This is a genomic window from Natrarchaeobius versutus (genome assembly GCF_041205745.1).
Taxonomy (GTDB): domain Archaea; phylum Halobacteriota; class Halobacteria; order Halobacteriales; family Natrialbaceae; genus Natrarchaeobius; species Natrarchaeobius versutus.
Map to the genome: position 1 here is coordinate 560,921 of NZ_JBGFCC010000001.1, position 56,582 is coordinate 617,502.

The following is a 56,582-nucleotide window of genomic DNA, read 5'->3' on the forward strand; positions in this document are numbered from 1 at the left end:
TGGAAACCGCTACCAACAATTACTGGCCAGTGTCGAGCGGCTCACTGGCACCGGTGTCTGGTCGTACGACGGTATCACTGAAGAATTCTGGTGGAGCGATCAAGCCAAACGATTGCTCCAGATAGACTCTGATAGCCAACCCGAATTCCAGGACGTTATCAGATCGTTTCCAGAAGACGATCGGTCGACAGCGGTAGGCGCGTTTACCGATGCGCTTGCGGAGCCGGAACCGTTCGAGGTTCACGGCTGGATTACGACTGAGGGGCGAAACGAACGGTATTTGCGAATCCGTGCTGAACCCCAACAGCTAGCGGAGACTGCAGTCAAACTGTTCGGGACGGTAGAGAACGTCACTGATGTGAAACGTCAAGAGCAACGTATCGAAGTACTGCGACGAACCAGCCAGCAACTCCGCGAAGCAAACTCGTGTCAGGCTGTGGCTGAAATTATGGCCGAAACGTCGAAGAACATTCTTGGATACGTCAACACGACTGTTCGGTTGGTCGACAGCTCCGAAGAAGTCTTACGCACCATCGTTACGACCGAAGAATGTGTAGAACGGGCGGGTGAACGGCCCGATTATTCTATCTACGAAGCGACCCCAGCGGCGCGAACGTATCGAACCGGAGAACCGGAACTCCACACCGATCATCGGACAACTGAGGATGAGCGCGATCGTGGCGAGTTGATGTCCGGACTATACGTTCCGATCGGTGATCACGGTGTCCTCAGTGCCGGTGACGTTATGATCGACGCATTCGATAACCGAGATATCGAAGCTGCCAGCCTGCTCGGCCAACTCGGGGCAAAAGCGATTACCCGAATCGACTGGACGAAACGATCTCGAGCGATCTGAGCGACCCACAGTCGCTCTGGGTTTCTGTAGTGGGCCCATCAAATTCGTCTCGCCCTCGTGGCATCGATCCGACTCAGCACTGTTGGGTTTGCCCCGGCAAGACGGGTTAGCACGGCCCGGTTTTGTGAGATCACAAACAGCTTTGATGATGGAGACGCTACCTGATTGGTATGCTCGACGGCAACGGGAGGACACTGAAGACGACGCAAACCTCCTTACAAATTCTCGAACTCATTTTAGAACACGAGGGATTATCACTTGCTGAGTTTGATCAGATGATCGATAAGCCCAAGAGTTCGTTACACAGTCATCTGAATACGCTCGTCGACTGTCGATATCTGGTCAAAGAGGAGGGTGTCTACAAACCCAGTTTTCGACTCGCACTACTAGGAGATCGAGCCCGGCAGCGAAACCGCCTCAAATCAGTTGCCGTCGAAAAGATCGACGAACTTACCGCGGCAACTGGTGAAGAAGCTAACTTCACCGTGTTAGAGTACGGTCGCCTCCTCATGATTTACGGATCGTCGGGTGTGACTCCCAATGCGGACGATGACGCTCTGTTTCGACGAGAGTACCACCTTCACAATACGGCTGCAGGGAAGGCACTACTGGCAGAACTGGATCGGGACCACGTCGAGTCGATTCTAGACGAGTGGGGAATGCCTCGCGAAACTGAATCGACGATTACCGATAGAGAACGCCTGTATTCGTCGCTCGAGACCATCTCCGATCGTGGATACGCAATCGTCAACGAAGAATTCGCTCCCGGATTGGTCGCAGTCGGCGCAGTGGTCCACAACGACGAAGAGGATGTCGTCGGTGGTCTAAGTATTGGTGGTCCCAAGTATCGTATCGACATGTCCCGCCTTCACGACGAACTTGCTGATCAACTACTTGCGACGGTTGCCGAATTAGAGCGAGAATCACCGATCTTGGTTTGAAGGCGAGAGAACTGTTGGTTTCGACGTCCGTCGAATTCACTCACATCTGTGGCTTCACCGGGAAACCTGTACAGCAAGCCAGTCAGGGCTCGAGATCGACGGTCAGGTCGGTCGCGATCCAGCCATCGGTGTTGTCTCGTTCGGTGAAGACGTGCTTTCCGGGTCGAGTCTCGTGGCTGCTTACGATCGCCGTGGGCTCCTCCGGTTCGTCCTCGTCGTCCAGATCCTGCCTGCGGGCGGGTACGTCCATTACGAGAGCTTAGGCGACCCTAAATCTAAAAAGGTTTTGGTGAGCCTAAGTCTCTGGCAACTGGAACGTCTCTTTCCTCCGTGACGACTGGCAAAGACGTATCCTCCTCGTACGGACGGTGACACGTACCAAAGCGGTCGCTCGTACGAGCAACCAGACGCCGGTTCCGACGCGCCCAGACGGATACGGTGTACCAATCGTTGCAACAAGCCGTCTCAGAAAACGGCGAACGGCACCAGAAGCGCCAACGGAACGCCGACCGCGGCCGCTGCGGTCCCCCAGGGTACGTCGGCGTCTCTCGAGAGTCCGCCAGCGAGTATGTACCACTGCCAGAGGAGGACCAAAAGCGAGACGGTCACGAGGATGGGCTCCAGCGAGGCCATCGCTCCCTCGATGACGCCGACTTCGGCTTCGGGGTCGGTGATCGTCACGTCCTGGAGGACAAACCAGAACCCGACGATCACGGCGGCGAGTCGGGCGAACTCCGGTACCGCCGCCCAGCCCGCGAGTGCGAACGAGCCGGGAACCGAGGGGTCGCCGCCGGCGATGCGACCGGCGCTGAACAGGACGATCCCACCCAGCATCCACATGATAAACGGCGAAATAAACGCGAGCGGGATGTACTCGTGAAACGCCTCCTGGGCCAACGCGCCCGCATCGCGTTCGATCGTCGCTGGTTCGTCACAGTTCTCGCCGAGGAGCGAATCGGAGTCGTCTTCGTGCTGATCACAGACCCACTCCGGTGGCCGGTCCGGGTTGTCCATCGTTACTGTCGCGTCGATCGATCCAGCGAATATCGAGCCGAGAAGTGAGATACTGATCACGAGAGCAATCGCGAGCATGAGGACGATTCCCGCCGCGATCAGGAGTGTTTCAGCCGGCGATCGTTCCGCGAAAAACGTCTCGGGTGAGAGCAAAAACGTCCGCACGGAATGGAGAATGGAGGGCATCGTGACGAATCGTTTAGACATTGAAAGTAAATGTCTTTTCAAACGTCTTCGCGAGAGTGGATCCCGAAGATGCCCTCGAGCGTCTCAACGAGTCTCCCCGACGGCCGAACTCGCCTCCGTGATCGCTCGCGGACCGTCGATACAGCGTCTGTAGTAGCCACTGAACGGCATTTCACACCTGATCGCCAGAGAGATCGGCGATCAGTGCGTACATCGTTTCAGTTGTTACTATACGAAACGAGACGACGAACGATCGACTCCGGCATCGCCGCCAGGAACCAGGCGACCAGCCGCCAGCGTCGCGTGACGTAGACGTGGTCGCGTCGCTTGCGGATCGCTCGAGCGATCTGTGCGGCCGCGGTCTCGGGCGAAGCCATCCAGAACAGCTCCTCTCCCATCGCCATCTCGGTGTCGACGAAACCGGGCTCGACTGTCGTAACCGTCACGTCGGTTTCGCGTGTGACTTGCCGACTCCGAAGACCCTCGAGGTAGGTCGAGACGTAGGATTTCGAGGCGTTGTACGCGGGTGCGCCCGGGTTTCCGAACGTCGCACCGACGGAGGAGATGCCGACGAGGTGGCCGCCGCCCCGGGACTCGAAGTACTCCATCGCCGCCGTCGCGATCGCGGTAAACCCCCGGACGTTGACGTCGATCGTCTCCCGCTCGGGCACCCACTCGAGGTCCCTATTGAGGTGGCCGACGGCGGCGCTGAGAACGACGAGGTCGACCGACCCCATTGCCGCGGTGAGTTCGTCGAACGCCTCGCGGGCGTCCTCGGCGTCCGTCACGTCCATCGTCGCGACGTACGCCTTGGTCGGTAGCTCGGATCCGATCCGCGTCATGCGGTCCCGGCGCCGGGCAGCTAACCCGACCTCGTAGCCGTCGCCCGCGAGTTCTCGAGCCAACGCCTCGCCGATTCCCGACGACGCGCCGACGATGATCGCTCGCTGCATACGACGTCGTTTTCCAACGGAACGGAAAACGATGCTGATCGGAGGCGGGAACTCGACGATGGATACCGGCGAGCGACCTAAACCGGTACGTCCGTCGCATCGCCCGGAACTGGTTGGATTTCCGATGCATATATGGATGTTCTCGAGAGAGCGATGAGTATGTCCCCGCAGTCCTCCTCCAGACTCGCCGCCGATTTCCACTGGCGACTCGTACTCACTTGTCTGGCCGTCGTGGCTGTACTGGTCGCCGCCAGCGCCGTCGGTTTCGCCGGCACGCCGTCGCTGTCGGCGACGGAGTTCGATCCCGAAACCGACCACGAGGAACTCACGAGTGCCTCGAGCATTCACGATGCGGACCGCGCTAGTTCCCCGAGCGGTGACGTCCGCGACGCGTTCTCGGCCGCGGCCGAAGACGGCCGCTACGAGGGAACGATCGAGAATGCGTCCGACCAGCACACGTTCCTCAACAACGAGCGATACGATTTCGTCCGCTTCGAGGGGACGTTCTACGGGTTCGACGCCGACATCGACGGAGAACACGTCGTCATCGAAGCCGACGAACGCGACCCGCAATCCATCGCCGACGAACTCGCGGTCGACCTCGAGGACGCTCCCGACCCCGTACGGGAGACGATAGAGACCGGCGAACCGGTCGAGTACACCGGCGAGAGATCGGAATCGGATATCGTCGTCGACGACGGTACCTACTACGTCGTGACCCTCGGCCCGCCGCTGCACGGCTCGAGCGCGCTAGGATCGGTGGTTCTCGTGGGTGTGACGTTGCTGGCGGGCGGAGTACTGATCGTCGGAATCGCCGTCCTCGTGGTCGGAGGAGTGTGGCTCCACCGGCGGCGAGGATCCTGACCGGGACCGCACCCGAACCGACCGATCACCGCGGCGTCGCTCGGGAAGAACAACAGGCCTTTGACCGGATACGCCGTCCGGTCGGGTATGGTCGAGGCCGTCGCCGTTCTCGCGGTCGCGTTGCTCGTCGCCGGCATCGTCGGAACGCTGGTCCCGCTGGTCCCCGGCGGCTTGCTCTCGCTGTCGGGACTCTCCCTCTACTGGTGGCACTCCGGATTCACCGAGCCAGGACCGATCGCGCTCGCCGTCCTCACGACTCTTGGTGTCCTGACGCTTCTCGCCGAGTTTTTCGGCGGCTCTGCCGCCGCGAAAGCCGGTGGCGCCTCCTGGCGTACGACGGGTGCGGCCGCGGTCGTCGGAATCGTCCTCATGATCGTCACCGGCCCGCTCGGGTTGCTGGCCGGCCTCTTCGGGACCGTCTTCGTCCTCGAGTACGTCAGAAACGGCGAACTCGAGCGAAGCGCCCGATCGGCGCTCTACGCGACGGTCGGTATCCTCGCGTCGACTGCGGTACAGTTCCTGCTGGCCCTGTCGATCCTGCTCGGGTTCGTCCTCGCGGTCTTCGTACTGTAGAATGGTTCGACGGCGCTGTCGACATTCTCTTCGAGGGCACCGACCGGTCCGGAGGGGAAACACTGAGTTCGTCGCTTGCGTTCGTACGGGTATGGAGTGTCCCGAAGACGGCTGCGACCGGCCTGCGACGGTCGAGTTACACATTCCCTGGGGCGAAAACCGGCTGGTCTGTGCGGCCCACGCCCGCGTTCTCGGCCGGCAAGACGGGGTCGTCGCCGACCCGCGCCCCGACAGCACCGACGACCTTCTCGAGTGATCGGTCGTATCCTCGAACTTATTGGAAACACAGATATTTCTCGAAAAGCGACTATATCGTTGGCCAATCGTTATCTATTTCACAAAGACTATGGCCGAATGTGGCCGTCTGTTGCTCGAGCGTTGCATGAAATACGAGAGACGGACGCTGTTGAAGGGGTCGACGCTCGCCGGCGCGAGCGTATTGGGTCTGCCGGCGACGGTCGCCTCGGGCGGGGCCGCGACCGACGCGGAGAATCGAGTCGTCGGAACGGTGTCGTACTTCGGCGAACCCGTCGAGGACGCCGTCGTCTCCCTCGAGGGTGACGACGGGACGACCGACGAGGATGGCCGGTACGAGGTAGTCACCGACGAGAGCGACGCGCTTCTCGAGGTCGAGGCACTCGGCTACGCCGAGTGGGCCAGACGGGTCGATTTCGCAGGTGAACACGTAGTGACCGGGAACGTCTCGCTCAGGCGAGAGTGGAGCGAAGAAACCGGCGAACTCCGCGTGTACGCGACGGGGCCCGAGGGCGGATCCGGGATTCCGTGTCGAATCACCGCCTACGGCGACGAAGTGTATCAAGCGGACGCTCCGGAAGGCGGGATTCCCGACTCGGGCACCTGGGAGCGCGGGTTCAGGGTGAGCGAGGGCTGGTGGGAGGTCCGGATCACCGACGCCGCGGGCTACGACGACGGCTACGACGAAGTGTACGTCGAGGCGGGCGAAAACGAGATCGCGTGGGCCAAACTCGAGGAAGGAGATCACGCAATTCCGTCGACTGGGCGGGTGTTCGGTCGGGTCGTCGACGAGTGGAACCGTCCCGTCGAGAACGCGACGCTACGGATCGCCGGTGATCCGATATCGATCGGCGACGGCGGAACGTTCGACGTCGACCGGGAACACGGCCGACACGCCGTCGAGGCCGACGCGCCCGAACATCGGCCGTTACGCGGCGACGTGCTCGTCAGGTTCGGCCGGGAGACCGAACTGATCGTCCCGCTCGAGTCTCGGTAGCGACTCCGTTCTCCGATCCGAAACGCGGTGTCGAGTCCGAGCCGGATTCCATCGGTTTCACCTTGGAGTACCGAGGGACCCGATTTCAATCGGGGAGCCACCCCGCGAGCTCGACGACCACGAGAACGACGACGGTCGCCCCGAGCAGGATGGCCGCGCTGACGAACAGCGAGTCGTACGTAAACCCGAACTCGAGGAACACGCCGAGGACGAACGAGCCGACCGCCTGGACGAGCATCCAGATCGAACTGAACACGGCGTACGCGCTGGAGCGGGTCGAGTCCGGAAGCGTCTCGAGGAGATAGGTGTCGACGGCCGGAAACAGCGCGTGGATAACGAATCCGATGAGCGCGGAGACGGCGATCAACGCGACGAACCCCTGGATCGTCGTCAACAGGAGCAGACACGCCGAGAACGCACCGACGATTCCGAGCAGATACGGGACTTGCGGGAGTCTGTCCGCCAGGTCGCCGCCGAAGTAGAACGCGGGAACGCCGGCCGCGAAGACGACCGTGAGCATGGTTCCGGCCGCCTGCGGGGAGAGCCCCTTCGATTGCATGTACAGTTCGTAGAAGTTGAACACACCCTGCCAGACGAACGAGGCCAGCCCGACGATCGCGAGCGCCGACACGATGATTCGCCACTCCGAGAGGGCACCGCGGACGAAGTCGCGGTCCGCTTCGCCCGCGGTCGGCATCTCGGTCCGCCTCGCGGCGATCCAGGTGTAGGTGGTTACCGCCGCCGCGCCGGCCGCGATCGTCCACAGCGAGAGCCGCCAGTCGAACAGGAGCGTGAGTACGACGAACGGGGCGGCAACCACCGCGGCGATCTGGCTCGCAGTCCCGTGGATCCCCACGACCCGGCCGACGCGGTCGGGGTATAGCTCGCTCAACAGCGGGTTCGCCGAGACGAAGTAGATGCCGGAGGCGATTCCCATAAAAAAGGCCCCAACCATGAGCTGTGGAACCGTCGTCGACGTCGCGGCGATCGCCGACGAGACCGCCAGAACGACGCCGGAGGCGATCACGACGTGGTGTCTCGGAACCTTCGTGAGAACCCACCCCGTCGGGAGTCGAAGGGAGGCGCTCCCGACCCACGCGAGCGTGACGATGAGGCCGGCCGTCGCTTCACCGATCGTGAATTCGGCGATGAAGACGTCCAGAAGCGGGGCGAAGATGATTCTGGCGAGATTGAGAAAGAACACGAGTCCGCAGAGGGAAGCGAACAGACGAGCACGGGCCACGGTCGGTGTTTCCGACAGATGATATCAAGGGTTCCGAAACCGGAAGGTTCCACGCCGATCCGACGAAAATCTCGAGTCGAGACGCGCGAATCGGAACGGTTCCGATCGGTTCGGAGTCGGTCACGGCCCAGGTGTGGCCGTACTCACGCCCCGTTAGCTGTGCGTGTAGTAGGCGACCGTCTCCTCGTCAGAGCCGTCCGCCGGACGGTCGATCCGGGCGAAACCGACTCGCTCGAACTGGACTAGCTCGTCGGCCTCGAGATCCGCGACGCCGGGTTCGGCGCGCCCAGTAACGTCACCGTCCATCGCTCGCATTCGGACGGGGACGCTCTCGGGGGCGGGTACCCAGTGGACCACGTCGACGTCGCCATCACGGACGACGTCGATCTCCTCGCCGGTGTACTGGAGGACGTCGCGGGTGTACTGGAAACAGCCCAGGCCCTTGAGCCAGATCCGTTCCTCGCGATCGGGGACGTCCTCGGGCTCGAGCAGGACCGAGTCCCCGACGGGGATCTCACGGACACCGCGCTCTTCGTGGTCGGGGTGTAACGGGGGGTTAGCCTCCTCGGGTGGACTGCCGCCGAGTGGAAGCTGGTTGCCATCGCGGACGAGGAATCGCCGGTCAGCCTCGTCGTCGATCAGCTCTCGATTGTTGGCGTAGACGGTGCTCATCGCGAGGTCGACGTCGCTGGTCGAGGTGCCGAGCCCGATCATCGACTCGACGATAGCCTCACCACGGATGCCACGCCGGCGGAGGCTCCCGAGCGTCGGCGCGCGGGGATCGTCCCAGCCGTCGAGTTCGCCAGCCTCGATCAGTTCCCCGATGGTCGACGTGCTCATCTTCACGTCGTAGGCGTCGATCTGAACGTGACCCCAGTGGACGACCTCGGGGTACTCCCAGCCGAAGTAGTCGTAGACGAACTGCTGGCGCTTCGCCGAATCCTGCAGGTCGATGCCACGGATGATGTGGGTGATGCCGAGCAGATGGTCGTCGATCCCCGACTGGAAGTCGAGCATCGGCCAGCACCGGTACTCCGCGGCCTCCTCACGGGGGTGGGGCGTGTCGATCATCCGAAAGGCGACCCAGTCGCGAAGCGCCGGGTTCTTGTGCTCGATGTCGGTTTTCACGCGCAGGACCATCTCGCCGCTCTCGTACTCGCCGTCGATCATCGCCTCGAACTCTGAGAGGACGGTTCCGGGATCCTTGTCGCGGTTCGGCGACGGCTCCCCGGCGTTTTTCAGCTCGCTGAACTCCTCGCCCGGCAGGTCGCAGGTGTAGGCCCCACCCATCTCGATCAGTTCGCGGGCGTGGTCGTAGTAGGTCTCGAGGCGATCGCTCGCCCGGTAGACGTCGTCGGGCTCGAAGCCGAGATACTCGAGATCCTCGAGGATGGCGTCGTAGGCCTCGAGGTCGGGTCGCTTCGTTTCGGGGTCGGTGTCGTCGAAGCGCACGCAGAACCAGCCGTCGTACCGGTCGCGGTAGGTGCCGATGACGGCGGGCATCCGGGCGTGGCCGACGTGCCACGGGCCGTTCGGGTTGGGCGCACACCGCATTCGGATCTCGTCGTACTCCTCCGCGTTGGGAAGCGACGGGAGGTCGTGTTCGTCTTCCTCGTCTTCGGCTTCGATCTCCGCGAGTTCCTCCGGTGCAAGGTCCTCGAGTCGCTCGCGTTTGTCCTCGTAGGAGAGGTCGTTGACTCGACCGATGACGCCGCCGATGACGCCCGGAATCTCGTCTCCGTGGGGGCGAAAGTCGGGGTTCTCGCCCATCAGCGGCCCCATGATCGCGCCGACGTTGGCGTCGCTCTCGTGTTTGACGGCGTTCAACAGCGCGTGCTTCTCGGCCTCGCGCTCGACACGCTCTCGTAGATCGTCGTTCATTATCGAGCGGTATTCGTGCCCGGACCAAAACCCCCGCGGTGTTGGCCGGCGACTCGAGAGGGTGATGAACGACCACGATCTCGAAGCACTGGTCTCGCGTTTCCACGAGGAGCATCGGAGCGACCGATCGAAGCGAAAACCACGGACAGATGATCGGTGTGCAAACAGTTCAGTTGTCACCCTCGTAAGTGTCGGAAAAAGTTACGATATACTCGTTCGATGGTGTTCTAATCATATAAGATAGTTGGTATATGTGGGAAAGTGGGGCCGAATCGACGGAGACCGTTGACGCCGGGGAGGATGTCACCCGGGTCCGAAGGCCGCGATATCGGCACCCACCGTCGCCAGTGCGTCGGCGGGGTTCGGATCGCTGTCGGCCAGATGCGTGTACCGGTGGTCCGGAACCCTCGAGAGTGCCGTCGCGACGGCCTCGCTGTAGGTCTCGACGCCCGGCTCCGTCGGGTCGTCGCCGCCCCAGACGTCCCGAATGACCGTCATCGAGTCGATGCGGACTTCTAGTCTGTGCGGCTCGTAGCGAGTCAACAGTTCGGCGAGGCCGAGCTGGAGGGCGACGTATTCGGCGGTGTTGTTCCCCGTCCGAGAGCCGACGGGTCGGCCGAGGCGGGCGAGTTGCTCCCCCGAAGCGTCGACGATGACGGCCCCCGCCCCTGCGGGGCCAGGATTACCGCGTGAACTGCCGTCGACGTAGAGGACGAAGCTGTCGCTCGTCGATTCGGGGATGGCTGGCCGGGTGAGTCCCGACTCGAGCAGGTCCTCGAGTGCGCGACGCAACTCGTCTCGGGACGTCCTGGGGTCGAATAGCCCGCCGTAGCCGGGGACAGCGTCGTCGATGGCGTCGGTGGCGGCCGCCATTTCGTAGCCGACGCCCGCGAGTACCTCGTCGACGAGGGTGGCGAGCGGCGAGCGGTGTTCGGCCGGGAGGAGGTCGTCAGTCACGCTACTTTCCCCTCGGGTTTCGGTTCCAGGCCTTTACACCTACTCTCTCAGGCAATCTCGGCGGCTGGTCACACCACTGCATACAGGGTATCGGTCGTCGAGGCGAATAATTTCTTCCGGGACTTCCCAACGGGTGTTCCCGCGACCAGGTGATGGATGTGCTGGACATCAGCAGACGCGCGACGGCGCATTCGTTGGCAACGCCAAAGAGGGATTTCGACAGCGTTCGTCTCCCTCCCTATCGTTGCTCCCACAAGACTTCGATTCGCTCCTCGATGCAGTCGAGGACGAGACGGCTCACGTCGCGATAGTCAGTTGGCCACTGCTCATTTTGTGCGCCACTGCGACTCGCAGCTGACGGTGGATGGAAGTGATCTCTCGAGTTGTGCGCGTTTGGATGCCGATCCCATCGACATTTCCACGTGCTAACTTGGCATTCCTCTTGATAGTGGACGTTGAAATCGTCGTTTCGGTACCAGCGAATCTCGAGACCAGCGGACACCTCGTTCGGGTAGTACTCGTCGGACAGATCGACACGAAGGTGTAGCTTCCCAGTTGTAACGATTTCTGCCGATTGAAACATTTGACTGCCGAGAAATTGGGACCGAAGGCGCTCTAACACCGATCTGTCGATCGGCGCAGGGCTCCGGCCGTCATTCACCGGTACCATGTCAGCTATGCGACGGAGCCGTTGAACTGGCAGCCTTTCTTCGGGCACGTTCGTGATGACGACGCTCCTCAATAGCGGTGGCCCAATCACCGAGTTCGACATACACATCGTCGATCCGCGCCGCGTCGAACTCGAGGACGTCGACCTCGGCCGGTGAATCGACCTCGTACTCGTTGCGGTACTCCTCAATCCGGTCGGTCAACGCTGAGACGCGAGCCTGCAACTCGTCGACGGTGTTCTTCCGCGCCAACTCGTTCACCCGCCGCCACTCGAAGTAGTCGTCGTTGCGCTCATATCTGGCCGGTCGCCCTTCATGCTGAATAACGATGCCCAGGTCGGCGTAGAACGACAAGTGGGTCCGTGCTGACTCCGTCGAACAGTCTGCTTGCTCGGCCACCTCAGCGGCTGTCATCGGCTCTCGAGCGTGCAACACCGTGCCGTATACGCGTTGCTTCGTGTCCTCACCCTCGAACGGTCTATCGAATGGGGGTGGCCCTTCGCGGCGTGTGTTGTCTGTCATACTTCCATCAACGGGAGTAGCCCATATATTCCTTTCCTCATCCAAAATATATTACCTAACTTCCTGCTTCTCACGCAGATCGATGTATGCCCTACTGGCAGAACTTCTTGGGTGAAAACATATGGTGGTACAACTATAGTAACAACTGCAACTATTTACACACTGATCGCCGACACGTCTGGCGGTCAGGTGTGCAATGACTTGCAGTGGCTACTATAGAATCTTTAAGAAGATGGCATTAAATATCACTCGCCGCCGCCGCTCGCTGGCAATATCCAGTGTAGTCTATTTTGGTTCAGCATTCATAATTGGCCTACCCGTTGCGTATGCTGTTTACTGGGTTTTTGTAAGGATATTCAATCTTCTTCATCTTGGCTGGTTTGTTCCCTCTGCTGGTGGAATCATCCTCGTTGCAGCAGCATTTTTAATAGGTATGTGGGTTGCTGGGCAAGTCGCCGAGCGGGTCGTCGATAGACTCTCCTAATCGGTCTCATAGTATGTACTTCTCCTATACGCCCCGTAAATCTCACACCACACACTGAATAAAGAAATCGTACTACCAACAACTGCGGATACATCGGAAGTTGCCGCGGTTTGTTCTGAACTGGACAGTATCTACCCAATAGGTTCTTGAGGGGAAGTTCGTCCCCCAGAATCATTATTTTCCGAACAAACTTTCTCTTTCCGCCGAGATTTGAAGACGAATACGGAATGTTTAACCGTGTACTCGCACTCTGTTGTATTGTAATGGCAAACGGTAACGTTGATTTCTTCAACGACACAGGCGGCTACGGTTTCATTTCGACGGACGACGCGGACGATGACGTATTCTTCCACATGGAAGACGTCGGCGGCCCGGACCTCGAAGAAGGCACCGAGATCGAATTCGACATCGAACAGGCCCCCAAAGGCCCACGCGCGACGAACGTCGTCCGCAACTAATTTCCGCTTCATTGTCGCTTCGGCGACCGTGAACGACGGTTTCATTTCTGAACGCGGACGTCTCAGTTCCCGTAGCGATATCTTCGCTACCTCTACTGAGCGCTCGCCACTTTCGGAGACCAAACAGCACTCGTAGACCGAACAGCATTCGGAGACCAAAATATCCTGACGGACTCGTCTCCTGCGCTTGGACGACGGGTCGATTGACGACGGAACGAACATCACGACCGTCGGTCGAACGACTGTGCTGAGATCCGCTGTTCGACGCCCTATTTCCGACAGTAAACACCAGTAATTATATTATCGTTCAGTTCATCTATCACGATGGAAGCCATCCACTCCAGAAAGCGAGCGTGGGGGCATACGCGTGAAATGCCCCGGGTGTAGTAGCACCCGAGACGGTTGGCTTCCAAACCACCACGGTTTGGGTGCCATGCTTTCGTTACTCCTACCGAGACAAAAAGGTCTCGCACGACAGTACAGTACCGCCATCGATCAGCGTGCGCTTCTGGAAAGCCGTCACGACGTCGGCCGTCGCCTCGAGCGCCGACGATCTTACCACGAGTGTCGACGGGGGCGATCCCGATGACCGCCAGCCGCGTGCCCGCCGACGCGGCGGGTTCCGACGATCGGCCGGAGTGCGTCTGCGATCGCTGCGGCGATCCGGTGGGCGACGATCGGGTGATCTACCTTCAGGCGGTGCCCTGCGTCGAACTCACCGAGCGGTACGCCTCCGTCACGGAACCGTACTGTCCCGACTGCATCGCCGCCATTGGGATGCTCTCGTTCTCGACGGGGCCTCGAGGGCACGCGCCGACGAACTCGGACTGACGAGCCGAAGACGAACGCGGTGACGAGCCGAAAACGAGTCAGAGAAGACGGATTTCGAGGCGTGAACTGCCTCGGGGCTTAACCCCGAGGCATTCGCCTTGTTCATTCTGTAGATCCGATCGCGGCAGTAGTCTGAAGTACATGGACCTCGGACAAAGAGGTATGGCCGACGAAGATCGGATTCGTTCCGATGGCGGAATCGACGCGTTCGATCCGCCACCGACGGACGTTATGGACGAAGAGACGCTCGACCCGGCGGCGCTCGCCCGGAGCGCACCGAAACTGGAAACAGTCGTTCAGCTACTCAACCAGCCCGCGCTGGCTCGCGTCTACGTCTCCGTCTGCTACTGGGGACCCGTTTCGCCGCCGGAGGTCGTGGAGGACCTCGAGCTGTCGAAATCGACGGCGTACGAGTACGTCGATCAGCTGGTCGACCTCGGTCTCATCGATCGGGACGATTCGACGCGTCCCCAGCAGCTGACGGCGGATCCGATCGTCATCGTCGAGCAACACGTCCCGATCGTCATCACCCCGACGGTCTTGCACGCGCTCGCGCTGCAAGAGGTCGACGAGGACGTCGAGTACTTCGTGGACCGATACGGTACTGGAAAACTCGTCGCAGCGCTGCGAGGTGCGGGCCTGCACTTCGCGGGGGAGACGACCCAACGGATGATCGCGACCGATATCGACGTTCGCGACACCGAAGCGATGATGATCATCTACGCGCTCGAGCCGGTGTTGGCCGTCGGCAGAACGTTCGATCCCTTCTTCGAGCATCTGTTTCCGGACGTCCACGATCGGATGGATCTCCCGGACCTCGAGGAGGGAGATTGCGCGCCTACGGGCACCGACTCCCGCGAGTGAGGGCGGTCGATGAGCCGAGGGAATCCACTCACTTCCGACCAGGACGTGCTCGTCGACGCGAACGTTTTCTTCGCGATCGGTCATCCGTCCAATCCGAAATACGCGCGATTTCGGAGCGCGATTCGAAACGCTGGCGTCGTGTGCAAACTCCCCCGTCGTGTTATCGGAGAACTTGGCGGCCCGGAGACGGATCGAGTTCGGACGGCCCTCGAGGAAGGATGGGCCGAAATCATCGATGCGCCGGCACCGACGGACGGAGCCGCCGTCGCGGCGAGCGACGTCGCCGCGAGAACGATCGCGAACGAAACCGGCCAGCCCGAACACGAGGTCGAAAAAGCGGACGTGATTCTCGCCGGGCTCGCCATCCAGTACGTCAGGGATCGATCGACAGCGGGCGTGATCGTCCTGACCGACGACAGACCGGCCAAAAAGGGGATCGAGAACGCGGTCACTGCACGAGGCTACGTTGACGTGATCTCCGTGTACGGATTGGCGGACGTCATTGGAGACGACTCCGGAAACTCGATACGGCTGATTTTCGTTCACCGGACGGATTTGGGGGCTTGCCGTACGATTGGGTGGACGCTGATTTTCAGGACCTCCGCTATCTATTCCGTAGCGGAGAGTGCCTCCCCCGGAATTACCAGTAACTTTCTTTATTGTTGCACACAATTGTGTAACTATACGATGTACGAGGTGTTTGGAGAGAAGGAGTGTAAGACGCTCCTCGCTATCGAGGCGGGCGATTCGATCTCGGGTGTCGCTCGGAAAATCGACGAAAACCGTGAGACGATCCGACGCGTCGTCAATCGGCTCGAGGACGGCGGATATCTCGTATACGACGACGGACTCGATCCGGTTGATCGGGAGATCCGAGAAGCGGCGCTGTCACTACTCGCGACGTCCGCCGATGTCTCACCGCCGTCGATCTCCGAGGCCTACGTCCTCCCACAGTTCGCGGGGATGGAGTACGCGTATACGGCGATCGATGCGGTCTACGTATGGACGCGAGGCGGATACCAGGTCGCGCGCGATCCGGACGACTATCCGTTGTTCATCGCCGTTCGCACGCAGGATCTCGAGGACTGGGAGCAGTTTTTCGACCGGTTCGGAATTCCGACGGTGCTGGACCGTATTCCCTCCACGGAAATCGACGGTCGATTCCAGGTCGTCGTCGAACCGCGCGAGCGAATCAGGGCGGAAACGGTGGATGGGCGTCCAGTGATTCCGTTATCGGAGACCGTCGAATTTGCTCGAGGGCACTACGCAACCTTCGAACCAGCACTGGAAATGCTCGATCGGATGTACGAAACCGTCGAGACAGGGGCAGAACACCGCCAGGAGCCTGTCTGAGTATGAGTCAGGAAGAACGAAGCGACGCGCTCATGGAACTATTAGACGAGTTACAGGAATCCGGCATCGAGTTCGTTCTCGTCGGCGGCTACGCGATCAGCCAATTCGAAACACGGTTTTCCACCGATCTGGATCTCGTCGTTGCACCTCGCGACTACGACGAGGTTGTTGAATTCCTGACGGAGCGGGATTTCGAACGGACAGCCGACCTCGAGGTTCCTCCGGAGGAGACTATCTACGATCGCGAGATCCAGCTGTTCGAGCGGACCGCGGGGCTTTCCCATCCGGTCGGTGTCGACATCCTGCTCAATGGCCTCGGTTGCCGGCAGACCGGGGCCGAATGGTCGTTCTCCTATCTCCGAAAACACAGTACAGAAGCCGAGGTATCGGGTGGATCCCGATCGACGACGGCGAGAGTCGCCAACGGAGAAATTCTCGTCGCCGCCAAGCTTCACAGCGCGCGAAAAGCGGATCTGGCGGACGTCCTCGCGGCGGTTCCGGATGTCGATCTCGAGGAGGTGGAAACGCACGTACGCCGCGGTGATCAGGATTCCCTCCGCGATCAACTCGAGAGCGCGATCGATTTCATTGAAGACGGTGGTCTCGATCACCGGTTCAAGAGCATGTTCGGTCGCGCTTCGGCGTCGGCGGATGACCTCGATGCATTACTCGAGTTCCTCGAGAGACAGCGGAATCGTCTGTGATCGCGCTCAGGCTGGTACGTGGCCTGACTCGAGATGCTGTGACAGTTCGCGCCCTATTCGGTATGGTAGTAACCGATTCGAACGGTTTTTCTAACAGGAGTAATATTGGAAGACTATCAGATGGAAGACGCAGGATCGAGTCACACTCGACGAACGGTTCTCCAGTTCTGTGGTACAGCCGGTCTATTGGGCACTGCGGGGTGTACGGGCGTACTCGGCGGCGAATCGCTTCCCGACGATGGACCCGACTGGCCCCAGTACAAGGGGAATGCCCAACAGACGGGCTACGCGGGAACGACCGGTCCCGTTTCGGACGTCACGCCGGAGTGGGAGTTCGAGACTGGTGGCGCCGTCCAGACGTCGCCCGTAGTCGTTGGCGGGGCCGACGGCGTCGTCTTCTTCGGGAACGACGACGGCGTGATCTACGCGGTGGACGTCGACACCGGCGAGGAGCGGTGGCGGTACGAAACCGACAACGAAATCCGCTCGAGTCCCGCGGTCGTCGACGGGACGCTGTACGTCGGGCTCCACGAACACGTGCTCGCACTCGAGGCCGCCACCGGCTCGGAAGAGTGGCGCGTCGAGGTTTCGCCCGGCGGCTCGAATCCGGCCGTCGTGCGTGACGACACCGTCTTCGTGACTCGACGGGAGCCGTTTTTCGGAATCGGTGGGATCAAACTCCTCGATGCGAGCAGCGGCACCGTGCGCTCGAGATACGAGACCGACGGCAGCGGAGATTTCACCGCTTCAGCCGTCGGCGACGAGACGTTGTACGTCGGCAACCAAAGAGGAACGGTCTCCGCGTACGATATTGATGACGGAGAGAAACAATGGGCTGCCGAAATTGAAATGGGTATTGTCGGATCCCCCATCCTAACCGATGAAACGGTCTATGCACTCGATTTCGACGCGTATCTCCGTGCAATTGATTCGGTCGACGGCACAGTTCGCTGGACGGAACGGCTACCGCGTCTCTCGGATGGACCACCAGCCGCGACCGACGATGCAGTATACGCCGGTGATGCCGATGGAACGATTCATTGCCTGGCGGCGGACGACGGATCGCAACGGTGGCAGTTTGACACTGGCGAGAGGATCAGTTCTGCCCCAGTCGTCACCGATACTGTCGTCTACGCCTGCAACGGCGATGGCGAAATCTACGGGATCGATCGAACTGACGGGGACGAACTGTGGCAGTTTGGGACCGATGGACAGATCCGGACATCGCCCGCTGTCGTCGATGGCATGGCGTTCGTCGGCAGTAACGACGGCTCGCTTTACGCGCTTGATACAGATGATTGATTCTCATCCAAGGACTGCATTCCGCTCCTGTCGAACCAATTGTTGTCAATCGGTATGGGAATAGTCACTCCGCTGAAGTGGATCCCAATAGGAATCTACATTGCCACCTTCATTTATCATATACTTAAACTAATAATTTGTAATACTAAGATAGTCAATTTTATATAACAATGGTGTATCAGTATTGGCAATGTCCTTTGGAAATGGTTTTTCCCGACGCCACCTCCTACAGGGTGGTGCTCTGGCAATCATTGGTAAGATGGGCGTTGCCCAGGCGACCACCACGAACCAAGATTTCGAGCCGGCGCTTGTAGACAGTGACAACGATGCGCCAGCTGGATCGACACCAGCCAAGCGACGTGTTCAGTTCGATGTTCATAACAGTGGTGTCAATCCTAATGGAACGGCTCCTAGATCGGAGGTAGAACAACTATGGACGACGAGCGTGGCAGGATCGATTAAATCATCACCAGCCGTCGTCGCTGATACGCTCTATGTCTCCTCGGATATGGGCGTGTTTGCACTTTCGACCACAGATGGTACCGAACAGTGGCGAGTAGAGTGGGACAGATCGAGCGATCAGTCTGATTGGAGCAGCACCAAACACAGTCGGTCATCTCCTACTGTTGTTGATAGTACTGTCTATGTCGGCAACAGCAGTGGAACTATGTTTTCGGTTAATGCTGACGACGGGACAGTTCGTTGGACGCGTGACCTGGACGGCTCGATTTTCGCTTCACCACAGGTGGAAGACGGATCACTGTACATCGGTACAACCGGGCGGATGTGTTATTCACTAGATGTTTCTGATGGTTCAACTGAATGGATGAAATCAGCCGGTAGGCAGGCACCAGTCGTCGGTTCTTCCGTCCTCATTGACGATACCGTGGTTTTTGCCGGGGGACTATCGCCAGTCACCCGGCGTGACGGCCCACACGACAGTGGTCCCGGAACACTCAGAGCATTCGACGTTGAATCAGGTAGCCTCCAATGGGAATTTCCGGAACCTGTTAACGACCCATACATGCCCTGGCAACTGGGGCGGGAAATCGGCGGTATTCCGGTTTCACTAACAGCTGATGAGAATGCTATTTACTTCTATACGCGTGAGCAACATGAAAGGATTCGTGACCATCCGGACATGTTCTTCCACGCAGTCGACGCGCAGAGAGGATTTGAACTCTGGCAACAGCCACACGTTAATCGTCCTTACGGGTCCTTCGCCGTAGATCAGGATCGATTGTACGGCTGGAACTATGTTGATGATTACGTCGCGTTCTGTGCACTTGATAAGGGTTCCGGAGCAGTGCTGTGGTCACAGCGATTCTCCGGTGCAGTAACTCATCCACGATCGCCCGTCGTCGTTGGTGACGTCGTCTATGTCTGTGCACCGGCGAGGGTTGACGAGACGGTCTACGCCCTCGATACACGCACTGGACAGGTTCTATGGACTTATGACACGGGAACGTTCGCAGTGGGACCACCAGCACCGGTCGGTGGAAGCGTTTACGTTGGAGATCACAACGGGACGGTTACCGCGCTTGGTACTAAAGGAGAACTCGAACTATCGGTGAAGACAACCGAATCGAATCCGATGCGGGGAGAGAAAACTAAATTAGAATTTTCTATCAGAAATACGTCTTCAGTCCCTGTTACACCTCGGCTCAATCTCAATTCGACTCCTGAAAATCTCTCTATTGAGGGCCACTTCGACGATGGTGGTACGTTCGACGCCGCAGACACACCGTCTTGGAACTGGGCTGAACTGGAAACGAATGAACAAGTCACTCCGTCACTGACGCTGGTTGTCGACGAGGAGGCCGACGCTGCTGAACACACTATCACAGCTGAGGTGACCGACGACGACGATGAGACGTTCCCTACTTTCGACATCGAAACGACTCTCACGATCACTGAGACGGAGTTTGACCAGAAGAAGCACGATAAGCAAGATCTGGCTGACCGAATCACGGCGGCTGCTAAAACTCTCGACGAATCATCGACGGTCGAAAACGCACTCGGTGAACTCTCTGCCGCTGTTGACTCCGAGGAGGTTGATGAACAGGTTGCTTCGGAGGCTGTTGACAGAATGATCCTCGGCGAAGAGATTACGGACACGGCGATCAAAACTGTTGGACCTGGACAGAGCCAGGATCCAGAGACACGCGAAACGAACCTCGCGAGGGCGATCGCTCAGAATACTGTCGACGCTGCAGCGACAGCGGCCACGATGGCAGCACAGATTGCTCGCCTCGTACGTTTTATTCCCAACCGTTTCAAACGTCATCTAACCTTTGGAGTTGATGACCTCCTTGACGAAGCGACGACGTTTATCCAGCGTAAGGCCAGATTGTCAGACAATATCGCCACGTTGCTCGGGGCTGACGGGCCGATTGGTAGCGCATTCGAGGACATCAGGACTGCGACCAATCCCGTGGACTCGTCGGCTGATCTCGTCTTAGGACAGTTCGAGAAAGAACAGGAACTCGAGCGAGAGCTACGGGCGGCATTCGAAGGTGGTCGATCTAATGATAACATTTCCAAAGTAGTCACAACGATGACTGAACGGTTGAGTGGACAATTAGGTCCGAGCCCAGAACCGTATTTCAACGACTCGTTCAAGACTGCAGAGGCTGCCTCGACAGATGCAATCAACGAAATTATCGAAATTGCTACTGAGGCCGATAAGGAACTCGAACGGGCAGAGATCAGGGGTGTAGTCACTGAAGTTTTATCGACCATCATGTGGGCATTCAGACAGCACTTCGCTCGGCCAAGTGGAACCGGCGCCGCAACCATAGGTCAGATATCACGGAGAAGAGGTGTCGGTAGAATGATGTTCACCATGCAAATCACACTCGACCTCTGGGCGAAATTCATGGAACCCCTGGCGACGGTGACGGACGGTGCCGTCGCTCTCGCCGAGATTGGTAGAGCACACAATCATGGTATCGGGTCCGTCGGTGGATGGGGTGATCTGCAATGACACAGGAAATTCGTTCGCTTCTCGAGCAATTCAAATCAGCCATCGAAGACGAAGCATATGACGATGCAGAGTCCCTGCTCGATGACCTCCACGATATCTACGAACAATCAAACAGGGCTCGAGTTGCCGACCGTGCAGCAGCTGCAGCTAAAAATGAAGACGTTGACTTCGCGGATACTCGTCCCCTCCAGATGCTCTCAGGTACTGATTCGAGAACAACGTTCTGTCGAGGTGGATTTTTTGCCAATGCGGCGCTGTTTCTGTCGAATCCATCGGAACTTGACCACGAGCAGATGATCGAATACACCGAACAATTGCTCGAACACGAGCGTGAACTCGAAGAAGCGAGAGACGCAGCCGAACCGGTCCTGAACAGAGTTACCGTCCCCCCAACTGTCGAGATTAGAGAATTGATTCTTGGAGATGACAACATCACACTCGGAACGCAGTTGGACATCGAGGTCCTCGTTGAGAACGTCGGTGACGAGCCCGCTTCGTCGGTTTCGCTCGAGTTCGACCCTTCGGCAGGTGTTTCCCTCTCGTCTCAATCCATCGACGTGGGAACTCTCGACGCAGATGAGACTGAGCGTGTCACGATTACCGCTGTGTCTGAGGAGCCTGATGAGCAGACAATCAGCGTGATGGCCACTACGTCTGGATCTGATCCCGTTTCAGATCAGAGAACGTTCGAAGTGATCCAGCCTCTACAGATCGCCGTCGACGCACTGCGTTCGCTTGCGACTGTCGCAGAACTGATTAGCGAGACAGAAGCACTCCCACGTCATCCGAAAGAACAGTTGCTGGCGGAGATTGAGGTGGTCTTCGAGTACATCCAAGAAGTAGCCGAGCGGATCGAAGATAGTTCTGGAGCTGTACCGGATGCGATCGATGACGCTCTCTCGTCGCTCGAGGACGTCCGGAGCCACTTCGATCAGCTGACCGTGGGGGCGGATCCTGTCTGTGATCCCGCTGCTAATGATTTCCGTCAATCGGTATACGAACAGATCGATGCTGTACATACTCGACTGAACGAACTCTCTGCGGAGGTGGAAACATGATCCGTCAGCTGCTTGTGATTGGGCTTGGATTGGCTATAGCGGTCTTCGTGCTCATATTGACTGCGTTCGGAGTAGCAGCGGCAGCCCCAAGTGTCAGTGGTGAGTCGTTCGGGAATTCCGATCATGCACCTATCGATGACGCTGGCAGCGTATCCTCCGTGACGGTGGCTTCGACCCGCATCTCCGGCGACGAATCTGTATCAGTCAGCACTGAAAACACCTCGATTACGACCACCGAGCCGCTCGAAGTCACGTTCATGGCCCAGCCCGATGGGATTGTTGACGTAATCGTTGAGGATCGAGATGGTGATGAATTGTACAGTGCAACGGAATCGGCTTCGGAGGATCCAACGGTGTTTTCGCTAGGTGAGGTTCCAGCGGGCGAGTACGTCGTCAGGATTGAGCATGGGGAACATGATGTCACCGATGAGACCCAACCGATCACCGTCGAGGAACCAGATGCAGTAATCGATGACCGAGAGGATCTACGTCTCCTAGACTCGGGGCCGGTAACGAACGAGACTATCGGTCCGGGTGAAGAGACATTTATTCACACTGTAGTCGTCGATGATCCGGATGCCGACGATCACTCGGCGCTGATCGAGAATGTCTCTCTCAGTATTTCGGGCCTTGAGCCCAGTGAAATGGCTGAAGTTCGGCTCGAAGCAGGTCCTAGCATCAATGATCAGGAACCGATCGCGACCGAACCGGGCGACGCGCTAAACCAGTCGCCAGAGGGAATGATCGTCTTCGACGAGTTTGGTGACAATGGTACATCTACATATCACATTCCCGATGGCGAGGCCCATCGGTTCCAGGTGTTTGTCCGCCTTGAGTCGGACGCTCAACCTGCGATTGCTGTTCAGCCAGCGACCTCTGTATCATTAGCTGACGGAACCGAGAAAACCTTTGAGCACAACCATTATACGCAGTACGAAAAGCCACAAGGGTGGACGATTTTCCACGGTTGGAGTAGGGATGGGCCGAACCTGGAAAAGGCAGTCGCCTACACTGTTGATAAACAGGGTTCAGACGAAGATAGTCATGATAACCGAACAGTCGTCGAACTCTCGTTCGACTCCAATATTCCTGCCAGTTCTGACGAACCCGGACTTGAAGCACCGGATCCGGAGGATTTCCAGCTCATTTTGGCCACCGATATTAGAACTCAGACACCAGATCGGGTGGTCCAATTGGAAGGTGAACAGCCTCGCGTTCAACTCGATGTAGGTGATCTGGATCCCAACGAGATCAGAGACGTTGACGTTGTCGGCGACTTCACCGACATCAACGGAAATGAAATCGGTTGGGGAACAACGGCCGTCGACGGGACAGACGGGACGATTGCAAAGACGGAGAACCAGAGCGAGCCACTCGTCGTTGGACCGGAAGATGACCTCGCGTTTGTCACACCCGTTCGGAACGAACTGATCACCGTCACTGATCCCGATGGAGAGGAACTTCACTCTGAACGAACTGGGTTCGATAGTGGCGTCACGACTTTCAACACGGCTGCAGCTGAGACAAACGTCACATACAACGTCACATTTGCGTGTGAGTGTGACCGGACTACGAGACAGTTCGTCGTCGAAAACCAGTCAGTCGATGATTCGGGCACGCTCACAGCGTCTGTCGAGGAGACCACGGTCAAGGTGGACGAACCTATCGAGGTGACGCTGACGTCCGACCGAGAACGATCCGTTGATGTTGATCTCGTCTCGACCGACAATGAAACGACTACGAGCCAACAAACCGTCTCGATCGAGGAAGGATCTAAATCGGTCGAATTCGAGGGAATCGATCCCGATACGTATCGTGTTCAGGTAACTGATTCGGAGCGCGGCCTTACGAACGAAACCGAGGATGTCGTTGTGAGTCATCACAAGCTGTCGGTCGGAATCAACCCGGAACCGCCGCATCTCTCTACGGCCGATCCCGTCCAGACTTCTGTCTCAACCGGCATTGCTCGGACAGTTCAAATCAATGTGACTGATAGTTCCAATGAGACGATTATCTCTCGAACGGCTTCAATCGAGAAGGGAACGACTGACATTGAGTTAGGACGCTTGCCTGATGGCGAATTCTCGGTCACCGTCGTCGACGATGAACGCGATCAGCGCACAAATTATGATTCGATCACCGTGGCCGACCCGGATTTCGATGTGACCGTCCCTGAACAAACACTCAATCTCGATGATCCAGTCGAAGTCTCCGCTTCGGGCGGTGCCAACCGCTCAGTGAAACTCACGCTGGAAAGAACCGACGGAGAAACAATTTCTGAAGAAACGGTAAATCTCTCCAATGACACGACGGAAGTCACGCTTGGGAATCCTCCAGTCGGTGAATACGTCGTCCGGCTCGAAGATGAGGTGCTGAACTGGACAGTTGAGAGTGAGGTAATCGCCATCAACTCCGAGTTCGAAGAGCCGTTCAACGTTACAACTGACAACACATCTTGGACAGCCGACGATTCAATTGAAATTGAGATCTACCATCAGACAAACCAGACCTTATCGGTTGATGTTGTTGATGAGATGGGTGAAACAGTACGTAGTCGAGAACACGATCCCACAGGCAAGAATTCAACACTTGAGTTCGAGCCGCTCAATCCTGGAACGTACACGGTTACCGTCTTCAACTCTAGGTTGAATAGTTCAGAGATGACAACAGTCAACATCGAAGAGACTACATCGGATCCCGATCCATCGAATCTGACAATCACAGCCACGGAGACAGCGTATCTCGAGAACGAGTCCATCGTTGCGTACATCGCTTCTGATCCCGCATATGAGGAGGATCGTGACGTGAACGTCATCCTGCGGCAGGCAACCGATGACGAGGATGTGTTCACGCTTTCAACGGCGGTTCACCACGGCGGTTCGTCGCCTGAAGATAAACGACGAATTTTGATTTCCGAACCCCCAATGGGGGCCTTTTATATCGAAGTTATCGATCCGGAGACTGGACACAACGACACGACTGATGAGGTCGCTGTCACAAATGAGGCTGGCAATATCGTCAATGTTGAAACGCCTGAGGACACACTGGAGACCGAAGACATCAGTATAACAACCAAATCTGACTACTACACCAGCGTTATGGATCCGCTGCGTGTGTACGATACCGAAGGAACGCTCGTATGGGATACACCAGGAGTTCTCTTCAGCGAGTCGCCCCACACCTATAACATCTCGCTCGATGCGGGAACGTACTACGCTGAGTTCGGATCCGGTGACGATATTAGGATTGACGAGACCGACCCATTCAATGTCATTGCTGTTTACCCTGAACTTGGCTTACACATTCCCCAGTCTACTATGACATCCGACGAACAGCATACCGCAATCGTTCAGGCAAACGAAACCCGAGAAGGAGCGCTCATCCTTGAAGAGACAGACGGCACTACGATCGAACAGTGGAACGTGACAGCAGAGCGTGGAAATACAAGCGTTGATCTCCCAGACCTAGATGTCGGCGAATACGAACTTCGTCTCTTCGACGACGATGGGAACCAGACCGATGCAGACAATCTCACGGTCTGGCATGCAGACGATGCACTCTCGGCGACCACCCACAACCGGACACTCACAACGGAAGAGGATCTCCCTGTCGCTGTCGACTCCGACACGGAACGAACGGTCGAACTGGTCGTCAAGAACAAATCGGGCGAGACCGTTCGATCAGAGACTGCTAGCGTCTCAGCCGGAACAACACAACTTGACCTCAGTTCTCTTCCAATCGGATCGTACACTGTCTCGGTTACATCCGAGGACCTGGCCCAAGACGAAATAAAGGGAATCACCGTCAAGGAGCCTGATAGGCTCGAGATTGAGGCCAAAGAACACTCGATCACGACCGAGGAACGACTCGAACTCCGCTTCCGTGCGGATCCACCCCGAGAGGCGACCGTTCGACTGGAAAGCACTGATGGAGAAACGCTGTATCGAACCGATGTCGAAGCTGAGAATGTCAACCGTACGCTCCGACTCTCGGAGCTGCAACCCGATGAGTACGTGGTAGTTATCACAAACGAGTCGGCCGACCTCACTAACGAAACCCGACCGATCAGTGTAACCAGACCTGACGACGATCCATCGGAAGTCACGATCGAAGCCACTGAGACGAGTCTGACAACCGCGGATGATCTCGTTTTGAAGGTTGCTGCAGATACCTACACGGAGGCTACAGTCATCCTCGAGACATCCGACGGTACCCAGTTGACAGAAACAGATGCCGAGGTTGGAGACTACTCCCAAACGCTCACCTTTTCGTCGCTCACGCCAGGCGAATATCGGGTGCGTATCGAAAATGATGACGGTCTGTCGGACGCTACAACTACTATCACCGTTACGTCGGGAACAGATGATCCTTCAGGAGTCAGTATCGAAGCCGCAGATACGAGTCTGACGACGGCGGACGATCTCGTTTTGGAAGTCACGGCAGATACCTACACGGAGGCTACGGTCGTCCTCGAAACATCCGACGGCACCCAGTTGACAGAAACAGACGCCGAGGTCAACGACCATCCACAGACACTCACCTTCTCATCACTTACGCCGGGTGAGTATCAGGTGCGTATCGAAACCGATGATGGTCTCACAGATACCACGGACAGTATCACTGTGACATCTGAGTCGGACGATACCAACGATGACGACGAGCAACAAGGAGACGAAGGGGCATCGTTCGACGCTGAGCCCACCCAGAGCCACTTCGCTTCTGGAGAGTCAGTCGCCGTCGAAATTTCCGCAGATAGTGAAGGAGAACTGTCAATAACACTTGAAACGACCGGTGGTGCGGTTATCTATGAATCTACTATCTCTGTCTCGCCGGGAACCACCACATTCCGCTTAGATGGCGTCCCCGAGGGTGAGTACGTGTTCACTTTCAGTGACGAGGATGACGCGACTGAAGTCACCACCGACGTGATCACCGTGGCCAACTAGCCGACGGCGAGTTCACGCTCACAGATCAAGCACACATCGTATCTCTGGTTTCACTCCCTGATTCAATTCAGACTGTGCAACGATTCATCGAACAAAAATATTGAAATTTAGATGAGTCAGTATACTGGTAGCTGATTTGCTGATCTGTACTTCCTTGGCTCAGGTCGTCGGTGTACATTCCGAACAAAAACAAACCATGTCTGTTGGTTGATCATACTCCTCGGTGAGTGAGTTTCGCTCGTCGCGCGCATCGAATCACGATGATAGGTAATTTAATTGGACCATTGACTCCCCTGCCGAGCCCACCGCTTCGACTCGCAGTCCCCGAATGCCACTGACACTGACGAACTGTGGCAGTTGGAGACCGATGGACAGATCCGGACGTCGCCCGCTGTCGTCGATGGCATGGCGTTCGTCGGCAGTAACGACGGCTCGCTCTACGCGCTCGCAGGAGACGCTTGATTATCTCTCTGCTGGTGGCCCCTGTCGCTCACGAATGAATGGTTCTCGAGAAGACGATGGGTCGCCCTCGAGTCACCGTCGATTACGAGAGATGACGCACCAGTGTTTCCGTTACTTCCGCACGTTCGTGGTGGACCCAGTGTGAAGCGTCGGGAAACGTCCGTAGCTGGCCGTTCTCACAGTACTCGAGGCTCTGTTCGGCCATCGAGGGGACGAGCCCGATATCGTCTTCTCCCCAACAGATCAGCGTCGGCTGACCGACGGCGTTGCGTGGCGGGCATTCCGAACGCCGGAATCCGCGATACCAGTCGATCATGGGACCGATGCCGTTGTGTCGCCAGGCCGCCCGGTAGCGGTCGATCGTCGCTTCGTCGAACGTTCCCGGATTCGAACTCGTCTCGAGGACGGACCCCATCGCCGCCGCGTCGTTGCGACCCAGTATCCACTCGGGGATCTTCGGTAGCTGGTAGAACCAGACGTACCAGCTCCGGACCAGCTGTCGGGGGCTCGATCGGAGGGTGTCCCGGTACACCGTTGGATGCGGGACGTTGAGGATCCCGAGGCGGTCGACTATCGATGGCTCACGGAGTGCGACGTTCCAGGCGACGAACGCGCCGAAGTCGTGTCCGACGACGTGTGCCGATTCCGGGCCCTCGGCGCGAATCAGTGCACGGACGTCGGCGACGAGTTCCGATATCCGATAGGAGTCGATCCCGCCGGGAGCGTCGCTCAGATTGTACCCCCGCTGGTCCGGGACGAGCACGCGGAAGCCGGCGTCGACGAGCGACGTGATCTGATCGCGCCAGCCGTACCAGAAATCGGGATAGCCGTGTAGTAAGACGACCAGCGGAGCGTCGGGGTCGCCCGCGGTCACGACGTGTAATCGGACGCCGTTCGCGCTGCGGTACGTAGATTCGACGCGGTCGTCGGCGAGTAACGAGGCGTCGGTGTTCGAACGTAGTTTTGGGTCCGTCATCAGCAGTCGCTTGGTACGGCGACCGGATGCACCCGCTATCTCACATAACTGGAACTTTAAGTCGGGGTGGACGAAAATCACCTATGAAGTTCGCCCGGGTCCAGGTCAGTCTGCGACAGGATCAGAATTCGCCCATCCACACCGCACTGGCCGACAGCGAGGCGTCCGACACCGTCCGCGTTCGCTACGGCGGCTTCAACGAGGACGGCCCGCGAACCTACGTCTGCTCGGTCACGGGCGAGATCGGTGTTCTCGAGAGGCGACTCGAGGCGACGGAGGGAATACTCGAACGCGAGATCATCCACAGCCGTCCCGGCTACGCGCTGTTCTACGTGGTGAGCGCGTTACACGAGTACGAACTCTGGCTCCAGCGACTGTTCACCCAGGAGTCGCTGACGATGATTCCGCCGGTCGACCTGCGAACGGATCGCCGGTTCGTCTTCCGCATCATCGGTCGACCCGACGACCTCCAGCGAGCGGTCGGGGATGCAGGGAAGCGGCTTCCACTGGACGTCGAACGAGTCGGCGACTACAACCAACCGGACGAACGAATCACCGCATCGCTGACGAGCCGACAGATCGACGCCGTCGAAGCCGCACTCTCCACCGGGTACTACGCGAGTCCTCGAGAGAGCACGACCGAGGACGTCGCGTCGGTTCTCGGCTGTGCGCCCAGTACCGCCGCCGAACATCTCCGGAAAGCAGAGGCAACCCTGGTCAGGACTGTGTTCGAGTCCGATTTCTTCGACTAGCTATTTCAGTCGGGTCGTGGATCACCCGGACGAGTCCGTCGCCTCGACTCGCGGTCCCCGAATGCCATCGACGCCCACCGAAACCCACGGCGGGGAGTCACCCGACTCCCACGAGTCACACGACCACCGCAGCGTCTGGCCGATCGTCGCCGCGTTCGGCTTCGCCGGCCTCTACGCGGGGGCCGCACTCACCCTCCTGGCGTACTCGGCGGAGACCGTCCCGCCGATACTCGGGGCTGTCGTCGCCGTCGGCGGCGTCGCCGTCGCGGTCGCCGGCCTCGCGGGCTGGCTCCACGAGGCCTACCTCGAGCGCTACGGGGCCGGACCTGCAGATCCCGGAACGCGACAGCTTCACGTCGTGACGATGGTCCTGTTCGTCTTCACCGACCTCGGGACGTTCGGTGCCGGATTCATCTACTACGCGTTCATCCGCGTCGGCGCCTGGCCGCCCGCGGAACTGCCGCCGTTGGTCGGCTCGCTCGTCCTCGCGAACACGCTCGTGCTGGTCGCCAGTAGCGTCACCTTCCACCTCGCACATCGGGGACTCGAGTACGGTCGCCGTCGCCAATTCGTCGGTTTGCTCGCGCTGACGGTCGCACTCGGGGTCGTCTTCCTGGCGGGACAGGCCTTCGAGTACTACGAGTTCATCGTCACCGAGGGCTTTACGCTCGCCGACGGAACGTTCGCCAGCGCCTTCTTCGGGTTGACCGGCCTGCACGGCCTGCACGTCGCACTCGGCGTCGTCCTGCTCGCGATCCTCCTCGGACGGGCGCTGTCGGGTCACTACGAACCGGAGCGTGACACCTCGGTCGCGACGGTCGGCATCTACTGGCACTTCGTCGACGTCGTCTGGCTGTTTCTCGTCGCCGTCCTCTACCTCGGCGCGGTGGTCCCCTGACGAGCGCTTCGATCGAGGACCTGGCGGACACCCTGAGCGGTAACGCGCCTCGAGACCCCATTCACCGCTCTCGCAGGTCGGGAAACGGCCACGGATAGTTTCGCACGGCGACGAGCGCGAACGCGCCGAGGCCGACCAGGATCGAGACGACGCCGAGTGGCAACGCGAGCGGGTCGACCTCGAGACAGTCGTTCGCCGCGGTGACGGTCGCGTAGCGCTCGACCCCGTCGCGAGTCACGACCACTCCCTGCTCGAACGCCTCCCGGTGTTCGAACTCGCCGTCGACGGTCGCCTCCCGCTGGGGGTCGTCGATCGCCTCGTCGACGGCCCGCTGTTCGGCCGGCCCGAGGTCCTCGAACGCGATGCGCTCGAGGGCGGCGACCTCGGCTCGCTCTGCGGTCTCCGCCGGTGTCGAGACGCCGATCGCCGGGTCCGAGCAGGCGCCGATCGCCGGCTGAACGATGGCCCAGCCGCCGAGGACGGCCCCCGCGATGCCGAGGGAGAGAAACAGCGCGGCGGCGAACGGAACCGTGTAGGTGAACAGCCGCGATTCGGGGCGGTCGTCGTCCCTGTTCCGTCCACCCGTGTTTCCGCCGTCGCGTTCGCCGAGCGCTCGGTCGTCGTTCCGTCCGCTGGGAGGTCGATCGTCGTCACGCCCGTTGGTCGGTCGATCGTCGCTCATGATTCCGTGGAAACCCCCGCGTACTCGAGTGCCGCGCCGAGTCCGACGCCGTAGGTCCAGTGTGAGAGGATCGCGAACGCGACGTAGCCGACGAGCGCTAGTCCGGTCTGGTCGGTGTAGAAGGCGATCAGGAAGCCGGCGGTGACGATGGTGGCGAACGAGAGTCCTTTCCCGATCTGCGTTCGGCCGGGGAGGTACTGGGCGATCGTCAGGAACAAAAGCGGCCACACGGTCGCGCCGGCGACGACGAACAGTGCGTAGCCGACGTCGGCGCGCTCCGGAAGCCCGACGAGGCCGGACAGTTCCGCGAAGGCGGCGAGGTCGAAGACGCCGATCGCGCCACCAACCCCGAGCACCGCACTCATCAGCGCCGTCGCGGCGAGTCCCGCGAGTGCGCCGACGGCGGCGTTTTGGCCGACGTCACGGAGGAGCGGCCTGATCTGTGAGGTGAACGCCGGACTCCCTTCAGCGGGATCGGCGGTAGCGGCCGGTCGAATCGTCTCGGGTTCGGTCGGTTCGACGTCGTACCGGCGCTCGAGGCGCTGTTCGAACCACTGCCACTCGCGGCTGAACTGGTCGGTCTCCTTGAGATTCCAGACGTCGGCGTCCTCGACTGGGGGGCCGGCCCAGTACGACCAGAGCATGTTGTACAGCCACAGCAAGACGCTGATGCCGACGAGGTAGGCGCCGATCGTCGCCACCTGCTGGAGCGGCGCGTAGGCGGCGGGATAGGAGGCGTACCGGCGGGGAACCTCGAAGAGGCCAATCGTGACGAGCGTGCCGAACGTAATCGTCGAGCCGACGACAAGCAAGGCGGCCTGGAACCGGGCGAGCCGGCGGTCGAACAGTCGGCCGGTGATCAGGGGATACCAGTAGTAGCTCGCGGCGACCATCATGAACGGGATGATCCCCATCACGACCAGGTGGAAGTGGCCGACGACGTAGTATGTGCCGTGATAGCGGATGTTGATGGGGATCGCCGCGAGGAAGATGCCGGTGACGCCGGCGACGACGAACGTGGCGATGCTGGCAACACAGAGGATCATCGGTGCGGTCAGCCGCACGTTTCCGTCCCAGATCGTCGTGATCCAGTTGAAGACCTTGATCGCACTGGGGATCGCGACCGTCAGCGTCGTCGCCATGAACCCCGCCCGGATCCGGGGATCGATCCCGGTGATGAACATGTGGTGGACCCAGACGCCGAAGCTGAGGACGCCGATCGCGAGCGTCGAGTAGACGATAAAGCGGTAGCCGAACAGCGCCCGCCCGCAGAACTTCGGGAGGATGAGGCTCATCAGCCCGGCGGCGGGGAGGAAGATGATGTACACTTCCGGATGGCCGAAAAACCAGAACAGGTGTTGCCACAGGAGCGGCCCGCCGCCCTCGACGGCGTAAAACGTCGTCCCGAGGTTGCGATCGAGCAACAACATGACGATGGCGCTCCCGAGGATCGGGAAAGCGAAGATCACCAGCGCGCTCGTGGTGAGGATCGTCCAGGAAAAGATATCCAGGTTCGCCCACGTCACGTCCGGGGCGCGTTCGTAGACGATCGTCGCGACGAAGTTGATCGCCGCCATCGTCGTCGCGATGCCACTCAGATGCAATCCCAGCAACAACAGATCGATCTGCGGGTTCGCCGTCTGTACCGACAGCGGGACGTAAAGCGTCCAGCCGAGCGCCGGTTCACTCAACGCTCCGAAAAACTCCACGACCGGATTCTCCCCCAGGAGAAACCCCATCGCCCCGGCCGTCATCTCCGCGAGGAGGCCGCCTCGAGCGAGCAACAGCGACGGTGGCAACAGCCAGAACGCGATCGCGTTGATCCGGGGAAACGCCATGTCGTCGGCCCCGATCAGAAGCGGGAGGACGTAGTTCCCGATGCCGAAAAAGACCGGCGTGACGAAGAAAAAGAGCATCGTGATCCCGTGGGCGGTAAACAGCTCGTTGTACGTCGTCTCGTCCCACACCGACGCCGTCGGGACGAGCAACTCCGTCCGGATCATCATCCCGTCGATCCCACCCCACAGGGCCGCAATCGTTCCGAACGCGATGTAGAGCAGTCCAATTTCGCGGTGGTTCGTGGTCGTCGTAAACCGCTTGATCGTCGACCACACCGCCTCAAGATCCGCCGAAAATCGACGCGTGATCGTCCGAGAGCCGCCGCCATCGGCCCGAGCGAACCGCGATCGCGCCCTGTGAGTGACGAGCAGACAGCCGAGCAGGATGGCGACGAATATCGCGGGTCGGAGGATCGCGGGATCGACGCTCATCGTGGCCCTCCGGGCACCACGGCTGGCGACTCCCGTACGGAATCAGCCTCGAGCGTGACTCGAGACGGGTACTGGAGGGACGGAGCGCTCATCGATCTCGGTCTTCTACCACGACCGCCGTTAAGAAGGCTGGGTAGTGCAAAATCAGCCGAAACCGAGCCCGGGATTATTTGGGACTCCCCGTGGTCGGTCACCCGAATGACGACTCGGTCCGCCGCTTTCGGAGTAAGCGCACTCGCGGCGTTGGTGGCCGCGACGGGGACGGTCTCGGCCCAGTCGGTCAACAGGGACCTTATCGACAGCCTCTACGTCCAGTTGCTCTACGTCGCGCTCCCGTTGACGCTGTTCGTCCTCGTCATCCTCGTCTACTGCGTCGTCCGCTTTCGGGACAACGACGATCCGAGGCCGACCACGGAGGACCCCTCGCTCGAGATCACGTGGACGGCGGCGACGGCGGTCATCCTGCTGTTCGTCGGTGTCTCGTCGTATGCAGTGTTTGCGAGTCCGTATCTGTCGACGGGGATCACCGCCGACGAGATCGGCGGCACGGGGCCGACGCCGGTCGACGTCCCCGAAGACGACGAGGTCGTCGAGGTGCTCGCCTATCAGTGGGAGTGGCAGTTTTCCTACGACGAAGCGAACGTGACGACGCGAAACGAACTGGTCGTGCCGGCCGACGAGGACGTGAGCCTGGTGATGACCTCCGGGGACGTGATACACACGCTCGCGGTGCCCGACCTCGGGCTCAGACAGGACGTCTTCCCCGGCGAGGAGACCACGGTCAGGACGAACGTTCACGAGACCGGCGAGTACGACCTCCAGTGTACCGAGTTCTGTGGCGCACAACACTCCCATATGCTCGCGAACGTCACGGTCGTCGACCGGGAGACCTACGACGAGTGGCTCGCAGAACACGAGGACGAATCCGACGTGACCGATCCGCCGCCGGTGACCGACGCGTGACCTGTACGCTCTGTGAACTCCCGACCGGGTCGAGCCCGATCACCGACGACGACCTCGAGGCCGAGTTCTGTTGTCGGGGGTGTCTCGCCGTCTACCGAGCACTCGAGGGGGGCGAAGGCGGCGGGGAATCGAAGATTGGGAGTCGTGACGACGAACCGCCGAGCGTCAACGCCGGAAACGACGAACCGCCGAGCGTCAACGCCGGAAACGACGAACCGCCGAGCGTCAACGCCGGAAACGACGAACCGACACGGGTCGACGCAAGGGCCGACGATCCGCCGAGCGTCGACGACGGGAGCGACGAACCGCGACGGATCGGCGCTGGAGACGACGAAACGCCGGGCCTCGATCGTCGGGACGACGGCGCGTCCTCGGACGTCGACCGCGACGACCACGAAATCGCCCATTTCTCGATCGAAGGGATGCACTGCAAGACCTGCGAGCGATACCTCGAGGCAGTGGCGACCGGGATCGAGGGAGTCGTCGACGCCCACTCGAGCTACGCGACCGAGCTGATGAGCGTTCGGTACGATCCCGCGGCGTGGACGGTCGACGACCTCGCCGACGAACTGAGCGGGCTCGGCTACCGGGCGTCGGCCCCCGACGAGGAACGGGTAAACGACCGGCTGACGATCGGCAGGTACCGAGTCGCGCTCGCGGTGCTCGTGATGATGCCGGTGATGGCTCCCTACTTGCTTTTCATCTATCCGACGTATCTCGGGATCTATCCGCGGGAATTCCTCTTCGACCCGACGCTGACCGCGGTCGTCTACGTCCCGCTTTTCGTCTGGAGCACGCTCGTCGTCGCGGGACTCGGCTATCCGATCCTTCGGGGCGCCGCCGTCAGCCTCCGCGTCGGACGGGCGAATACGGACCTCCTGATCGCGCTCGCGGTGCTCGCCGCCTACGGCTACTCGGTCGCGGCGCTCGGAGTCGGTCGACGCGACGTCTACTTCGACGTCGCCGTGATGATCCTCGTCGTCGTCACGGTCGGTAATCACGTCGAAACGCGACTCAAGCGCCGCGCGCTCGAGACCAACGTCGGGTTGGCCACCCCGGACGGCGAAGGCGTCCGACGACTCGAGGCCGACGGCTCACTCGAGTCGGTCGGGTTCGACGATCTGGAACCGGGAGATACCGTCCTCGTACGGCCGGGTGAACGCGTTCCGGTCGACGGGACGATCGTCGGCGGGTCGGCGTGGATCGACGAGTCGATTTTGACCGGCGAGTCCGTTCCGCGCCACGCGTCGGCGGGTGCGACCGTTCGTGGGGGCGCCGTCGTCGAAGACGGCGCGCTGACCGTCGACGTCGGCGACGAGGTCGAGAGTACGCGGATCCGACTCGGCGAACTGCTCTCCGTGGCGCGGAGTTCGAACGACGGGATCGGGCGGGTTTCGGATCGCCTCGCGGCGGCGTTCGTCCCGCTAGTGATCGCCGTCGCCGTCGCGACCACGGCGGTGTGGATCGCCGCCGGATCGTCGGTCGGAACCGCGATTCTGATCGGCGTCTCGGTGCTCGTCGTCTCCTGTCCGTGCTCGTTCGGCATCGCGACGCCGCTCGCGCTCGCCTCCGGAGCCAGAGCGGCCGCGGATCGACGAATCCTGCTCTCGAACGCCGACGTCGTCGAACGGGTCGCCGACTCGGCCGTAATCGTCTTCGACAAAACCGGGACGCTCACGACCGGCGAGTTCAGACTCGAGGGAACGATCGCCGCCGACGGCGAGTGTACGGATCGGGTCCTCGCCCGCGCGGCGGCCGTCGAACGGCGATCGAGCCATCCGCTCGCCGAGGCGATCGTCGACGCGGCCGGCGAGAACTCGTCGGCGACGGTCGAAGGGTTCGACCGCGAGGGACGACGCGTTTCGGCGACCGTCGACGGGACGCGCGTGACCGTTGGCCACCCCGAAGCGTTCGACGACGATTGGACGATTCCGCCGTCGGTTTCGGACGCCCTCGACGAGAGCCTGGACGTGGGAATCGTTCCGGTCGCTGTCGGCTGGGACCGTGCCTTGCGGGGCGTAATCACGGTTCGGGACGCGCCTCGAGCGGAGTGGGAATCCGTCGTGGCCGATCTCGCGACGGACGATCGAACGATCGTCGTGTTGACCGGCGACGACGAACGGATGGCGGAGCCGTTCGAGGCCCACCCCGACGTGGACGAGGTTTTCGCGTGCGTCCGCCCCGAGTCGAAAGAAGCGATCGTCCGCCGGATGCGGACGGGTGAAACCACGACGATGATCGGTGACGGGACGAACGATGCGCCCGCGCTCGCGAGCGCCGATCTCGGGATCGCGCTCGGGAGTGGAACCGATCTGGCGGCCGACGCCGCCGACGTGGTCGTCGTCGACGACGACCTCTCCGCGATTCCAACGCTGTTCGAGATCACGCGGTCGACCCGTCGGCGGATTCGTCGAAACCTCGCGTGGGCGCTCGGGTACAACGCCGTCGCAGTTCCGATCGCCGTCGCGGGTCTCATCAATCCGCTGATCGCGGCCGTCGCCATGACGGTGAGTAGCCTCGCCGTCGTCGCGAACTCCGGTCGTCTCTCCTCGCTCGGTACCTCCGACCGCCGACCGCACAGCGCGAATTCAGCCGGGGCAGACGGCGGTCGAGCGGGCACACGGGGAGATTCGGCAGAGTCTCACGACGATTCGATTGGCACACGGAGGGATTCGGCCGATTCTCACGGTGACTCGGTCGGACGCCCGCTGTGAACAAAGATCGATTCCCCGTTCACACGAACTGGCGTCACCCGCTACGCGACTCGAGGGGACGACCGGCGTCCGTCGGGCCGCGACGGATACACTCGATCCGTTTCGCAGGCATCGAGCGGCGGAGAAACCCCGAGCATTTTATGCTCGCGACCGTGGAGTGTCCACCCGATGGTCTCGTTGGGCCTCTCACGTGAATCGCTCCGGGACATCTCGGGCAACCTCGTACCGCTCGTGATCCTCGCGTTTTTCGGCCTCTGGTTCGCACTCGAGGCGCCGTGGGGGTGGCCGCCGCTCTCGATCGTCCTCGTCTACGGGCTGGTGATCTCGCTTGGGGCCGTCCTGTTCGGAGTCACCTACGTGACGGCACTCGCCTTCGACGCGGCGGATGCCGAACGCGAGTGACACGGCCACGGCGGGACCAGGTTCTCGTACGGGTTACTGGAACGAGTTACCGGTGCAACCGCGGCCCGGGTGGCGGTTGCGCCGGAAATGACGTACAGTAACCCGTATCAAAGCGCAACGACGAGGACGCCGACGGCGAACAGTCCGGCGACGAGCGCCGCGAGCGCGATACCGAACAGCGTTTTCTCCGACAGTTCCATCGGATCGTCGTTCACCGACTACAGGGGTGAATCTTTTCCCGCACACCCACTTGTCGTCGCTCGAGTCAACCGGAGTCGGGCCTCGAGAGCGTCTCCGAATGCGCCGACGTTGTCGTCACTCGAGGCGAAGATAAACGGCCCGACACTCCCGGGGCCTGTGAAAGCCGGCCCGCGTACGGCCGCGAGATGCGGTGGTCGCCACCGGGACGGTGACTCGGATCAGTAGCCGCGCTCGATCAGGTAGTCCGCGATTTCGAACAGCAAATCCCGAGCCTCGTTGTCGGGCAGGACCTCGAGTCGGCCCTTGCCGCGACCGACGAGGTCACGAGCCATCTCGTTTGCGTACTCGATCGAGCCGACCTCCTCGAGTCTGGAGACGGCGTCGTCGATCTCGGCTTCGGTGACGGCGTCGACGTCGGTCGTATCGACCAGGTCGCCGACGTCGACGCCCTGTTCGCGGGCGTGGACCGTGATCAGCGTCTGTTTGTTCTCGACGAGGTCGCTCCCGCGTTGCTTGCCGAGTTTCTCGCTCGGGACGGTCAGATCGAGGACGTCGTCTTGGATCTGGAACGCGCGGCCGACGTCGAGTCCGTAGCCGTAGAGCGCGTCGACCGTCTCGTCGTCGGCCCCCATCAGGACGGCCGGCAGACACGCCGACGCCGCATAGAGGACGGCGGTCTTTTGCTCGACCATCTCGAGGTACTCTTCGGGCGAGACGTCGACGCGCTCTTCGAAGGTGACGTCCAGCGATTGGCCCTCGCAGATCTTCGTACAGGTCGTCGCGAGGATGTCGAGCGCTTCGACCGTTCGCTGTGGATCGGCGCCCGCATCGAGCATGATCTCGAACGCCTTCGAGTAGAGCGTATCGCCCGCGAGGATCGCCGTCTCGAGGTCGTAGGCCTTGTGGACCGCCGGCACGCCACGACGAAGGTCGTCGTCGTCCATGATGTCGTCGTGGATCAGGGTGAACGACTGGATGACCTCGACGCTGACCGCCGCGTTCATCACGTCGATCGTCGCGGGTGTGGCACCCGGTTCGTCGCCGGAAAGCGTGGGAAACTCCCGATAGTCGCCAGAGAGCGGTGGGACGTCCGCTAACGCCTCGGCGGTCGTGAGCAAAACGGTCGGACGAAGACGTTTCCCGCCGGCGTCGAGTAAGTATCGCGACGCTTCGTAGAGCCGTTCGGGACGGCCGACGGGGAGCTCCTCGGGGATCGCCTCGTTAATTCGTTCGCGACGCTTGCGGACCGCCTCGAGCACTGCCTCTTCCCGTGCCTTGGGACTCGTCATATCAGTCGACGATCTGGATGAGATTGCCGTTTCGCGAGACGTGGAGGTCTCGTCCCATCTGGTATCCCTCGTTCTCACAGAGGGTAACGTATCCCGAGAGCCCTTTCAGGTCCTGGTGGGCCGGGATGATGTGTTGTGGCTGGAGTGCGTCTAACATCTCGTAGTGGCCCTCCTGGTTCATGTGGCCGGAGACGTGAATGTCGTCGTAGATTCGCGCACCCTGCATGCCCAGTAGCTTCTCGGCCTGGTATCGCTGACCTTCGTTGGTCGGCTCCGGAATGACGCGAGCGGAGAAGACGACCTTGTCGCCGCCGTCCAGTTCGTACGGCGTCTCGCCTCGGGCCATTCGGGTAAGCATCGCACGCGGCTCTCCCTGGTGGCCGGTGACGACGGGAAGGAAGTTCTCCTTGCCCTCGTTCATGATCCGCTTGAACGTTCGGTCGACCGACTTCCGGTGACCGAACATGCCGAGGTCGCCGGGGAAGTCGACGAAGTCGAGTCGCTCCGCAGTTCCGGAGTACTTTTCCATCGAACGACCGAGCAGGACGGGCTGGCGGCCGATGTCCTTGGCGAACTCGACGAGGGAGGTGACGCGGGCGATGTGACTCGAGAACGTCGTGGCGACGATCCCGCCGTCGTAGTCTTCCATGCTGTAGAGGACGTCCTTTAGGTGTGAGCGAGCGACGCTCTCACTCGGCGTGCGTCCCTTCTTGTTCGCGTTGGTACAGTCCTCGATGTAACAGAGGACGCCGTTGCCCTCGCGACCGATCTCGCGGAATCGCTCCATGTCGATCGGATCGCCGATGACCGGCGAGTGGTCCATGCGCTTGTCCAGTCCGTAGACGACCGCGCCTTCGGGCGTGTGAAGCACCGGGTTGATCGCGTCGATGATCGAGTGGGTGACGTTGACGAACTCGAGGTCGACGTTGCCGGAGTCGCCGATGGACATCGTCTCGCCGGGGTCCATCTTGATCAGGTCGTTCTCGACGCCGAATTTCTGTTCGCCTTCGATCTGCTGTTTGACGAGTTCGATCGTAAACGGCGTCGCGACGACCGGCGCGTTGTACCGGTGTGCGAGCTTCGAGATGGCGCCGATGTGGTCTAAGTGGCCGTGCGTCGGCACGATCGCCTGCACGTCGCCTTCCAGATCGCTCATGACCCGGTCGTCGGGAATCGCACCCATGTCGATCAGATCGAGACTGTGCATTCGCTCGGTTTCGACGTTGTCGTGGATCAGAACCTGCGAGAGGTTCAGTCCCATGTCGAAGATGACGACGTCGTCACCGGCGCGGACAGCAGTCATCTGCCGCCCGACCTCTTCGTATCCGCCTATCGTTGCAATTTCGATTTCCATAGTTCGTAGCACTGAAAGCCGCGTGGTGGACTCTCATCGAAACGGTCCGCGGACTCCCGGTTGTGCGGCCCCGGCGTCTCACAGCGCGTCGGCCATCCCGCTATGCACTCGAGATCACGTCCACAGTGGGTTCACGGTGGTTCCGTGAGTCTTGAGCGCACTTGCCCGCGGGTCTCGCTGTGCTCATCTACACGCCCGGGTCTTAAAAACACAGTGGGTTGGCTACCGCACGCGGCGCGGTTCGGCCACGGCTCGAGCGCTGGCAGGCAACCGAAACTGACCATCTGAATCGATTTTCTCTGCTTTTTCTTCCGTATTTTCATTCTTGGATGGTTCTTCATACGCTCAGTTCCGAAATGCGAAGCTTTCTAAACTTCCGTTCGAAAGCGCCAGGTGATGACGAAGGATCTCGAGCGAGACCTGGGGTTGTTCGCCGTAATCGCGATCAGTATGGGCGCGATGATCGGGAGCGGCATCTTCATTCTCCCCGGAATCGCGATGGCGGAGGCGGGGCCTGCCGTGATCGTGGCGTTCGTGATCGCCGCAATTCTCGTCGTCCCGGCGGCGTTGAGCATCGCCGAACTCGGGACGGCGATGCCCGAGGCCGGCGGGGACTACGTATTCATCGAGCGCGGCCTGGGGCCGTCGTTCGGAACGATCGCCGGGCTCGGAACCTGGCTCATGCTCATGCTGAAGGGATCGCTCGCGCTGTACGGCGGCATGTTCTACATCAACTTCATCTACGAGTTGCCGACGTGGGATCTCGCGGTTCCCGCGATCGGAGCGACGCTTCCGATTCCCGGCGTTCGTGCCCTCGGTATCACGTTCGCGCTCATTCTCATCGCCGTCAACCTCGTCGGCGTCAAACAGACCGGCGGGCTCCAGCTCGTGATGGTGATCGTCATGTTGATCATCCTCTCGGGGTTCGTCGCCGGCTCGATCGTCCAGGTCGAGGGTGCGAACTTCGACGGCTTCTTCGACGAGGGGATCGACGGCATCCTCACGGCGACCGCGCTCGTGTTGGTTTCCTACGCGGGCGTGACGAAGGTCGCGGCCGTCGCCGAGGAGATCGAAAACCCCGGTCGGAACCTCCCGCTCGGACTGCTCGGCTCGCTGATCGCGACGAGTTTTCTCTACGCGTTGATCGTGTTCGTCCTCGTCGGCGTGATGGACGGCGATCAACTCGCCGACACCGAAGAGCCGATGGCGGAGGCGACCCAGATCCTGTTCGGCGGGATAACGGCGTCAATCCCGGGACTCGGCGACGTTTCTATCGGCTTTCTCGCGGTCATCACGATCATCCTCGCCGCGTTGCTCGCACTCGTCAGCACCGCCAACGCGGGAATTCTGACGGCGTCACGCTACCCGCTCGCGCTCAGTCGTGACGACCTCTTCTTGAAGAAATTCGAGTACATCCACCCGCGATTCAACACGCCCTCGGTCGCGATCCTCACGACCGGTGCAGTCATCGTCTTCATCGTTGCCACCCAGGAGGTCGACGAAATCGCGAAGATGGCCGGTGCGTTCCAGATCCTCGTCTACATTCTCGTCTGTGGTGCGTTGATCGCCTTCCGCGAACGCGACCTCGAGTGGTACGATCCCGACTTCTTTACGCCCGGCTACCCCTGGGTCCAGCTGTTCGGGATCGTCTCCGGCGTCTTCATCATCTCGCAGATGGAGACCCGCGAGATCCTCGGCTCGATCGCCATCGTCGTCGTCGGATTCGTCTGGTTCAAACTCTACGCCCAGAAACGCATCGAACGCGAGGGAGTTGCGAAGGGGCTGGCCCGCCGCGAGACCGGCAGACAGTTCGTCCGAGACACCGAAGAACAACTCGAGCGCACGAATCAATTCGAGGTGTTGATCCCGCTTCGCCAGGACGTCACGCGCGAACAGGAAGACGCGCTGATCCAGATGGCGGCACCGATCGTCCAGCGACGAGGTGGCCGCATTCGGGTCGTGCGCTTCGACGAGGTTCCCGACCAGGTTCCCCTGGATACGGCCGCCGCCGAACTCTCGGAGGCCGACGTCGAGTTCGAGGAACGAACCGACGAACTCATTCGTTACCTCGAGGTGCCCGTCGAGGTCGGAGAGATCGTCAGCCACGACACTCGACACGCGGTCGTCAACTTCGCCGACCGGACGGGTGCGGATCTCGTCCTCGCGCGCCAGGAGGCGACGAGCCGACTCGGAACACTGTTCGGCCGGGACACCGACTGGATCATGGAACACGCCCCGTGTGACGTCGTCTTCGTCCAGCACGAACAGCGCGTCGACGTCTCCGAGATCGCGGTCGTTACCGACCGGAGCCCGTTCAACGACCCGCTCAAGGTCGAACTCGCCGACGCGATGGCGGACGTCCTCGGCGCGCGTCTCCGATTCCTCTTTGCCGTCTCCGAGGACGCACCCGAGGAACTGATCGGAACGATCGAAGACTATCACGACGAACTCGATGACCTCTGTACCGTTCCCGTCGAGTCGACGATCGTCCGCGCGGACGACGAGGTCGACGACCTGTCACGCGAACTCGAGTCGTCGGATATCGTCATGCTGAGTACCGTTACCCACCGCCGGCTTCCCGACCTGGTCGTCGAACAGCGCTCCGATCGCATCGCCGCCGCGATCGAACAGCCGGTGTTGCTCGTCCACTCCAAGAAGACGCGCCGGGGATCGTTCCTGCGCCCGATCTTAGAGCGCGTGTTGTTCGACTGATCCGGCGGCCGCGCTCGGGTTTGACAAGCGGTGTAGGAGAATTCCCCGGGGCTTGACCCCGAGGCGATTCAGGGCCGGTTCGCACAGCTGTCGACCGCACAGCCGTCGACGCTACTCGACCGTCGTTCCCGGCTCTTCGCCCGTCAGAAACGACTCGAGATCGTCGAGCCCGAAAATAGAGGCCTCGGCCTCGAGTTCGAGTAACGCCCGTACCTTCGCGGCCATCCCGCCGGTGACGTCGGTCGCCTCGCTCTCACCGAGGACGTCCGCGACCGCCTCGAATCCCCCGATTCGGTCGATCACCGCGTCGTCAGCGTCGAGGACGCCCGGCACCGTCGAACAGAGGCCGATCCGTTCGGCCTCGAGGGCGCGGGCGAGTTCTGCGACGAGTTCGTCGCCGCTGACGACCGTCGCACCCGAACCCGCGTGTGCGATCAGATCGCCGTGGAGGACGGGGACGAACCCCTCGTCGACGAGCGTCTCGACCTGCCCGGTCGGGAACTCGAGTCGCCCGGTTTCGTCACGGTAGGCCGTCGATAGCGGATGGACCGGAACCGCGGGAACGTCGCGCTCGAGCAGGCGTTTGCGGACGAAGCCGTTGAGCGCGCCCATCGCCCCGTGGATATCGCTTACCGCAGTCGGATCGTGGGTCCCGTCGGTCGTCGTCACGCCGTGTTCGCTCGCGTGGTGGTGTCCGAAACTCCCGCCGCCGTGGACGACGACGAGGCGGTCCGCGAGCGCGCGCTCAGGAGACTCCCTGGCGGTCGCGATGGCGTCGGCCGCCGCCGCGAGCGCGGGGCCGTCGACGGTTTCGGGACGCTCCTTGTCGGTGATTGCGCTCCCGCCGAGTTTGAGGACGATCATTCGAGCCGTTCCACCCCAGTTTCGGCCAACCCCGCTCGGAATGCCTCCTCACAGCCCGGCGTAAACGACAGCGCCGTCTCGGTCTCGGGCGTCGGGTCCAGGGTGACGATACAGCCGCCACCGCCGGCGCCCGTCAGCTTCGCTCCGAGCGCGCCGGCGTCTCGAGCGGCCCAGACCATCGTATCGAGCGACCTCGAGGAGACGCCGAGCGCAGACAACAGACCGTGGTTGAAGTTCATCAGCCGGCCGGCTTCCTCGAGGTCGTCGGCCGTGAGGGCGTCTTCGCCGTTTCTCGCGAGGTCCCCGATCGTCTCGACCGTGTCCGCGGCGAACTCGTACTCCTCGCGGAGGGACCGAACGCCCGAGACCAGTTCACCGGTGTCGCCCGCGCCGCCGTCGAATCCGATGACGATCGGAACGTCCGGCGCCTCGATCGATCGGCAGTCGTCGCCCTCGACGCGGACCGCCCCGCCGGTCGCCGAACAGAACGTGTCCGCACGCGAAGCCTGGCCGTCCTGAACCTCGTACTCCGTTCGGTAGGCTCGCTCGGCGAGTTCGTCGGACTCGAGGGTGGTGCCCAGCGCGCGCGTGCCGGCGTCGATGGCGGCGACGGCGACCGCGGCCGACGAGCCAAGGCCCGCTCCAAGCGGGATGTCGCTCTCGATGGTCACGTCAAAGCCAGTCTCCTCGTCGCCGGTCACGTCCCGGACGTGTTCGATCGCGCTGTCGACGTACTGCGTCGCGGCCGTCACCAGCGACTCCGAGACGTCCACGTCCGGCCGGTCGCCGGCCGACGCACCGTACTCGACCGTGAATCCGTCCAGGCTGAGGTCCTCCGCGTGGACGCGTAGCCTGCCGTCGTCGCGTGGCTCCACGCCGACGCGTGCCCGTCGCTCGATCGCACACAGAACGGCGGGCTCGCCGTAGACGACCGCGTGCTCCCCGAACAGATACACCTTCCCGGGAGCGCTCGAGCGTGTCATAGCCGGCCGTTCGCACGACGACGGTTAATAGCTGTCTTCTCGCGTCACGGTCGAATTCGATCGAACCGTTCGGAATACAAGTACGTTTCGGCGACTTGCCGACCGGCGGAGCCGTTGGTTCGATATAACCGCCCGGCGTTCGACCCTCGAGACGAATGCGACCGACGAACCGACTCGAAAACCGTGACAGACGACGCCTGCTTCACGCCGTCGGTGCTGGGCTCGCGGCGGGTATGAGCGCGTCCACCGCGGGCTGTCTCGCCTCGATGCCGACGCTCGGCCAGCAGATTCGATACGCCGACGTCGACGTCCCGGAAGCTGGCGATCCCATCTACCGCGAGTGGGTCCCCGCGCGTTCGGCCCTCGAGCACACAGACGGCGGGTGGCGGACCGTCCGCGCCGCGACGCCGAACGACATGGGAGCGGACGTCGTCGGTACCACCGATCCGCTCCCGGGACAGACCGTGAAAGCGCGCCTCGATCATCTCGGGGTGGGCTACGAGAACTACGACCACGTCGTGAGCGTGGGTCCGGTCGTCGTCTGTCTTGGCCCGTTCGACGCGGCGCTAGTCCGCGAAACGCTCCTCGAGAGCGACTACGAGGATGTTGGGGCCTATCACGGGTACGATCTGTTCGAACGAACCGATCTCACCCGCGGCGTCGCCGTCCGCGACGGGACGGTACTCTTTCGCCAGCGAGCGGCCGATTCGGGCCCGGTCGATCCCACGGACCTCGAGGTGGTGATCGACGCCGAAGCCGGACGAGTCCCGCGCCGCGCCGACGAGGACGAGGACTTCGACGCCGTCGCTCGAGCGACCGGCTCCCATCCCACCGTCCAGCTATTCGAGGGCTGGGGACCGATCGTCGAGGAGCTGTCGGAGGCGTTCTCCGCCCGGAACTCGTCGATGGTCTACGCATACGACGAGGAGTGCGTTTACCACCGGAGCGTCTGTCTCTTCGAGGAGGGGGCGGGCCTCACGTCCCGGGAGGTCGAAGACGTCCTCGCCGACCGAAACGCGGCCGTGGAGGCACACGGCGTCGAGGTCACGATCGACGAGCCGTACCTGTGGGTCGACATCCGGGAGACCCACGAGGATTTCCGGTCGCGCGTCGGCGACGACAGACGGTATCCACAGATTACGTGGGGCGTCGACGCCGGCGGGGCGGGATTTACCGTGAGCCACGACGGTGGCGATCCGGTCGACGCGGACCGCTTGACGCTCTTTCCCGATTCCCGGAGCCGTGTCGATCCGGGCATCGAACCCCAGTTCGGCGACGAGTTCGACGTCGTCGAATCTGGTGATTCGCTGACCGTCGAATCGTTCGAGAGCGAACCCGAGGACTCCATCGCGCTCCTCTACAGCCCGCCGGGAACGAACGATGGAACCGTCATGGCCCGGTTCGTTCCCGACCGCGTCGCTCGGGACGGTGAGTGAGTTGTGTTCCTCGAGTGGCGATCCGACGACCGGCCGTCGTATCCCCGCCGATCGGCCGCCGCGCATACCATCCCCAATGCCGACGATGCGGCGCCGAGTTGGCCCGTCGAACGAAGCGATTATAGGGCGAATGTCCGATCGAGTAGCCGTGAGTGAGGATCCGTCCCTCGAGACCGTCGTTTCCCTCCTCGACGACGAGTACGCCCGCGCGATCCTCGAAGCCACGCGTACCGAGCCCATGTCCGCCAACGAACTGACCGACCGCTGTGACGCCTCGCTGTCGACCGTCTGTCGGCGCCTCGAGCGACTCGAGGACGCGAACCTCGTCCGCGAGCGGACCCGACCGCGCCCCGACGGCCACCACGACACGATCTACGCCGCGACGCTCGAGGAACTTCGCCTTCGCCTCGACGAGGATGGCTTTTCCTTCGACCTCCGCCGGCGCGAGGAGGACGCCGCCGATCGGCTCCAGCGGCTGTGGGGTGACCTCTGAATGCTCGAGGCGATCCGTCCGATCGAACTCGTTGTCGGCCTGCTCGCCGCCGGTGCGACCCTCGTCGGCCTCTACATCGGCTACCAGGCGTTCCGAGCGTGGGGACGCCACCGCGATCCGTCGATGCGCTTCCTTGCGCTCGGATTGATCCTGCTGACGGTCGTTACCTACTCGACGTCGTTCGTTGGCACGGTCCTCATCCACCTGCGTCTGCTCTCGCTCCCACAGCAAGACTGGTTCTGGCTCGCCGTCCACGCCTCGCAGTTCGCTGGCCTGGTGTTGATCGCTTACGCCCTGCATCGCCGTCCCTGACTCGGGCTGATCGGTCCGGAGACCCCGCCTCGAGTCGTCCCCCGGAGACCCCGCCTCGAGTCGATCCAGGTAGTCGAACTTATGACGGTGTCGTTCGAACGCGGCCGTATGTCCCTCGTGCTGCCGAGCGAACTCGTCGTCGACCGCTTTCTGCCGACGGTGCGAGCGATGCTCGCGACACGACTCGCCCACCGCGGCCTGACCCAACAGGAGATCGCCGCCGAACTCGGCGTCACCCAGGCCGCCGTCAGCAAGTACGTCGGCGGCGACGGCGGCGGCGACGAGCGCTTCCGCGAGGATCCCGAGACGGTCGCGACGGTCGAGCGGATCGCCGACGGCCTCGCGAGCGGGGAGATGGACGGCTACGACGCCCTCGCCGACCTCCTCTCGCTCGTCCACAGCCTCGAGGACCGCGGGCCGATCTGTGAACTGCACGAAGAGGAGATGCCCGAACTCCGGGGATTGGGCTGTGATCTGTGCGTCCGCGGGCTCGATCCCGAACTCCGAGCCGAACGCGACGTCCTGACGAACGTCCGGACGGCCGCGCGAACCCTCGCGTCGACCCCCGGAATGGCCGACGTCGTCCCCAACGTCGGGACGAACGTCGGGATGGCCCTGCCCGACGCCGACGACGAGACCGGCGTTGCCGCGATTCCCGGGCGAATCTACGCCATGGGCGGCCGGATCGAGATCCCTGCGAATCCCGAATTCGGCGCGTCGAAACACGTCGCCATTGCGGTCCTCGCGGCTCGAGCGACCGACCCCGACGTCCGCGGTGCGGTCAACGTCGCCACCGACGACGCGTTGCTCGAGGCGGCCCGCGAACGTGGGATCGATCCTCTCGAGTTCGACGCCGACTACGAGGACCGAGCCACACACCTCGGCGATCGGTTCGGAGAACGTGGCTCGGTTCCACGCGTCGCCTACCACCGCGGCGCATTCGGCATCGAACCCGCGACGTACGTCTTCGGCTCGACGGCCGCCGACGCCGCCGAGCGCGTCGCCGCGTTGCTCGAGGCGACGGGATCGAATCGCTGATCACCGCCCACTTTGCGTTCAGCGAGACTGGCTTCGAGCGTCTCACGAGCGCGCCTCGAGTTCGGTGAGATCCACCTCGGGCGCGCCTCGAGTTCGGTGAGATCCACCTCGGGCGCGCCTCGAGTTCGGCGAGGTCCGTCTCGAGCACGATAACGGATACCGATGCAACGGGAGTCCACGTCCGACTCAACCGCCGGAACCACCAGCGTCATATCGCTCGTTCAGAAATACCCGATATCCGAATGGCCCTCACCAACGGACCGCTGATCGGGATGCTGGCCGCCGTACTCGCGGTCGTCGCCTTCGGCGTCGGCGGCGCAGTCGTCGTCGAACACCTCGACGACGATCCCGATGCGGACGAACTCGTCGCCGATGTCGTCGACGACCACGGGGGCATCGAGACCCTCCAGGCCACCGAGCGATCCGAGCACGAACTCCACCACGTTGGCGACGACGATCCAACCGTCGTCGCCATGGACGCACAAGTCGAGTTACGGCCCCCCGACCAGCGCCGGACGGAGATCCGCTCGAAGAGCGGGTCCGCGGACGTTCCCGACGTTACCGTCGTCAACGGGTCGACGCGGACCCACTACGTCGCCGACGACGATCAGGTGATGGTCGACGACGATAGCGACTGGGAAGCGATTCAGTACTCGCCGGAAACGTTCCTCGAGTCGATCGAAACCGAGTACGTCGGGACGGACACCGTCGACGGCCGCGAGGCACACGTCGTGGAGATTCACGCCGCCGAGAACGCGAGTGGCGACGGCGGACTCGGGGTGTTGGTCGGCGACACCGAGTACGTCCTCGGGTCGGCGGACGAGACCGACGCGACGAACGTTACGAAGACGATGACCTGGTGGATCGACGTCGAGGCGACGTACCCGATCAAAGAGCAAATCGTGACCGAGTACGACGAGCCGCGCCAGCACGCCCTCGAGCGCGAGCGAACGGTCCGGACCGTCACCTACGAGAACGTTCGGTTCGACGAGCCGATTCCCGACGACCGGTTCGCGTTCGAGCCGCCGCCCGAGACCGACGTGGTCGAACCGGTCGACTCGGTCGACGTCTCGACGTTCGACGACGCCGACGGGGCCGTCCCGTTCCCGGTTTCGGAGCCGACGCTTCCCGACAGCTTCGAACTCGTCATCGTGACGGCGAGCGAGTTCGAGGGTGACGCGACCGTCCAGTTCCTCTACCGCAATGGGGAGAGCCTCGAGGACGACGAGATCATGGGACGGATCACCGAACGACCGCCGGCGTACGGCTCCGAAGACGTCGAAACGGAAGGTGTCGGCGACGTCGACGGCGCGTTCGTCTCGACTCCGATGGGAACGACGCTCGTCTGGCACTGCGGTGACGTCCGGTACGAACTCACGCCCGACGTCGACGGGAACGACGAGGCGTTCGCCCTCGATGTAGCCGACTCGATGGGCTGTCCGGCGTGAGGACTCGAGGCTCGTCGATAGTATCTCCGAGAAATCAGTACAGCAGTCCGCCTCAGAACAGTCCAACGGCCAGCCGGTACGGGATCCCGATCGCGAAGATCGCGATCAACGCCGCCGTCGCACCGAGGACAGCGGGCGGGAGCGTCCCTTCGTCGAACTGGAACAGGATGTCGTTCATACCAGGGCTCTCGAGGGCATTCACCTAACTCCTTCGCTCTCCACGCGTCGCCACCGCTCGAGGAACGAACACAGTACGCGAAAACGGCCGAAACGGTATCGAAATCGAACCGGGTTAGACGACGCTCTCGAAGTCGTCGAGCGAGTACGATGGCTCGGCGCCGCGGCGGTCGAGAACTTCGTTGGCGAGCAGCCAGTAGACGACCGAGAGGGCCTTTCGACCCTTGTTGTTCGTCGGGACGACGAGGTCGACGTTGCTGGTCTGGTTGTTCGAGTCACACATCGCGATGACGGGAATACCCACCGTGATCGCCTCCTTGACCGCCTGGGCGTCACCGATAGGGTCCGTAACGACGACCACGTCGGGCTCGATGTAGCCGTCGTACTTCGGGTTCGTCAGCGTGCCGGGGATGAACCGGCCCGTCCGCGCTCGAGCGCCGACCGCGTCCGCGAACTTCTCGGCGGGGAAGCGGCCGTACTGGCGACTCGAGGTGACGAGAATCTGTTCGGGCGCGTAGTTCGCGAGGAAGTCCGCGGCCGTCCGGATGCGGCCGTCGGTCTTCGAGACGTCGAGGACGTAGAGACCGTCGGTTCGGACGCGGTGGATGAACCGCTCCATGTCCGCGGTCTTCTGTTGGGTACCGATGTGGACACCGGCACCGAGGTAGTCCTCGACGGGGATCAGCAGGTCGGCTTCCTCGTCGCTCATGACGTCGTCGTCGAGCGTCGGTCCTGCGTCCTCGTCGGGTTCGGCGTCGGCGTCGGCCTCGACGGCGTCTGCGTCGGCGGGCTGTTCGTCTACTGGCTCGACGTCCTCGTCGGGTTCGGCGGCGGGGCCAGCCCCTTCGGCTGGCTCCTCGTCGATCTCCTCCTCGGCGGCGTCGAGCCCTTCTTGGGTTGCGTCGTTGTCGGTCATGTCGCGTCGTCTGCGATTCTGATGAGCTCGTTCAGTTTTGCGGTTCGCTCGCCGCCGACGGCACCCGTCTTGATGAAGGGTGCGTCGGTCGCGACGGCGAGGTGTGCGATCGTCGTGTCCTCGGTTTCGCCCGAGCGATGGGAGATAACCGAGTCGTAACCGTTCTCCGTCGCGAGTTCGATCGCGTCGAAGGCGTCGGTCAGCGTCCCGATCTGGTTTGGTTTGATCAGGATACTGTTTGCCGCGTCGATCTCGATTCCCTCCGCCAGCCGATCGGTGTTGGTGACGAACAGATCGTCACCGCAGATCAGCGTCCGGTCGCCGACTTCGTCGGTCAGGTCGGCGAACGCCTCGTAGTCATTCTCGTCGAGGGGGTCCTCGACGTAGACGAGATCGTACTCGCGAACGAGATCGGCGATGTACTCGATCTGCTCGTCGGTGTCGCGGCTGATGCCCGCGGACTCGTACTCGTACGTTTCGGAGTCGGCGTCGTACATCTCGGCGGCCGCGACGTCGAGGCCGACGCCGATCTCGAAGCCGACCTCCGCTTCGACCGTCGAGACTGCCTCGTCGACGATCTCGAATGCCTCCTCGTCGTCGACAGAGGGCGCCCACGCGCCCTCGTCGCCTTTGCCCGACGGAACGCCCCGTTCCTCGAGCAGGTCGGCGACTTCGCCGTGGACGGCGGCGTTGGCGAAGACGGCGTCCTCGACGTTTGGCGCGCCGACGGGTGCGGCCAGGAACTCCTGGATGTCGGTCGCATCGGCGGCGTGTTCGCCGCCGCCGACGACGTTACCGAGCGGGGTCGGGAAGTTCTCGCCGCGGAACGCGCCACCGAGGTGCTGGAACAACGGCGCGCCCAGCACGTCGGCGCCAGCCTTCGCGGCGGCCATCGAGATGGCGACCGCGCTGTTTGCGCCGATCTCCGAGAAGTCGTCCGTGCCGTCGGCGGCACGAAGGATCGCGTCGACCTCGCGCTGGTTGCCCGCGTAGGCCTCCCCGACGAGTCGGGGGACGGCGTGTTCGCGGGCCGCGGCGATCGCCTCGGTCGGCGGTCGTTCGATCGCTTCGAACTCGCCCGTGCTCGCGCCACTCGGCGCGGCCGCACGGCCGAATCCTCCGCTTTCGGTCAGTACGTCCGCCTCGACCGTCGGATTGCCCCGCGAGTCGAGGATGCGTCTGAGTCGAACGTCGGTGATGAGCGTCATTGGAATCGCTCCCCCCGATCGACGGTAAACGGCAACACGCCGGCGTCGTACTCTTCGGCGGCGATCAGGATCGGCTGGGTCTGGTCAGTCTCGATCAACACCGGTGCACCGTGGGACACCTGAAGTGCCCGTGCACCGAGGATCCGTGCCTTCTCGTATCGGTTGTGGTGTTGCTGTTGCATGGCTACTGGTACGGAGAGACGACGTCGACTAAGTCGGTGTGACTGACGAGCATGCGCCGACAGCAGTAGCGCTCGACGCCGAGTTCGTCGAGGACCTGTTGGGGGTCCTCCTCGCCCTCGTTCGCTCGTTCGTCGAACTCCTCCCAGTGTTCGCCGACGACGTTACCACAGGTGAAACACCGGACCGGTACCATCATACCTGAATCACCTTAGCGGTACGATTTCTGGTAGCGAGCCCGAGCGCCCGGGCCGCCCCACTTTTTCGGTTCGGACTGGCGAACGTCGTTGACCAGAAGCGAACGATCGAACTCCATGAACGCATCGCGGAGTTCGGCGTCGTTCGTGTGCTGGACGATGCCGCGAGCGATGGCGGTGCGGACGGCGTCGGCCTGTCCGCTGATGCCGCCACCCTCGACGCGAACGTCGATATCCATCTCGTCGCGTAGCTCGTCGCCGACGATGCGGAACGGCTCTAACATCTTGAGCCGGGACATCTCGGGTTCGACCAGTTCGACTGGTTTCGAGTCGATTCGGACGCGTCCCTCGCCCTCGCGGACGGTTGCGCGGGCGACGGCGGTCTTTTTCTTGCCGCTCGTGTTCGTTACCATGTGACGTTAGCACCGAGTTGTTCGCTCACTTCGTGTAGGTGGACGAAGCGAATGTTCGAGAGTCGATCCAACGACGTGTCCTCGAGAATCTCGGCCTCGCGGTCGTCGTCTCCCTCGTATGGGTTGCCGACGTAGACGCGGACGTTCTCGAACGCCTCGCGACCGCGGGGCTTCTTGTACGGAAGCATACCGCGGACGGAGCGCTTGAAGATCGTGTCCGGCCGACGCGGGTAGTAGGGACCGCTGTCGGATCCGAGCTGGAGCCGTTTGCGGTAGGTCTCGAAGACGTCCTCTTTACCGCCGGTGATGACGGCGTCTTCGGCGTTGACGATGGCGATGGTGTCACCATCGAGAGCGCGCTGTGCGACCTCGCTGGCGACGCGGCCGAGGATGCAATCGCGGGCGTCGACGACGACGTCCGCGTCGAACTCGGCGACGCTCATCGAATCACCCGTACGTCGGATCCGTCTGGGTTCTCTTCGAGCAGTTGCTCGAGCGGTACCGGTTCGCCGACCTGTTCGATCTTGGTCTCCGCCGAGGACGAAAAGTCGACGGCCGCGACGGTGACGTTCTTCTGTAGTGCGCCGGATCCCAGCACCTTGCCGGGAACGACGACGGTCTCTTCTTCGCGTGCGTACCGCTCGATGCGGCCCAGGTTCACCTCTGCGTGGGTGCGCCGGGGCTTCTCGAGTCGATCCGCGACGTCTCGCCAGACGTCGGCGTCCTCGCTGCGGGACGTCGACTTCAGCTCGGCGATGAGATCGGTGAGCCTCGGATTGGTCTTGCTACTCATTAATTTCCTCCAACTGCAGTGAACACTCGAGAACGACGCTCTCGAGCGATCGTGGAATCGGTCCGACAGAAGTGATGCAGGGAGCAGGATTTGAACCGCCGGGAGACGATCGGTCTCGCATGCGCTCGACCGCTTCGACTCCCGTGGCTCAAATCTGCACGTTCCATTTTTCCGGCTCTTCGGTCGATCGAGCCGGAAAAATGCAGGGAGCAGGATTTGAACCTGCGGACTCCTACGAGACAGCGCCCTGAACGCTGCGCCGTTGGCCAGACTTGGCTATCCCTGCTCGCACTTCCAGATACCCGTCGCCCCTTCAAACCCCTTTCGATTCCAGTAGACGAACCGCCGTCGGCCTCGTCGCTTACGACACCGGCGAGCGGTTCGCGTCGGCTGGGTCGGGGGCGTCGGTTCATTTTAAAGCTGTACTGCCTCTTCGAGTTCGGTCGCGCGTCCCTCGATCGTGTCTGCGGCACGCGTGACGAGTTCTTCGATCGTAAACGAGCCGTCGGTTTCGACGTGGAAGACGAACGCGTTCGGCACGTCTTCGATCTCGACCTCCTGGTCGGGATACCGGTTGGTGAGGTCGTGATCAAACTCGCTCGTCGGGACGAGTTCGCCGTCGTCTTCGATCACGCCGCGGACGATCCGCTCTTCGGGTTCCTCGAACTCCGGGAGGTCGCCGACGGCCGTCACGCGCTGGAGATGTCGGTAACCGACCGCTACGCCACCCTGGTGTTTGGCGTGGCCCTTGCCTCGGTCGAGGACGGCTTCCGCCTCGGCCTCGAGACGCTGGCCGTCTTTGAGATCGATGATCGGAACGTTCTCGTCGGCGGGCTTGACTAAACTGTCGCTCGAGACGAGGTCGCCCGAGTAGGCGGTGGCCGGTCCTTCGACGTCGATCGAGAGCGTGACGGCGTCGTCCTCGACGAACTCGCCGACCGGCGGGGTCGTCAACGGAACGAGTCCGAGTCGCAAGGCGAGTTGCTCGTCGAACATAACCGACGAGTTCTCGACGAAGTGGACGGTGTCGACGGCAAACGTCGGCACGTCGGCGACCATCGCTCGTCGGATACCGTTTGCGAACGCGGGCGTCACGCCGCGGACGAGGAACCTGGCTTTTCGATCCTCGCGTTCGACGAACTCGACGTCGTACTCCTCTGTCATGGATCTAGTAGCCGCCTTTGCCTTTCGGTGCGCGCGATCCGTCGTGTGGGATCGGGGTCACGTCCTCGATGCGACCGATTTCGATGCCCGAGCGTGCGAGCGCTCGAATCGTCGCCTGTGCGCCGGGGCCGGGGGACTTCTGGAGATTCCCACCCGGGCCGCGAACGCGAACGTGCAGGCCCGTGATGCCGGCGGCTTTGACCTCCTCGGCGACGGATTCGGCCATCTGCATCGCGGCGTACGGCGAGGCCTCGTCGCGGTTCTGTTTGACAGCCGTCCCGCCGGACGATTTCGCGATCGTCTCGGCGCCTGTGAGGTCGGTCACGGTCATGACGGTGTTGTTGAACGATGCGTGTACGTGGGCAACGCCCCATTTTTCGTCGTCTGCCATGTTATTGTCCCTCCGCTCGTTCCGGGTGGAGTTCGTCCGCGAGTGGACTGTTCTCCTCGAACTCGATGCGGTCTTCCTCGTCGACGTCGACGACGTACGACGGGATCCGGTTGCGCTGGCCGTCGATGACGATGTGGCCGTGAGAGATGAACTGGCGAGCCTGCTGGGTCGTGTTCGCCAGTCCTTTCCGGTAGACGACCGTCTGGAGACGGCGCTCTAAGACGTCCTCGACCTCGAGACCGAGGATGTCGCCTAAGTCGTCTTCCTCGCCCAGAATGCCGACGCGTTTGAGTCGACCGAGGAACTCCTCGGAGCGCCGGATGACGGTCTCGTCGCCCTGGGGCTGGCCGAGCAGGTCACGAGCCTCGCGTCGGTAGGAGCGAAGCTCGGACTGTGCACGCCAGAGTTCCTCCTTGTTCGCGAGCCCGTATCGGTCGACCAGCGAGTGCTCGCTGGCGATGCGCTCGCCCTGGTAGGGATGGTTGGGCGTCTCGTACTGTTTGGTGTTCGTTCCGAGTGGCATTATTCGTCGTCCTCCGCCGCCTCTTCGGCCTGTTCTTCGCGGATCTCTTCGACGTTGACTCCGATCGTCCCTTCAGTTCGGCCGGTGGACTTGGTTCGCTGTCCGCGGACCTTCTGTCCGCGCTTGTGGCGAACGCCTTTGTAGGAGTCGATCATCTTCATCCGGTTGATGTCGTGTTGACGGGTCAACTGGAGATCGTTCCCGATCTCGTGGCTCGTCTCGCCGGTGTAAAAGTCCGCCTGGCGGTTGTTGAGCCAGTCCGGAACTTCGTCGGCGTAGTTTTCGACGAGCGTGACGACCTCGTCGATCACGTCGTCCTCGAGTCGACCGAACGTCGCCGTCCGATCGACACCCGCTTCCTCGGCGATGATTCGGGCGGTTCGTCGACCGATCCCGTTCATCTCCGAGAGCGAGCGCTCGACGGACTTCGTCCCATCGAGGTCTGTCTGACCGATGCGGACGAAGTACCGAAGGTCTTCGTCGTCCTGTTGTTCTTGAGGGTCTTCCTCGCTCATGTGTCGTGTATGTGTGTCTGGTCTGCGCGCGTTGCAACGTCGACTGACTCAACTGCCAGCCGTACTGGCGGACAACCGGAAAACGCCCGATCGAATCGACGGGCTCAGACCGATTCTCTGCCAGTACCGTGTATCCGACGTCGTGGCGGGGATTCGAACCCCGGAGGCTTGACGCCACATGGTTAGCAACCATGCGCCTTGGGCCGCTTGGCTACCACGACACCGTGTCTGTATCGTCGCCCTTCCGGACTCGGGGACCGCGCCCCCTGCACGTATCGCACCAGAACGTACCCGGGTCGGGTACTTAAGCGCAACGAAACGTCGAGGCGATCGCCGGGCGAAAATTCCACGACGCAACCGACCGGACGGGATGAACTTATTACCCGTCGATCGAGTAACAGTTCGTAGATGTCTCGCGCTCGAGGCGCCATCCGACTCGTGGTCGCGATCCTCGGTATCGCGGCGGTCGCGATCGCCGCGGCGACGATCTCCTCGCCCGTCGAGTACGGCGGAGACGGCGATCCCGGCGAGGCGGGACCGGACGGTATGCCGGTCGAGGAAACCGGAGAGCAGACGCTCGAGACGCCGCTGTTTCTCGAGTTACTCGTGGCCGCCCTCGTGATCCTCGCCGTCGCGGTCGTCGTCTGGTATCTCCTGACTCGGTACAAGTTGGTCGCAAAACGGTTCGCGATCGCGTTCGTGCTCCTGTTAGCCGCCGGCGTGATCGTGTACCTGCTCGGTCGTCTCGGCGCGTTGAACCCCGAAGCGTTGGAATCGCCGCCACCGCCCCCTGAAGGGACGCCGGGCGACGGCGACCCGGGCGACGGCGAGGGAACCCAACAGCCGTTTCCGATCGGCCCGTTGTTCTTCGTGGTCACCGCACTCGCGGTCGGATTGGCCGTGGCGCTCGCCTGGACCGGCGGCCGACGGCGGACGAACGCGAGCGAGGACGGCTCCGAC

The 56,582-nt window shown here is 61.7% G+C and carries 55 protein-coding genes, 2 tRNA genes and 1 pseudogene (2 of these 58 running past the window's edge); 29 read left to right on the forward strand and 29 right to left on the reverse strand.

The window, feature by feature from the left end; translation table 11 throughout:
* Positions 1-856 carry the 3' portion of a GAF domain-containing protein gene (locus AB7C87_RS02810; protein ID WP_369727877.1) on the forward strand. 47 nt of this gene lie to the left of the window's left edge, so the window shows 856 of its 903 coding nt (coding positions 48-903); the start codon falls outside the window, past its left edge; the stop codon is at positions 854-856.
* A gap of 170 nt (positions 857-1,026) precedes the next feature.
* Positions 1,027-1,797: an IclR family transcriptional regulator gene (locus AB7C87_RS02815; protein ID WP_369727878.1), complete on the forward strand. Its 771-nt coding sequence runs from the start codon at positions 1,027-1,029 to the stop codon at positions 1,795-1,797.
* Between the two features lie 82 nt (positions 1,798-1,879).
* On the opposite strand, the gene AB7C87_RS02820 is transcribed toward AB7C87_RS02815, so the two are convergent.
* The 3 genes from AB7C87_RS02820 to AB7C87_RS02830 all read right to left on the reverse strand — a co-directional run bounded on the left by AB7C87_RS02820 (position 1,880) and on the right by AB7C87_RS02830 (position 3,950).
* Positions 1,880-2,047: a hypothetical protein gene (locus AB7C87_RS02820; protein ID WP_369727879.1), complete on the reverse strand. Its 168-nt coding sequence runs from the start codon at positions 2,045-2,047 to the stop codon at positions 1,880-1,882.
* Between the two features lie 215 nt (positions 2,048-2,262).
* Positions 2,263-2,997, reverse strand: a complete 735-nt coding sequence (locus AB7C87_RS02825) for a YIP1 family protein (RefSeq protein ID WP_369727880.1) — start codon at positions 2,995-2,997, stop codon at positions 2,263-2,265.
* A gap of 218 nt (positions 2,998-3,215) precedes the next feature.
* Positions 3,216-3,950 (reverse strand): SDR family NAD(P)-dependent oxidoreductase, encoded by a 735-nt coding sequence (locus tag AB7C87_RS02830; RefSeq protein ID WP_369727881.1) that lies wholly within the window; start codon positions 3,948-3,950, stop codon positions 3,216-3,218.
* A gap of 159 nt (positions 3,951-4,109) precedes the next feature.
* Between AB7C87_RS02830 and AB7C87_RS02835 the strand changes: the two genes are divergently transcribed.
* The 4 genes from AB7C87_RS02835 to AB7C87_RS02850 all read left to right on the forward strand — a co-directional run bounded on the left by AB7C87_RS02835 (position 4,110) and on the right by AB7C87_RS02850 (position 6,639).
* Positions 4,110-4,814 carry a DUF8127 domain-containing protein gene (locus AB7C87_RS02835; RefSeq protein ID WP_369727882.1) on the forward strand — a complete coding sequence of 235 codons (705 nt, stop codon included), beginning with the start codon at positions 4,110-4,112 and terminating at the stop codon, positions 4,812-4,814.
* 87 nt (positions 4,815-4,901) lie between these two features.
* Positions 4,902-5,387, forward strand: coding sequence for a DUF456 domain-containing protein (locus AB7C87_RS02840; protein WP_369727883.1), 486 nt, complete (start codon positions 4,902-4,904; stop codon positions 5,385-5,387).
* A gap of 91 nt (positions 5,388-5,478) precedes the next feature.
* Complete coding sequence (locus tag AB7C87_RS02845) at positions 5,479-5,643, forward strand: DUF8014 family protein (protein ID WP_369727884.1); 165 nt, start codon at positions 5,479-5,481, stop codon at positions 5,641-5,643.
* Between the two features lie 126 nt (positions 5,644-5,769).
* The gene (locus tag AB7C87_RS02850; RefSeq protein WP_369727885.1) at positions 5,770-6,639 is read left to right on the forward strand and encodes a hypothetical protein; all 870 of its coding nucleotides are present in this window, start codon (positions 5,770-5,772) and stop codon (positions 6,637-6,639) included.
* A gap of 85 nt (positions 6,640-6,724) precedes the next feature.
* Here the strand turns inward: AB7C87_RS02850 and AB7C87_RS02855 are convergent, their stop codons facing one another.
* From AB7C87_RS02855 to AB7C87_RS02875, 5 genes are all read right to left on the reverse strand, one after another.
* The gene (locus AB7C87_RS02855) at positions 6,725-7,882 is read right to left on the reverse strand and encodes an MFS transporter (RefSeq protein WP_369727886.1); all 1,158 of its coding nucleotides are present in this window, start codon (positions 7,880-7,882) and stop codon (positions 6,725-6,727) included.
* 153 nt (positions 7,883-8,035) lie between these two features.
* The gene (locus tag AB7C87_RS02860; protein ID WP_369727887.1) at positions 8,036-9,763 is read right to left on the reverse strand and encodes a glutamate--tRNA ligase; all 1,728 of its coding nucleotides are present in this window, start codon (positions 9,761-9,763) and stop codon (positions 8,036-8,038) included.
* A 303-nt stretch (positions 9,764-10,066) separates the two neighbouring features.
* Positions 10,067-10,720 (reverse strand): ribonuclease HI family protein, encoded by a 654-nt coding sequence (locus tag AB7C87_RS02865; protein WP_369727888.1) that lies wholly within the window; start codon positions 10,718-10,720, stop codon positions 10,067-10,069.
* Between the two features lie 238 nt (positions 10,721-10,958).
* Entirely contained in the window at positions 10,959-11,303 is a 345-nt protein-coding gene (locus AB7C87_RS02870; protein WP_369728377.1) for a toxin-antitoxin system TumE family protein, read from the reverse strand.
* An 88-nt stretch (positions 11,304-11,391) separates the two neighbouring features.
* Positions 11,392-11,910, reverse strand: a complete 519-nt coding sequence (locus AB7C87_RS02875; protein WP_369727889.1) for a DUF7342 family protein — start codon at positions 11,908-11,910, stop codon at positions 11,392-11,394.
* Positions 11,911-12,142: 232 nt separating this feature from the next.
* On the opposite strand from AB7C87_RS02875, the gene AB7C87_RS02880 reads away from it, so the two are divergent.
* The 11 genes and pseudogenes from AB7C87_RS02880 (at position 12,143) to AB7C87_RS02930 (ending at position 26,896) form a co-directional block, all read left to right on the forward strand.
* Positions 12,143-12,394 (forward strand): hypothetical protein, encoded by a 252-nt coding sequence (locus AB7C87_RS02880; protein ID WP_369727890.1) that lies wholly within the window; start codon positions 12,143-12,145, stop codon positions 12,392-12,394.
* Positions 12,395-12,657: 263 nt separating this feature from the next.
* Positions 12,658-12,852, forward strand: coding sequence for a cold-shock protein (locus AB7C87_RS02885; RefSeq protein ID WP_006087710.1), 195 nt, complete (start codon positions 12,658-12,660; stop codon positions 12,850-12,852).
* A gap of 585 nt (positions 12,853-13,437) precedes the next feature.
* Entirely contained in the window at positions 13,438-13,683 is a 246-nt protein-coding gene (locus AB7C87_RS02890; RefSeq protein WP_369727891.1) for a hypothetical protein, read from the forward strand.
* A 162-nt stretch (positions 13,684-13,845) separates the two neighbouring features.
* Positions 13,846-14,547, forward strand: coding sequence for a DUF7437 domain-containing protein (locus tag AB7C87_RS02895; RefSeq protein WP_369727892.1), 702 nt, complete (start codon positions 13,846-13,848; stop codon positions 14,545-14,547).
* Between the two features lie 9 nt (positions 14,548-14,556).
* Positions 14,557-15,084: pseudogene (locus tag AB7C87_RS02900) on the forward strand (PIN domain-containing protein); the annotation flags it as partial.
* A 150-nt stretch (positions 15,085-15,234) separates the two neighbouring features.
* The gene (locus AB7C87_RS02905) at positions 15,235-15,900 is read left to right on the forward strand and encodes an RNA polymerase subunit sigma-70 (RefSeq protein ID WP_369728378.1); all 666 of its coding nucleotides are present in this window, start codon (positions 15,235-15,237) and stop codon (positions 15,898-15,900) included.
* 2 nt (positions 15,901-15,902) lie between these two features.
* Positions 15,903-16,604: a nucleotidyltransferase family protein gene (locus AB7C87_RS02910; RefSeq protein WP_369727893.1), complete on the forward strand. Its 702-nt coding sequence runs from the start codon at positions 15,903-15,905 to the stop codon at positions 16,602-16,604.
* Between the two features lie 120 nt (positions 16,605-16,724).
* Positions 16,725-17,906: an outer membrane protein assembly factor BamB family protein gene (locus AB7C87_RS02915; protein ID WP_369727894.1), complete on the forward strand. Its 1,182-nt coding sequence runs from the start codon at positions 16,725-16,727 to the stop codon at positions 17,904-17,906.
* Positions 17,907-18,096: 190 nt separating this feature from the next.
* A complete protein-coding gene (locus AB7C87_RS02920) occupies positions 18,097-20,892 on the forward strand; it encodes an outer membrane protein assembly factor BamB family protein (protein ID WP_369727895.1) in 2,796 nt (931 codons plus the stop codon).
* Entirely contained in the window at positions 20,889-21,950 is a 1,062-nt protein-coding gene (locus tag AB7C87_RS02925) for a CARDB domain-containing protein (protein ID WP_369727896.1), read from the forward strand. The genes AB7C87_RS02920 and AB7C87_RS02925 overlap by 4 nt, the downstream gene beginning before the upstream one ends.
* Positions 21,947-26,896 (forward strand): alpha-2-macroglobulin family protein, encoded by a 4,950-nt coding sequence (locus AB7C87_RS02930; RefSeq protein WP_369727897.1) that lies wholly within the window; start codon positions 21,947-21,949, stop codon positions 26,894-26,896. The genes AB7C87_RS02925 and AB7C87_RS02930 overlap by 4 nt, the downstream gene beginning before the upstream one ends.
* A gap of 544 nt (positions 26,897-27,440) precedes the next feature.
* On the opposite strand, the gene AB7C87_RS02940 is transcribed toward AB7C87_RS02930, so the two are convergent.
* A complete protein-coding gene (locus AB7C87_RS02940; protein WP_369727899.1) occupies positions 27,441-28,334 on the reverse strand; it encodes an alpha/beta fold hydrolase in 894 nt (297 codons plus the stop codon).
* An 83-nt stretch (positions 28,335-28,417) separates the two neighbouring features.
* On the opposite strand from AB7C87_RS02940, the gene AB7C87_RS02945 reads away from it, so the two are divergent.
* On the forward strand, positions 28,418-29,086 hold the full coding sequence (locus AB7C87_RS02945) for a helix-turn-helix domain-containing protein (protein ID WP_369727900.1): 669 nt from the start codon (positions 28,418-28,420) through the stop codon (positions 29,084-29,086).
* Positions 29,087-29,147: 61 nt separating this feature from the next.
* Positions 29,148-29,984 (forward strand): cytochrome c oxidase subunit 3, encoded by an 837-nt coding sequence (locus tag AB7C87_RS02950; protein ID WP_369727901.1) that lies wholly within the window; start codon positions 29,148-29,150, stop codon positions 29,982-29,984.
* Between the two features lie 61 nt (positions 29,985-30,045).
* Here the strand turns inward: AB7C87_RS02950 and AB7C87_RS02955 are convergent, their stop codons facing one another.
* Positions 30,046-30,666 (reverse strand): DUF7979 domain-containing protein, encoded by a 621-nt coding sequence (locus AB7C87_RS02955; RefSeq protein WP_369727902.1) that lies wholly within the window; start codon positions 30,664-30,666, stop codon positions 30,046-30,048.
* Entirely contained in the window at positions 30,663-32,936 is a 2,274-nt protein-coding gene (locus tag AB7C87_RS02960) for a DUF6789 family protein (protein ID WP_369727903.1), read from the reverse strand. Before AB7C87_RS02960 ends, AB7C87_RS02955 begins: the two co-directional genes overlap by 4 nt.
* Positions 32,937-33,134: 198 nt before the next feature.
* Between AB7C87_RS02960 and coxB the strand changes: the two genes are divergently transcribed.
* The 3 genes from coxB (at position 33,135) to AB7C87_RS02975 (ending at position 37,015) form a co-directional block, all read left to right on the forward strand.
* The gene (gene coxB, locus AB7C87_RS02965) at positions 33,135-33,899 is read left to right on the forward strand and encodes a cytochrome c oxidase subunit II (protein ID WP_369727904.1); all 765 of its coding nucleotides are present in this window, start codon (positions 33,135-33,137) and stop codon (positions 33,897-33,899) included.
* Positions 33,896-36,613: a heavy metal translocating P-type ATPase gene (locus AB7C87_RS02970; RefSeq protein WP_369727905.1), complete on the forward strand. Its 2,718-nt coding sequence runs from the start codon at positions 33,896-33,898 to the stop codon at positions 36,611-36,613. Before coxB ends, AB7C87_RS02970 begins: the two co-directional genes overlap by 4 nt.
* A 168-nt stretch (positions 36,614-36,781) precedes the next feature.
* A complete protein-coding gene (locus tag AB7C87_RS02975; RefSeq protein ID WP_369727906.1) occupies positions 36,782-37,015 on the forward strand; it encodes a DUF6684 family protein in 234 nt (77 codons plus the stop codon).
* Between the two features lie 419 nt (positions 37,016-37,434).
* Here the strand turns inward: AB7C87_RS02975 and idsA3 are convergent, their stop codons facing one another.
* Positions 37,435-38,505 carry a geranylfarnesyl diphosphate synthase gene (gene idsA3, locus AB7C87_RS02980; RefSeq protein WP_369727907.1) on the reverse strand — a complete coding sequence of 357 codons (1,071 nt, stop codon included), beginning with the start codon at positions 38,503-38,505 and terminating at the stop codon, positions 37,435-37,437.
* A 1-nt stretch (position 38,506) separates the two neighbouring features.
* Positions 38,507-39,859, reverse strand: coding sequence for an RNase J family beta-CASP ribonuclease (locus AB7C87_RS02985; RefSeq protein ID WP_369727908.1), 1,353 nt, complete (start codon positions 39,857-39,859; stop codon positions 38,507-38,509).
* A gap of 396 nt (positions 39,860-40,255) precedes the next feature.
* On the opposite strand from AB7C87_RS02985, the gene AB7C87_RS02990 reads away from it, so the two are divergent.
* The gene (locus AB7C87_RS02990; RefSeq protein WP_369727909.1) at positions 40,256-42,571 is read left to right on the forward strand and encodes an amino acid permease; all 2,316 of its coding nucleotides are present in this window, start codon (positions 40,256-40,258) and stop codon (positions 42,569-42,571) included.
* A 111-nt stretch (positions 42,572-42,682) separates the two neighbouring features.
* On the opposite strand, the gene AB7C87_RS02995 is transcribed toward AB7C87_RS02990, so the two are convergent.
* Both AB7C87_RS02995 and mvk read right to left on the reverse strand, forming a co-directional pair.
* Positions 42,683-43,435: an isopentenyl phosphate kinase gene (locus tag AB7C87_RS02995; RefSeq protein WP_369727910.1), complete on the reverse strand. Its 753-nt coding sequence runs from the start codon at positions 43,433-43,435 to the stop codon at positions 42,683-42,685.
* On the reverse strand, positions 43,432-44,418 hold the full coding sequence (mvk, locus tag AB7C87_RS03000; protein ID WP_369727911.1) for a mevalonate kinase: 987 nt from the start codon (positions 44,416-44,418) through the stop codon (positions 43,432-43,434). Before mvk ends, AB7C87_RS02995 begins: the two co-directional genes overlap by 4 nt.
* A 233-nt stretch (positions 44,419-44,651) precedes the next feature.
* Between mvk and AB7C87_RS03005 the strand changes: the two genes are divergently transcribed.
* The 5 genes from AB7C87_RS03005 to AB7C87_RS03025 all read left to right on the forward strand — a co-directional run bounded on the left by AB7C87_RS03005 (position 44,652) and on the right by AB7C87_RS03025 (position 49,145).
* Complete coding sequence (locus AB7C87_RS03005) at positions 44,652-45,854, forward strand: hypothetical protein (protein WP_369727912.1); 1,203 nt, start codon at positions 44,652-44,654, stop codon at positions 45,852-45,854.
* Positions 45,855-46,002: 148 nt separating this feature from the next.
* Positions 46,003-46,347 carry an ArsR/SmtB family transcription factor gene (locus tag AB7C87_RS03010; RefSeq protein ID WP_369727913.1) on the forward strand — a complete coding sequence of 115 codons (345 nt, stop codon included), beginning with the start codon at positions 46,003-46,005 and terminating at the stop codon, positions 46,345-46,347.
* The gene (locus AB7C87_RS03015; protein WP_369727914.1) at positions 46,348-46,659 is read left to right on the forward strand and encodes a DUF7521 family protein; all 312 of its coding nucleotides are present in this window, start codon (positions 46,348-46,350) and stop codon (positions 46,657-46,659) included. It abuts the gene before it with no gap.
* 108 nt (positions 46,660-46,767) lie between these two features.
* On the forward strand, positions 46,768-47,697 hold the full coding sequence (locus AB7C87_RS03020) for a thiamine-phosphate synthase family protein (RefSeq protein ID WP_369727915.1): 930 nt from the start codon (positions 46,768-46,770) through the stop codon (positions 47,695-47,697).
* Between the two features lie 242 nt (positions 47,698-47,939).
* On the forward strand, positions 47,940-49,145 hold the full coding sequence (locus AB7C87_RS03025; RefSeq protein ID WP_369727916.1) for a LolA family protein: 1,206 nt from the start codon (positions 47,940-47,942) through the stop codon (positions 49,143-49,145).
* A 52-nt stretch (positions 49,146-49,197) separates the two neighbouring features.
* Here the strand turns inward: AB7C87_RS03025 and AB7C87_RS03030 are convergent, their stop codons facing one another.
* The 14 genes from AB7C87_RS03030 to AB7C87_RS03095 form a co-directional block, all read right to left on the reverse strand.
* Complete coding sequence (locus AB7C87_RS03030) at positions 49,198-49,323, reverse strand: hypothetical protein (protein WP_255455267.1); 126 nt, start codon at positions 49,321-49,323, stop codon at positions 49,198-49,200.
* 114 nt (positions 49,324-49,437) lie between these two features.
* The gene (gene rpsB / locus AB7C87_RS03035) at positions 49,438-50,238 is read right to left on the reverse strand and encodes a 30S ribosomal protein S2 (RefSeq protein ID WP_369727917.1); all 801 of its coding nucleotides are present in this window, start codon (positions 50,236-50,238) and stop codon (positions 49,438-49,440) included.
* Complete coding sequence (gene eno, locus AB7C87_RS03040; protein ID WP_369727918.1) at positions 50,235-51,446, reverse strand: phosphopyruvate hydratase; 1,212 nt, start codon at positions 51,444-51,446, stop codon at positions 50,235-50,237. The genes rpsB and eno overlap by 4 nt, the downstream gene beginning before the upstream one ends.
* A complete protein-coding gene (locus AB7C87_RS03045; RefSeq protein ID WP_369727919.1) occupies positions 51,443-51,628 on the reverse strand; it encodes a DNA-directed RNA polymerase subunit K in 186 nt (61 codons plus the stop codon). The genes eno and AB7C87_RS03045 overlap by 4 nt, the downstream gene beginning before the upstream one ends.
* A gap of 2 nt (positions 51,629-51,630) precedes the next feature.
* A complete protein-coding gene (locus tag AB7C87_RS03050; RefSeq protein WP_369727920.1) occupies positions 51,631-51,825 on the reverse strand; it encodes a DNA-directed RNA polymerase subunit N in 195 nt (64 codons plus the stop codon).
* 12 nt (positions 51,826-51,837) lie between these two features.
* A complete protein-coding gene (locus AB7C87_RS03055; RefSeq protein WP_369727921.1) occupies positions 51,838-52,236 on the reverse strand; it encodes a 30S ribosomal protein S9 in 399 nt (132 codons plus the stop codon).
* Entirely contained in the window at positions 52,230-52,679 is a 450-nt protein-coding gene (locus tag AB7C87_RS03060; protein WP_369727922.1) for a 50S ribosomal protein L13, read from the reverse strand. Before AB7C87_RS03060 ends, AB7C87_RS03055 begins: the two co-directional genes overlap by 7 nt.
* Positions 52,676-53,029: a 50S ribosomal protein L18e gene (locus AB7C87_RS03065; protein ID WP_369727923.1), complete on the reverse strand. Its 354-nt coding sequence runs from the start codon at positions 53,027-53,029 to the stop codon at positions 52,676-52,678. Before AB7C87_RS03065 ends, AB7C87_RS03060 begins: the two co-directional genes overlap by 4 nt.
* 201 nt (positions 53,030-53,230) lie before the next feature.
* Positions 53,231-53,315, reverse strand: a tRNA-Leu gene (locus AB7C87_RS03070).
* A 128-nt stretch (positions 53,316-53,443) separates the two neighbouring features.
* Entirely contained in the window at positions 53,444-54,193 is a 750-nt protein-coding gene (locus tag AB7C87_RS03075) for a DNA-directed RNA polymerase subunit D (RefSeq protein WP_369727924.1), read from the reverse strand.
* Between the two features lie 4 nt (positions 54,194-54,197).
* Positions 54,198-54,584 carry a 30S ribosomal protein S11 gene (locus tag AB7C87_RS03080; RefSeq protein WP_255167462.1) on the reverse strand — a complete coding sequence of 129 codons (387 nt, stop codon included), beginning with the start codon at positions 54,582-54,584 and terminating at the stop codon, positions 54,198-54,200.
* Between the two features lies 1 nt (position 54,585).
* Positions 54,586-55,107, reverse strand: a complete 522-nt coding sequence (locus AB7C87_RS03085; protein ID WP_369727925.1) for a 30S ribosomal protein S4 — start codon at positions 55,105-55,107, stop codon at positions 54,586-54,588.
* The gene (locus AB7C87_RS03090) at positions 55,107-55,622 is read right to left on the reverse strand and encodes a 30S ribosomal protein S13 (protein WP_369727926.1); all 516 of its coding nucleotides are present in this window, start codon (positions 55,620-55,622) and stop codon (positions 55,107-55,109) included. Before AB7C87_RS03090 ends, AB7C87_RS03085 begins: the two co-directional genes overlap by 1 nt.
* A 138-nt stretch (positions 55,623-55,760) precedes the next feature.
* Positions 55,761-55,843, reverse strand: a tRNA-Ser gene (locus AB7C87_RS03095).
* A 187-nt stretch (positions 55,844-56,030) separates the two neighbouring features.
* Here AB7C87_RS03095 and AB7C87_RS03100 point away from each other — a divergent pair.
* Positions 56,031-56,582, forward strand: the 5' portion of a protein-coding gene (locus AB7C87_RS03100; RefSeq protein WP_369727927.1) for a DUF4129 domain-containing protein. It continues 465 nt past the right edge of the window; 552 of the gene's 1,017 nt are visible here — the first part of the coding sequence; the start codon lies at positions 56,031-56,033; the stop codon falls past the right edge of the window.

What these genes read in the sequence shown, in the direction of transcription:
- AB7C87_RS02815 (WP_369727878.1), top strand. Translation starts at nt 1,027, where the DNA reads ATGCTCGACGGCAACGGGAGGACACTGAAGACGACGCAAACCTCCTTA.
- AB7C87_RS02820 (WP_369727879.1), bottom strand. Translation starts at nt 2,047, where the DNA reads ATGGACGTACCCGCCCGCAGGCAGGATCTGGACGACGAGGACGAACCG.
- AB7C87_RS02825 (WP_369727880.1), bottom strand. Translation starts at nt 2,997, where the DNA reads ATGCCCTCCATTCTCCATTCCGTGCGGACGTTTTTGCTCTCACCCGAG.
- AB7C87_RS02830 (WP_369727881.1), bottom strand. Translation starts at nt 3,950, where the DNA reads ATGCAGCGAGCGATCATCGTCGGCGCGTCGTCGGGAATCGGCGAGGCG.
- AB7C87_RS02835 (WP_369727882.1), top strand. Translation starts at nt 4,110, where the DNA reads ATGTCCCCGCAGTCCTCCTCCAGACTCGCCGCCGATTTCCACTGGCGA.
- AB7C87_RS02840 (WP_369727883.1), top strand. Translation starts at nt 4,902, where the DNA reads ATGGTCGAGGCCGTCGCCGTTCTCGCGGTCGCGTTGCTCGTCGCCGGC.
- AB7C87_RS02845 (WP_369727884.1), top strand. Translation starts at nt 5,479, where the DNA reads ATGGAGTGTCCCGAAGACGGCTGCGACCGGCCTGCGACGGTCGAGTTA.
- AB7C87_RS02850 (WP_369727885.1), top strand. Translation starts at nt 5,770, where the DNA reads ATGAAATACGAGAGACGGACGCTGTTGAAGGGGTCGACGCTCGCCGGC.
- AB7C87_RS02860 (WP_369727887.1), bottom strand. Translation starts at nt 9,763, where the DNA reads ATGAACGACGATCTACGAGAGCGTGTCGAGCGCGAGGCCGAGAAGCAC.
- AB7C87_RS02870 (WP_369728377.1), bottom strand. Translation starts at nt 11,303, where the DNA reads ATGTTTCAATCGGCAGAAATCGTTACAACTGGGAAGCTACACCTTCGT.
- AB7C87_RS02875 (WP_369727889.1), bottom strand. Translation starts at nt 11,910, where the DNA reads ATGACAGACAACACACGCCGCGAAGGGCCACCCCCATTCGATAGACCG.
- AB7C87_RS02880 (WP_369727890.1), top strand. Translation starts at nt 12,143, where the DNA reads ATGGCATTAAATATCACTCGCCGCCGCCGCTCGCTGGCAATATCCAGT.
- AB7C87_RS02885 (WP_006087710.1), top strand. Translation starts at nt 12,658, where the DNA reads ATGGCAAACGGTAACGTTGATTTCTTCAACGACACAGGCGGCTACGGT.
- AB7C87_RS02890 (WP_369727891.1), top strand. Translation starts at nt 13,438, where the DNA reads ATGACCGCCAGCCGCGTGCCCGCCGACGCGGCGGGTTCCGACGATCGG.
- AB7C87_RS02895 (WP_369727892.1), top strand. Translation starts at nt 13,846, where the DNA reads ATGGCCGACGAAGATCGGATTCGTTCCGATGGCGGAATCGACGCGTTC.
- AB7C87_RS02905 (WP_369728378.1), top strand. Translation starts at nt 15,235, where the DNA reads ATGTACGAGGTGTTTGGAGAGAAGGAGTGTAAGACGCTCCTCGCTATC.
- AB7C87_RS02910 (WP_369727893.1), top strand. Translation starts at nt 15,903, where the DNA reads ATGAGTCAGGAAGAACGAAGCGACGCGCTCATGGAACTATTAGACGAG.
- AB7C87_RS02915 (WP_369727894.1), top strand. Translation starts at nt 16,725, where the DNA reads ATGGAAGACGCAGGATCGAGTCACACTCGACGAACGGTTCTCCAGTTC.
- AB7C87_RS02920 (WP_369727895.1), top strand. Translation starts at nt 18,097, where the DNA reads ATGTCCTTTGGAAATGGTTTTTCCCGACGCCACCTCCTACAGGGTGGT.
- AB7C87_RS02925 (WP_369727896.1), top strand. Translation starts at nt 20,889, where the DNA reads ATGACACAGGAAATTCGTTCGCTTCTCGAGCAATTCAAATCAGCCATC.
- AB7C87_RS02930 (WP_369727897.1), top strand. Translation starts at nt 21,947, where the DNA reads ATGATCCGTCAGCTGCTTGTGATTGGGCTTGGATTGGCTATAGCGGTC.
- AB7C87_RS02940 (WP_369727899.1), bottom strand. Translation starts at nt 28,334, where the DNA reads ATGACGGACCCAAAACTACGTTCGAACACCGACGCCTCGTTACTCGCC.
- AB7C87_RS02945 (WP_369727900.1), top strand. Translation starts at nt 28,418, where the DNA reads ATGAAGTTCGCCCGGGTCCAGGTCAGTCTGCGACAGGATCAGAATTCG.
- AB7C87_RS02950 (WP_369727901.1), top strand. Translation starts at nt 29,148, where the DNA reads ATGCCATCGACGCCCACCGAAACCCACGGCGGGGAGTCACCCGACTCC.
- AB7C87_RS02955 (WP_369727902.1), bottom strand. Translation starts at nt 30,666, where the DNA reads ATGAGCGACGATCGACCGACCAACGGGCGTGACGACGATCGACCTCCC.
- AB7C87_RS02960 (WP_369727903.1), bottom strand. Translation starts at nt 32,936, where the DNA reads ATGAGCGTCGATCCCGCGATCCTCCGACCCGCGATATTCGTCGCCATC.
- coxB (WP_369727904.1), top strand. Translation starts at nt 33,135, where the DNA reads ATGACGACTCGGTCCGCCGCTTTCGGAGTAAGCGCACTCGCGGCGTTG.
- AB7C87_RS02975 (WP_369727906.1), top strand. Translation starts at nt 36,782, where the DNA reads ATGGTCTCGTTGGGCCTCTCACGTGAATCGCTCCGGGACATCTCGGGC.
- idsA3 (WP_369727907.1), bottom strand. Translation starts at nt 38,505, where the DNA reads ATGACGAGTCCCAAGGCACGGGAAGAGGCAGTGCTCGAGGCGGTCCGC.
- AB7C87_RS02985 (WP_369727908.1), bottom strand. Translation starts at nt 39,859, where the DNA reads ATGGAAATCGAAATTGCAACGATAGGCGGATACGAAGAGGTCGGGCGG.
- AB7C87_RS02990 (WP_369727909.1), top strand. Translation starts at nt 40,256, where the DNA reads ATGACGAAGGATCTCGAGCGAGACCTGGGGTTGTTCGCCGTAATCGCG.
- AB7C87_RS02995 (WP_369727910.1), bottom strand. Translation starts at nt 43,435, where the DNA reads ATGATCGTCCTCAAACTCGGCGGGAGCGCAATCACCGACAAGGAGCGT.
- mvk (WP_369727911.1), bottom strand. Translation starts at nt 44,418, where the DNA reads ATGACACGCTCGAGCGCTCCCGGGAAGGTGTATCTGTTCGGGGAGCAC.
- AB7C87_RS03005 (WP_369727912.1), top strand. Translation starts at nt 44,652, where the DNA reads ATGAGCGCGTCCACCGCGGGCTGTCTCGCCTCGATGCCGACGCTCGGC.
- AB7C87_RS03015 (WP_369727914.1), top strand. Translation starts at nt 46,348, where the DNA reads ATGCTCGAGGCGATCCGTCCGATCGAACTCGTTGTCGGCCTGCTCGCC.
- AB7C87_RS03020 (WP_369727915.1), top strand. Translation starts at nt 46,768, where the DNA reads ATGTCCCTCGTGCTGCCGAGCGAACTCGTCGTCGACCGCTTTCTGCCG.
- AB7C87_RS03025 (WP_369727916.1), top strand. Translation starts at nt 47,940, where the DNA reads ATGGCCCTCACCAACGGACCGCTGATCGGGATGCTGGCCGCCGTACTC.
- AB7C87_RS03030 (WP_255455267.1), bottom strand. Translation starts at nt 49,323, where the DNA reads ATGAACGACATCCTGTTCCAGTTCGACGAAGGGACGCTCCCGCCCGCT.
- rpsB (WP_369727917.1), bottom strand. Translation starts at nt 50,238, where the DNA reads ATGACCGACAACGACGCAACCCAAGAAGGGCTCGACGCCGCCGAGGAG.
- eno (WP_369727918.1), bottom strand. Translation starts at nt 51,446, where the DNA reads ATGACGCTCATCACCGACGTTCGACTCAGACGCATCCTCGACTCGCGG.
- AB7C87_RS03045 (WP_369727919.1), bottom strand. Translation starts at nt 51,628, where the DNA reads ATGCAACAGCAACACCACAACCGATACGAGAAGGCACGGATCCTCGGT.
- AB7C87_RS03050 (WP_369727920.1), bottom strand. Translation starts at nt 51,825, where the DNA reads ATGATGGTACCGGTCCGGTGTTTCACCTGTGGTAACGTCGTCGGCGAA.
- AB7C87_RS03055 (WP_369727921.1), bottom strand. Translation starts at nt 52,236, where the DNA reads ATGGTAACGAACACGAGCGGCAAGAAAAAGACCGCCGTCGCCCGCGCA.
- AB7C87_RS03060 (WP_369727922.1), bottom strand. Translation starts at nt 52,679, where the DNA reads ATGAGCGTCGCCGAGTTCGACGCGGACGTCGTCGTCGACGCCCGCGAT.
- AB7C87_RS03065 (WP_369727923.1), bottom strand. Translation starts at nt 53,029, where the DNA reads ATGAGTAGCAAGACCAATCCGAGGCTCACCGATCTCATCGCCGAGCTG.
- AB7C87_RS03075 (WP_369727924.1), bottom strand. Translation starts at nt 54,193, where the DNA reads ATGACAGAGGAGTACGACGTCGAGTTCGTCGAACGCGAGGATCGAAAA.
- AB7C87_RS03080 (WP_255167462.1), bottom strand. Translation starts at nt 54,584, where the DNA reads ATGGCAGACGACGAAAAATGGGGCGTTGCCCACGTACACGCATCGTTC.
- AB7C87_RS03085 (WP_369727925.1), bottom strand. Translation starts at nt 55,107, where the DNA reads ATGCCACTCGGAACGAACACCAAACAGTACGAGACGCCCAACCATCCC.
- AB7C87_RS03090 (WP_369727926.1), bottom strand. Translation starts at nt 55,622, where the DNA reads ATGAGCGAGGAAGACCCTCAAGAACAACAGGACGACGAAGACCTTCGG.